Consider the following 46,974-nt stretch of genomic DNA (forward strand, 5'->3'; position numbering starts at 1 on the left):
CGACTTGTTCGACGAGCACGGAATGCCGTCCTTGAGACGGTCGCCAAAGACGGAGAGCATCGCGCCGTATTCCATCTTGTCGTTTTCCGGTGTCGACGTGCCATGCGCATTGATATAGCCGACCTGTTCTTCCGACAGGCCCGCATCGGCAAGCGCAGCCTTCATCGTGGCGATTGCCGGGCCACCATCCGGCGAAGACCGGGTGCGGTGGAAATGGTCGGCCTTTTCGCCGCAGCCCTTCATGATGCCAAGCACCTTGGCGCCACGGGCAATCGCCGATTCCAGCGATTCCAGCACCAGCGTGGCTGCACCTTCGGCAATGACGAAACCGTCGCGTTCCTTGCTGAACGGCTTGGAGGCCTTTTTCGGCGGATCGTTGTGGGTCGACAGGGCCGACAGAAGCGCAAAGCGCACCACTGATTCCGGGCTGATCGAGCCGTCGGTGGCAACCGTCAGCGCCCGCGTGGTACGGCCTTGGCGAATGGCTTCGACACCAAGCTGGATAGCAGTGGCACCGGAAGCACAGGCTGTCGACAGCGTCACCGGCAGGCCACGCGTACCGAAACGATCGGCCAGACGCTCGGAGATGGAGCCGAATTGCACGGCTTCCAGAAAGACCGGGTCCGGCTTGGTGCGCATGGCAGCCAAAAAGCGCACATAGGCATCGCCCGGCTCGGAGGCCGGCGGCGCACGGTCGGCGAGTGCAAAGCGGTCATGCCATTCCGGCTCGACCGGCGGCGCGGCGAGAAACAGCGGACCGTTGAAATCACCGTCGATTCCGGCCTGGGCCAGCGCTTCGATCGTGGTTTCGCGCGCCATCGCATAGGAGCGTTCGACGGAGTTGGGTGCCGGAACCTCAAGGAAATCGACGGTCCCGGCGATACGGGTCGACATGCCCTCGGTATCGAAACGCTTGATCTTGTGGATGCCCGAGGTGCCGGACGTCAGCGCCGACCAGTTGTCGGCAAGACCTTGGCCAAGCGAAGTGATGACGCCCATGCCGGTAACGGCGATGATTGGGCGTCCGAGATGGTCGGTGAAGCGGTTGTCAGACATGGTTCCAGTCTCCTCAAGCATTCGCCGAAAGAACGGCAAGGCCTTCGCCGCGTACATAACCGACCGTCGTCACGACAGCATGCGTCGCAGGCTGCGCCTGCTTGGCCTCATGCTCGGCGTCGAACACCGGTACAATTGCGCCACTGTCGATCGACAGGGCTGCAAGAGCCAGTCCGACCGGAAACTGTGCTTCCAGCGAATGACCGATCGAACCGGCATAACCCCGCACCGGCGCCGCGCCGAAGCGCGTTTCCAGCGCAGTTTTCTCGCGCTTCGACAGTTCAGCCATGCCGGAGGCCCCGGAAAACACGATCGTCTGCGTCGGATCTAGCGCATCGGCCTCGGGCGCGATACGAGCCATTCGTGCCTCGAACCGACCGTCGTCACGATTGCCGCGATCTCCTTCGACGGCATCGAGCACGCTATAGATATGGGCTCCGCGGGCTTCGGCATGTTCGCGCGATTCGAGCACCAGGAATGCCCCGACCGTGCCGAGGATCATGCCGCCGCCTTCGGTTCCGTCACGCGACCAGAGCGGCTGCCATGGGCCGGTCTGGTGGGCACGGATGCCCTCGACCAGAAGCAGGATGTCCGGGCGCTCCGAAATGAAGGCGCCGCCGACCAGCGTATGCGTCGACTGCCCTGCCTTGATCCGCGCATAGGCCGTCTCGATCGCCGAGATCCCGGCCGATTCCTCGCCCATGAAGGTGCGCGACGAACCGGTGACCTTGTGCACGATCGAGATATTGCCAGCGAGCAGGTTCGACAGCTGCGCCAGAAACAGCGTCGGGCGCAGTTCGGTCGTCAGCTTCTCGATCAGGAGCCTTTCGCGATCATTGCGCTTCAAGGCTTCGTCGACGATCAGGCTGTCGACCGCGATGTCGCGCTCACCACCGCCTGCCGCCACGATCAGGTCCATCGACCCGCAGGCGTCGGCATCGTCCTTCATGCCGGCATCGTCAAGTGCCAGACCTGCGGCAAACACGCCGAGACGCTGCCAGTTTTCCATCTGCCGCTGGTCCTTGCGGCCGATCTGGGCCGACCAGTCGATCTCCGGCAGCGGATGCACGACATAAGGCTTGAACTTTTCCGTCTCCAGCACCGGATCCGGTGCCTTCGGCGACGACAACAGGGCGATATGCGGCTCCTTGCCGGTTCCATGGCATGTGACAATGCCAATGCCGGTGATCACCACATCATTTGGATTCTTGACCATATGCAATCCTTTCGCCGGCCCCACGGCCAGCGTCCAAAGCGGGTTTTCCCGATCCACGCCTCAAGGTCAATAGGCGATTGCGCCCAGGAACGGGAAGCAGCCCTCAACGGGCTGCGGCAATCGCATCTATGAGACCGATGTCTTCGGCCCTCTTGCGCACGATCGGCGCAAGCGGAATTTCGCTGAACGGCATGGTCCTGAGCTTCAGCTGTGTATCACAGACCTTTTTGCCCTCGGATGTGATGCGCGCCTTGGTCACGGCAAAGCCGGAACCGTCATGTTCGAGATCGGCTTCGATATCGAGCACAGCACCGGGTTCGACGAATGTGCGCATCTTGGCGCCGTCGACGGCCATCAGAAACGGCATCGCCTCGAAATCCTTGACCGCCAGAAGCAGCAGGCCGGACGCCTGGGCCATAGTTTCGATCAGAAGAACGCCGGGCACCAAGGGCATGCCGGGGAAGTGCCCCTCAAACACGGGACTTTCCATCGGCACGACCGAGCGGGCCTTCAAACGGCCAAGGCCGAGATCCACGCTCTCGACCTTGTCAATCATCTGAAAATATTCAAGCAGCATGACGATCTCCGCCGGTTAAGGCGGATCAGCCCTTGGCAGCCTTGAGTTCGTCGATCTTGGCGCAGAGGTTCTTCAGAACGAAGTATTCCTCGGTCGAGACCTTGCCCTCGTTGACTTCCTGGGTCCACTGCTCGAGCGGGATCTTGATGCCGAATTCCTTGTCGATCGCAAAGACGATGTCGAGGAAGTCCAGGCTGTCGATGCCGAGATCGTCGATGGTGTGGCTTTCCTGCGTGATCGTCTCGCGATCGATTTCGCTGGTTTCAGCAATGATGTCGGCAACTTTGTCGAATGTAGCGGTCACGCCAGTACCTCATATGTCTCAAATTCTGTGTTCCACATAGGGAAAACAGTCTTAAAAGCCAATGGCCGTTTTAAGACTGGATGAAAATTGGCGTCGAAGTGTTGCCTAAACAGCAATCGAATGACGTCCCTTGCCGGTGGAAAGATAGCTGTCGAACACAGCGGCAACCGTGCGGGCAAAGGGCCGGCCGGCCTCGGTAAGCCGGAATTCGCCCTCGACGATCTCGCAGATCCCGTCACGATTGCTTCCCGCAAACTGCCGTGCTTCGGCGATCATCATCTCTGCCAGACGGCCGAAATCTGTCCTCAGCGCGGAGAATGACACTGAAAAACTGCACATGATTTCTTCGATCACCCGGGCGCGCATCCGGTCCTCGTCCGACAGCGCGATGCCGCGCACGACAGCAAGTCCATCGCTGTCCGCCATCCGCTGATATTCGCCGGTTGCTGGCATGTTCTGCACATAACCCTGCGGCAATTGCCCGATCGACGAGGCACCGAGCCCGATCAGCGCCTTGGCGCCGTCATCAGTATAACCCTGGAAATTACGACGCAGCCGCCCTTCCCGCGCCGCGATCGCCAGGCTGTCACCGGGAAGCGCGAAGTGATCGATGCCGATCGCCTCGTAGCCGGCAGCCAGCAGCATGTCCGAAGCCATGGTCATCTGGGCGAAGCGTTCCTCAAGCCCCGGCAGCGCGGCCTCGGGAATCATCGTCTGGTGTTTCTTCATCCATGGCACATGGGCATAGCCGAACAGCGCGATGCGATCCGGCGCCAGCGACAGGACATCGTCAACGGTCCGGCCAAGCGTTTCCAGGCTCTGGTGCGGCAGGCCATAAAGAATGTCGCAATTGACCGAATGCACGCCGCGCGCGCGGACCGCATCGACGACCGACTTCGTCTGCTCGAAGGACTGCAGCCGGTTGATCGTCGTCTGCACAAGCGGGTCGAAATCCTGCACACCAAGGCTTGCCCGCGTCATGCCGATCTGAGCCAGCGCATCATAACGGCTGTCGTCTAGGTCGTTCGGATCCATCTCGACGCTGATCTCGACGTTCTCGCCGAAGCTGAAGGCAGCTTTCAGACAATCCATCAGTGAAATCAGGTCTTCGGGCCTGACCATGGTCGGCGAGCCTCCGCCAAAATGCACGGCCGACACTTTGGCCTCGCCGGACACCAGCGACCCCACCTTGGCGATCTCTTTCTTCAGCGAACCCAGATAGGCGGCGATCGGCTCATATTTCAGCGTGTGCTTGGTATGACAGGCACAGAACCAGCACAGCCGATCGCAATAGGGAATGTGGATATAGAGCGACAGATCCTCGCGGCCGGACAGGGAGCCCAGCCACTGCGCATAAATGCCACAGTCGATCCCTTCATGAAAATGTGGCGCGGTCGGATAGCTCGTGTAGCGTGGAACGGCACCGGAATAGCGCGAAAGAAGACTGTTGTTCATGGCGAGGTGAGGCTCCGCATCGACTTGATTTTAGCCAAGGATAACCTCCTGAAACTGAGCTTCCTTTGACTTCGATCAAGTCTCCGACCGAATATTCCACCTAGTGTCCGGTCGAATTTTTCGGTCGGACAGCGCGCGTTTTTCGCAAACGGCGAACGGCATGAGACCAAGGGCAAGACAGGGCGGCATGATGATGGACACCTACCAGAAACCAAGGCCCGAATGCGAAACCCCTTCTGTCTGCCGCGCCTGCGAGGCTCGCCATGGCGGCCTATGCTCCGTCCTGACCGCGGCCCAGATGATCGAACTCAACCGGCACTCCATCCGCAGGCGCATCGAGGCCGGCAACGAGATCATCGGCCAGGGCGAGCCGGTCGGCAGTTATGGCAATATCCTGAAAGGCGTCATCAAGCTGTCGAAGATGATGGCGGATGGACGCCAGCAGATTGTCGGCCTGCAATTTGCCCCGGATTTTCTCGGCAGGCCGTTCCAGGGTGAAAGTTCGATCACTGCGGAAGCCGCAACCGACACGGAAATCTGCACCTTTCCGCGCCACGTCATCGACCGTATGGTCGGAGACGTCCCGCACATGGAGCGCATGCTTCATGCCCAGGCGCTGAAGGAACTCGACGAGGCTCGCGACTGGATGCTGACGCTTGGCCGCAAGACGGCTCAGGAAAAGGTCGCGAGCTTCCTCTACCTGATCGCCACCCATATCGACCCGGAAAATGCGGACGCCTCGACTTTCGACCTGCCGCTGTCGCGCGCCGACATTGCCGATTTCCTTGGCCTCACCATCGAGACAGTGAGCCGCCAGATGACCAAGCTGCGCAAGGATTCCATCATCGTCATCGAGAACAATCGCCACGTCGTCGTGCCGAATACCGAACGTCTTCGCGACGCCGCCGGCATTGATTGAGTCAACGCCCTGACTTACCGCGCGATCACGATCCGGGTATTGCGCAGCCCCTTGGCCTGGGCCATCGAGAAAAACACGGCGGCATTGTCGGGATGCAGGCGCACGCAGCCATGCGAAGCCGGGCGGCCGAGACGCTTCAGATCGAAGGTCGCATGCACGGCGTAGCCGCCATTGTAGAAAATCGCATAGGGCATCGGCGCATTGTCATATTTGCGCGAGCGATGATTTTTCGACGCCCATTTGGCGCTGTAGCTGCCGGTTGGAGTGACATAGCCCGAGCGGGCGGTCGAAACCTTCCAGCGATATTTCACCACGCCGTTTTCCGTCACCGTCATTGTCTGCTTCGAGATGCTGACGCGCGCGACAACCGAACTGGCCTCGGCCGTCAGCGGTGCGGCCAACAATCCACCAAGCATTGCGGCAAGCAAAAACCCACGCATAATTTCCCCTTCGATGATCTGGTTTGAACTCGAAACAGCCTAGGAGGAAGAAATGAAGATCCGATTGCCGGACACACAGACACCATAAAAGGTCTGGATCGCTTTAACTTCAGGCAGATCTTTTAAAATGAAGCCAACAGCACGGTGAAGAGTACAAGGGCCAGAAGAAGATCGCAGGCCGCATAGAAAACCTCCACGCCGCGCGTGATATCCCGATGATCGGCGTCGCCGCGACCGGCAGCATGCATCATCGGCTCGCTGACAGGGACACCGCCATAGATGCGCGGGCCGGCCAGTTGCAGATCGAGCGCACCAGCCATCGCCGCCTCCGGCCAGCCTGAATTGGGCGAACGATGCAGCCCATGATCGCGCAGCGCCGCCGAGAGCGACATCCGGCCAGCATCCCAGCCAAGACGCAACCAAGCCGCAAGCGCAATCAGCAGCGCCGAGATCCGCGCAGCCGGCCAGTTGGCCAGATCGTCCAGTCGCGCCGAAGCCCAGCCGAAATCGATATAGCGCTCGTTCTTGTGGCCGATCATCGAATCGGCGGTGTTCAGCATCTTGTAGGCCAGAAGCCCCGGAAGGCCGGCAATCGCATACCAGAAGGCCGGCGCCACCACGCCATCGGCGAAGTTTTCCGACAGGCTCTCGATCGCAGCCCGACAGACACCCGGACCATCGAGTGTCTTCGGATCGCGACCGACAATCATCGACACCGCGAGCCGTCCGCCTTCAACGCCGTCCCGTTTCAACCCGCGCGCGACAGCTTGAACATGATCGCCAAGGCTTTTCTGGGCGATGAACACGGCGGCAACGACCGCCTCGAACAGGAAACCGGCAAGCCCGAAAAAGTGAAAGAGCCAAGACAGGACAGCCCCCCCCATGACCGAGACAAACAGCAGCAGCAGGATCGACAACACGCCGTTCAGCCGCCGACCGTCCGGCGTGAAGCGTGCAGTATTCAGATGTTTTTCCAGAGCACTGATCGCGGCGCCGAACAGGACCACCGGATGCGGCAGACGCGACCACAGGGCCGGCGGATCGCCAATCACCCGGTCAAGCCCGATCGCCACGCAGAGCGTCAGCAGGTGCATCATGTCGAACCCGCCCGCCAAAGATCCAGCGCCTTGCTCAGGCGAAGATCGGAACCCCGATCCGGGGCAAGACCGAAACGCAGCCAGTTCTGTGCATAGTCGAATTTGCGGGTCAGGATATGGTGCCGGCAGAGATGCGCGTGCAGATCTGGCACCCGGTCATCTTCCACCAGCGCAAACAGCCCAACGGCGCCGCGACTTTTCAGACCATGCGCGGACAAGACCCGGTCGAGGCCGGCGCAGCGTTCGTCGATGCGATCCATGATCACCCGTCGGTCCGTCGAAAAGAGTTCGGTTGCAATGCTGAGCGCAGGTCCCGAAACGGCCCAGGGACCGAGCCAGTCTGCCAGCCGATCCGTGATGCTTTCATCCGCAATGACAAATCCGAGACGGATACCCGCCATGCCGAAAAACTTGCCGAAGGAGCGGAAGACGATCACATGCGGCGCGGCAGTTCCCGCCATGCTCATTTCCGGGCAGCTTTCGCCAAAGGCCTCATCCACGACCAGCATCCCGTTGGTTTCACGCAGACGCTCGACCAGCGGTGCAAGCTCTAGAGGCCGAAACACCCGACCGTCGGGATTATTGGGATTGACGACGACAACCATGCCATGGCGCGCATCGATCTCTTCCAGCGACGTGACAGGATCGACGGCAAAGCCGGCGAGTTCGAAGGCACGACGATATTCGCCGTAGGTCGGCGAAAAGATTGCCACCCGTCTCGATGGCTCGACAAGGCGCGGCAGAAGCTGGATGGCAGACTGGGTGCCGGGTACAGCCAAAGGCAGCCGATCGCCTGACCTGTAGAATCCCCGCGCCGCTGTGCGCGCAGAAAATTCCAGTTCACGGTCCGGCAGCCGGTGCCAGGCCCGATCGGCGATCGCGGGCAGAGGCGGCGGGCATGGATTGATGCCGGTCGACAGATCGAGCCAGTCCTTCGGCTCCCCGCCGTAAACGGCAGCCGCCGCCGCCAGACCACCGCCATGCTGGATCGGGCCGCTCATGCGCCGGTCTCCGCGATATCGACCAGATGCATGTAGGATCCGAACACATTGCCGCGCCGGAGACCGGCGACGCCGAGTCCTTCTCCCAGCGCATCCTCGGCCGCGAACAGGCGATCGGCCGCGCCCTCCGACACCACGGTCGAGTAGTGGAACTCATGCGCGGTCAACGGCACGGAAAACAGATCCGGTTGAAGCGACGTCAGGCGTCGATATCCGAGATGACGCTTGCGAACGGCATAGCTGGTCACCAGAGGCAACAAGCCGAGCATCGAATGGGAGACCCCCTCGCCATCAACGAGCGCATCGCCGAGAACCATGTAGCCGCCGCATTCGCCGTAAATTAGTGCACCACGTTGGGCGGCACTCTGCGTGCCGGTTCTGAAGCTGGCGGCAGAGGCCAGCGCTCCGGCATGCAGTTCCGGATAGCCGCCGGGCAGATAGACCGCATCGGCGTCAGCCGACGGTGCCTCGTCGGCCAGCGGCGAAAAGAAGGACACCTCGGCACCCTGCCCGCGCCAGCCTTCGATCAGATGCGCATAGGAAAAGGCAAAGGCCATGTCCCGCGCAATCGCGATGTGCTGGCCGATCGGGGCAATCGACGAGACGACAGGCAATACAGCTGGACCGGGAGCCCGGCCAGCGAGAACGACCAGTTGATCAAGATCGCAGCAGCGCTCCATCACGTCAGCCGCATGGCCGACGAAGCTTTCAAGTGCGCCATGCTCTCCCGCCTGCACCAGGCCGAGATGGCGTTCAGGAAGCGCAAGGCCTACATCGCTGCGAATTGCGCCCAGCACTGGCATGCGGATCGCGTCGAGCGCCGTGCGCAGCATCGCCTCGTGACGATCGCTGCCGACCCGGTTGAGAATGACGCCCGCCACCCGGACATCGGCGCGGTAAGCGGCAAAACCCGAGACCAGTGCCGCGACAGATTGCGAGGTCTTGGCGCAGTCGACCACCAGCACCACCGGCAGGCCGAGCAGTGCCGCCAGATCTCCCGCCGATCCGGAACCATCGGCCGCGCCGTCGAACAGGCCCATCATCGCCTCGATCAACAGCAGGCGGCCGGATCCGTGCCTTTCAGCCTGTGCGAGCAGAAAGTCGGGGCGCATGGCCCAGGGATCGAAATTGAAACACGTCTCGCCGCTGGCTGCCGAATGAAATGCCGGATCGATGTAATCAGGCCCCGCCTTGCCCGGCGCGAGCGTCTGACCACGCCGCTTCAGGGCCCGCATCAGGCCGAGCGTCACCACCGTCTTGCCGGAACCGGACGCAGGGGCTGCGATCATCAGACCGCTCATGCCCGGTCTTTCCTCTCCTGCGCGGAGAAAGGATCAGGCTGCAGCACCCGCCCGTCCAGGGCGCCAAGCCAGTCCAGCGACGAACGCAAACGCACGACCTCGCCGACAACGACGATCGCAGGCGGTGCAATACCCGCCGCCAACATATCCGCCTCGGCACGGCCAAGGGTCGTTTCCAGCACGGTCTGCGCCGACGTGGCCGCATCGCAGACAAAAGCCACCGGTTCATCAGCCGAACGGCCGGCAGAAATCAGATTGGCGGCAATCTGCCCCATATGTTTCATCGCCATATACATGACGATCACGGGAGATCCGCGGCCAATGGCCTGCCAGTCGATCCGGTCCGGCACGATGCCGGACGAATCATGACCGGTCAGGAATGTCACGGCGTGATTGATCTCGCGATGGGTCACCGGGATACCCGCATAAGCCAGACCACCGATGCCGGCGGTAATGCCCGGCACGATGCGGAACGGCACGCCATGCTCGATCAGTGTCAGGGCTTCTTCACCGCCACGACCGAAAACGAACGGATCTCCGCCCTTCAGCCGCAACACGCGTAAACCCGATTTTGCCAGTTCGACAAGGCGCAGAGAAATGTCGCGCTGCTTGGCCGACGGCTTGCCGCCGCGCTTTCCGGCATATTCGAGCGTGGCGCCGCTGCGGGCCAGCTTCAGGCATTCGTCATTGACCAGCGCGTCATGCACGATGACGTCTGCTTCGCTCAATGCCTTGGCGGCCAGCAGGGTCAAAAGACCGGGATCGCCCGGCCCCGCACCGGCCAGCCAGACATGACCCGGCTGAATTGCCGGCAGGTTCGAAGGCAGGGAGATATGCGTCGTGTCACTCATGCTCATGGTCTATGTCCGAGAGGCGAAAAATGCAATGTGCGGCAAAGGACTCGGCGCTTCCGGTCGCCCCGTGCCTCGCCTATAAGGGGGCTATGAACGAGCCGAGCAAAACCACGTCCAGCACACCGACCGAGGCGGACGACCTGCGCCTGGAAAAGCCGGACATGGCCCTTCGCAAGGGATGGACCACGGGCGCTTGCGCCACGGCGGCGACCAAGGCCGCCCTGACCGCACTTCTGACCGGAGAATTCCCCGACCCTGTTTCGATCACCCTGCCGCGCGGAGAGACGCCGGCCTTCGCGCTGGCAACCGAGGGCATGGATGGTGACGCTGCCTATGCGGGCATCGTCAAGGATGCGGGCGATGATCCGGATGTGACCCATGGCGCCACCGTAGTGGCTAAACTCCGCCGGACAAATCCCGGAAGCGGCATCGTCTTTGTGGCGGGCGACGGTGTCGGCACCGTGACCAAGGCGGGACTGCCGATTTCGCCCGGTCAGGCCGCCATCAACCCCGTGCCACGCCAGATGATGACCGCAGAGGTCGAAGCACTCTGTGCAGCGCACGGCATTTCGCCAGATCTTGAGATCACAATTTCCGTTCCCGGCGGCGACGTGCTGGCCGAGAAGACGTGGAACCCGCGCCTCGGCATAATCGGCGGCATTTCCATTCTCGGCACCACCGGCATCGTGCATCCGTTCTCCTGTGCGGCCTGGATCCACTCCATCCATCGCGGCATCGATGTCGCCCGCGCCGAAGGCCTGACCCATGTGCTGGGCGCGACCGGCTCGACCTCGGAAAAGGCAGCACAAGCCTTTCACCAACTGCCCGAAGGCGCACTGCTCGACATGGGTGATTTCGCCGGTGGACTGCTCAAATATCTGCGCGTGCACCCGGTTCCGCGCCTGACCATCGCCGGCGGTTTCGCCAAGATGGCCAAGCTCGCCCAAGGCGCGCTGGATCTGCATTCTTCACGAAGCCAGATCGACAATAGCTATTTCTTATCATTGCCTTGCAGCAATATTTTATCGCAAAAAATTAAAGATCAGATTCAAATCGCCAACACGGCACTTGAAGTACATGAAATCATGACAGAAAACCAAGTCGACATCGCGCTTCCGATTGCCCAGGCGGCGCGCGTCAATGCGCTCGAGGTCCTGCGTGGCGCACCGATCGAAGTGGATGTCATCGTCATTGATCGCAAGGGAAATATTATCGCCCATGCCCAATGAAACACGCCGCGACGGACCGACTGCAGTCCATCAGAAGATCCTGATCCTGGGCGGTACCGCGGAGGCCCGCGAACTCGCGCAAAAACTGGTGGAAGACGGACATGCCGTGACGACATCGCTCGCTGGCCGGACCCTCGATCCTATCCTACCGGCTGGAGAGATCCGCATCGGTGGCTTTGGCGGTGCTGAGGGACTGGCGACCTATCTGCGCGAAAACACCTTCACCCGTATCATCGATGCGACCCACCCCTTCGCCAGACGCATCTCCGAAAACGCCATCAAGGCATCGGCAGAAACCGGCGTGACACTGGAGCAAATCGTCCGGCCGCGCTGGCAGAAACAGCCGGGCGATCGCTGGCGTCCGGTCTCGACACTGGAGCAGGCGGCAGACCTCCTGCCCTCTGGCGCCACTGTCTTCCTCGCGCTCGGCCGGCAATATCTCGACGCCTTCAAGCCGCGCACCGATTGCCGCTTCATTGTTCGCATGGTGGATGCGCCGGACAAACCGCTCGGCTTTTTTGACTATGCGGTCATCCTCGGCAAACCGGCCAGCGATCCCTCGCAGGAATCTGACCTCATGACCGCCCACGGCATCACGCATCTGGTCGCCCGCAATTCCGGCGGTCCGGCCGGTTATGCCAAGATCATTGCCGCCCGCAGCCTTGGCCTGCCGGTGATCATGCTGGAGCGCGATTAGACGCAAAGGTCACAGGTAAAAACCGTCGTATTCTTCAGGAGTTTTCATGACAGACATTGACTTGGCGGAGACTGCCTATCCGGTGCAGATGCAGCTCGAGGCTTACAATGCCCGTGACATAGAGAGCTTCATGCAGTGGTGGGCAGCGGACTGCGCCTACTACGCTTTTCCCGACACACAACTGGCGCATGGCGCAGACGAGATCCGCGCGCGCCATGTCGAGCGCTTCAAGGAGCCCAACCTGTTTGGCAAGCTGCTGTACCGGTCCGTTATCGGCAATGTCGTGGTCGACCACGAAACCGTAAGGCGCACCTTTCCCGAGGGCACCGGCGAAGTGGATGTGATTTGCATCTACGAAATCGCCGATGGCAAAATCGCCAAGGCCTGGTTCAAGGTCGGCACACCACGATTGGATCAGGCCCAACGCTGAGGCCAGAAGCAGAAACGCCCCGGACAGGGCCGGGGCGCATCCGAGAAAGCAGAAACTGCGGCTCAGTCTTCCTTGATCGCCACGATCGTGTCGTGAATCAGCTTCAACACGGCATCAGCGTCGACATCGACGCAGACCTTCTGGCTCGGCAGATCGCCATCCCAGTCGGACGGGCCAAAACCCTTGCCGTCGGGCTTCTGGATCGTCTGGCCATCGGCAATGCCACCGCAGACGACACGGACCGGGCCGGAGCGGGTGGTGAAGAGTTCCGGTGCCACGACATAGACGCAGGCGCAGCTGTCATGCACGACCATGCCGTCCTGAACGCGGCCTTCGTAGAACTTGATATAGAACTGCGACAGGTCGAACAGCAATTGCGCCCGCTTGCCGGCGGCATCGCGGATATCGGCGAGCGCCTGTCGGGTCATCACGGTCTTGAGCGTCACGTCGAGGCCTACAACGACGACCGGCCATGTTGCGGTCATGACGATGTCGGCCGCTTCCGGGTCGCCGTGGATATTGGCTTCGGCCGCCGGCGTGACATTGCCATTGGTGTCGAAGGCGCCGCCCATGATGACGACTTCCCTGACCAGCGAGACTATCTCGGGATCTTCCTTCAGCGCATTGGCAAGATTGGTCATCCGGCCGACGGCAACCAGCGTCACCTCGCCCGGATGGGCGCGCACCATGTCGACAATGAAACGATGAGCCGGACGTGGATCGGGCTCGACATCGGTCACTTCCGGCACACCGATATTGCCGAGCCCGTCATCGCCATGGATGAAAGTCGGCGGCGCATGCGTCACGCGATGCGGAATGAAGGTTTCGCCGGCACCCTTGGCCACCGGCGCATCAATCTGCCATTCGCGCTTGAGGAACAGTGCATTGCGCGTTGTGGTCTCGATCGTCGCATTGCCGAAAACGCTGGTGATGCCGATCAGGTCGATTTCGGGATGATGATGGAGAAAGAGCAGCGCCATCGCGTCATCGACGCCCGGATCCGTATCGAAAATGACCTTATGCATGAAGAGTGCCGCCATCGTATCTGAGAAAGGAAACGGCAGATCACCCGCCGCAATCCATCCGGCTTAGCCGAGGACCGGAATTGGTTCAAGGCGCGAACGATGCGCGGATTGTCGGGCACACAGAATGTATCGAAACCTTCAGGCGCCAGTCTCGGCAAACTGCTGCATCAGTCGCGGAAAGGCATCCATCGGCGGAAACTTGCCGTAGCTATGGACGGCCGGCGTCGTAGCCCAGGGCAGCTTTTCGTCCGTGCAGGTCTCGATAAAAGGGGCAAACTCGGCTGCATCGTCGAACATGGTCGCGCGCACATTGATCATCGGCCCGAACATCTTGCCGCGGGTGACGATCCAGCTGAGGCAATACGGGCAGAAATTGTGATGCAGATCACCGTGCATGCCGCCGATGACCGGTTGAAGACCATGCACCTCGACCGCATCGAGCGGATAAAGCGCGCTCAGCGAAAAGGCACTGGCCGTCATCTTCTGGCAACCGGTGCAATGACAGGCCATGGTCATTAGCGGCTTGCCGCGGACCTTTAGCTGCACCTGGCCACAGCGGCAACTGCCGGCGTGAATGCTGGTATCATCGGACATCAAGAACTCTCCTCCGTTCGGCACGATTGATTGACTGCCTGGCGCGCCCTCGCCGCCTCGGCCGCGTGATTGCGCCTGACAATGAACGCCAGCGCGCGCGAACGCGCATCGTGCAGATATTGGTCAGGCCCCAGCATTTTTCGGGCATTCAGCTCAATCGTGTCCAGCGCATCGAAATCCACCGGCTCGATCGTGCTGCCCCAGCCGGGACTATGGGTGGACCAACCTTTTCGATGATGGGCGAGCAGGCGGTCGCGCAGGCTATATCCATGATAGTCGAAGGCAATCACGCCATCCGTCACGAACATGTGCCCCCCGGCAAAGCCTTCGTCGGGAATTATACGTTCGGCACGAAAGCCTGAAAGCGGTTCATGTTCCAGATAGACACCCGCCAGGATATGACAGGCGCCGTAGCCAAAGAATATCCGGTCCGGCAGTGCCCACCGCCTGACCGGATCCTTCTTGATGCCGCGCTTCAGTATATACATGCGGGAAGCCTACAGCCTGACCTCCCAAGGTCAATCTCGGCACGGCAGTCCTAGCCCGCGACCTTCTTTTTTTTCTTGCCCGCATTGCGCAACACATGGGTGAAATCGGAATTGTAGAGATCACTGTCGCGGAACTCGACATGCCCGAAGACCTGCCCGACCATAATGAGGGCCGTACGGGTCAGCTTCGCCTTGCGCACGTCCTCGGCCATATCCTTCAGCGTCGTGCGGATGAACAGCTCGTCGGGCCAGGTCGCGCGATAGGCGACAACCACCGGGCAATCCTCGCCGTAGTATGGTGTCAGCGTATCGCGGATATGCGGAAGGTTTCTGATCGACAGGTGGATGGCGAGCGTTGCCCGCGACTTGCCGAGAATGTCCAGCGTCTCGAATTCCGGCATCGATGACGCCTTCATCTCGGTGCGCGTGATGATGATGGTCTGGGCGATTTCCGGCAGGGTCAGCTCGGTCTTCAACCGCGCGGCGGTCGCGGCAAAGGCCGGCACACCGGGTACCACGTCATAGGGAATGCCGAGCGCGTCAAGCCTGCGCATCTGCTCGGCAATCGCGCCGTAGATCGACGGATCGCCGGAATGCACGCGTGCAACATCCTCACCGCGCGCATGCGCCGCCTCGATATCGGCGATGATCTCGTCGAGATGCATCGGCGCCGTATCCTTGATGATCGCACCTTCCGGCGCGCATTTGACCGTTTCCTCCGGCACCAGCGATCCGGCAAACAGGCAGACCGGGCAGCGCTCGATCAGGCGCAGGCCGCGTACGGTGATCAGGTCGGGTGCGCCGGGTCCGGCACCGATGAAATAGACGGTCATGCCTGTTCTTCCTTCTTCATTCCACTCTCCGCCTTCCCCGAATAGCCGCGTGGCGTATAGACCCAGGTCTTGCCGTCGCCGGTGGTCACGGTGCGGCTTTCCGACGAGCCGACGACCACGACGGTAAGCATATCAACATCATCGACATTGAGCGCGCCAAGCGGCACCGTGCGCACCAGCTCTCCCGGCCGGCCGAGATTGGTGGCAAGAATTACCGGCGTATCGAAGGGGCGGTATTTCAAAAGTTGGTCGCGCGCGTAAGCGAGTTGCGTGCGGCGCTTCATCGAGACGGGATTGTAGAAGGCAATGACAAAGTCGCCCTCGCCCGCCGCCTTTACCCGCCGCTGGATATGCTCCCATGGCGTCAAAAGGTCGGAAAGCGAAATGGTGCAAAAATCGTGACCGAGTGGTGCGCCGATCCGGGCGGCGGCGGCCTGCAGGGCCGAGATTCCCGGCGAGACCTGCACCTCGATGCGACTGGCCGCATCGGTGATACCGCCCTTGTCGAACAGTTCGAACACCAGTGTCGCCATAGCATAAATGCCGGCATCGCCGGAGCAGACCAGCGATACATCCCGGCCCTCGCCGGCCAACTCCATCGCATGCACGACCCGGGCTTCTTCCTTGCCGAGATCGAAATCATGGCGGATCTTGCCCTCGGCAAGCGGTCCGAGCAGATCGAGATAGAGCGAATAGCCGATGAGGTCGGTCGATGCTGTGACCATGCTTGATACTTCCGGCGAGCGCCAGCCATCCGAACCGGGGCCGATGCCGACGACAAAAAGCCGGCCGCGCGCCCGGCCGATTTTAGACGGGTCGATCACGTCGCTCGCCCTGGCGATTGCGGCCGTTGCCCCCTTCGACTTGATCTTCTCACCCACCAGTTCACCCGTTGCCCCGACAGCTGCAAGGGCAGCACCTTCGGCCACGCCATGGCAGCCGACTTCTGCGAAGACCACGTCGGACGGGTTTGCCAACCGGGGCGTTTCGGCCTCCAGCACCGCTGCGGTAAAGAACCGTGCCGGCACGTTGAAATGCCGGGCGACAGCATGGATCGCCGCCTCGTCGGCCTTCACATCGATCGAGCACACAGCGGCCAGACTGGCAGGAGAAAAGCCACCCTTGGCCAGTGCCTGCTCGGCCAGCGCAATCGCCTCCTCGCTCGATGCGTGGCGTTCTGAGCCCATGCCGAGAACCAGCGTCCCGGGGTGATAGATCAGCTCCAGCGCATCGGCAGCCTTGGTTTTGTCAGTCACAGTCAGCGTCACAGAAGCCTCGTTATCGAATGGAATGCGGGATTGAATGAGCCATGAAGCAGAACCGGCAAGCCTTGCGGAAGATCCGGCCACAAGCTCGGCCATCACGACCTTGGCGTTTTCGGGATTGGCAAGCCGGTAGCCTGCTGGCGGCTGGTCAAGTGCGACGCCGAATTTCAGGTCACCGGCAGTGGTGATTACCGCATGGGCGGAAATGCCGGTCGCGATAAAGCGCGCCAGATCGTTGGCGCCGTGATGGCCGCCAAGCAGAGGCACGACCGAAGCGCCATCGTCGGACACGACCAGCACGGGTGGCTCGGACTGCTTGTTCGAAAGCAACGGCGCCAGAAGGCGGATCAGCGCACCGGATGCCATCACCGCGACGATTGGCCGGCCCTCGGCAAACAGCGCCTGCACATGAGCCTTCGCCGCATCGAAATGCCGATCGGCATCGGCGACGCGCGCGCGCGCGCCATGCAGTTCGCCATCGACCAGGACGGCAATGCGGCGACCAAGGTCGGCAGCACTGTCGCTCAGAACGAGGACTGCGGGCCGGGGGAACATGGTCATGTGCTGCGCTCCGCGCCAAGCCGGCTCGCCAGCGCCGGATGCCAGCTCTCGGCGCCCTTGTAGATCAGGATCATCGAAAAATACGGCGCGACATCCTCGGCAACCTCGGCAAGCGGCATCAGCCGCTGTTCGGCAAGGCTGACGCGCTCGACATATCCTGCCTGCGCCGTCAGCCCGAGCTCGGCGATCAGCGAACGGATGCGGGAAAAATGCCGGCCGATCTTGATGATCGCCACAGCACCGCATGCAGCTATCCGGTCGGCCAGAATTTCATCATCCAGCGGGCCGGGCAGCACGGTCAGCACGTCGTTGCGGGCGGCAAGCGGTCGGCCAAGCCCGGCGGCAGCCGCCATCATCGACGATACCCCCGGCACGACCTCGGTCGGATAGCGATCAGCCAACCGCCCGAACAGATACATGAAGGAACCGTAGAAAAACGGATCGCCCTCGCACAGCACCGCAACATCGGCGCCGGCATCGAGGTGCCGCGCCAGCACCTCGGCGGCCTGGCTATAGATCTCCTGCGCCGGGAACCGCTCGACCCGCATCGGCACGATGATCGGCACTTCGAGCTGGGCTGCAGTCACATAAGGCGCGACGATCTGCCGGGCAAAACTTGGACCGGTGTCGGGCGCCGGATAGGCGACGACCGGGCACGATGTCAGGATACGATGCGCCTTGAGCGTCAGCAGTTCGGGATCGCCGGGGCCAAGGCCAAGGCCGTAGAGTGTTCCGGTCATGCGAAGGTCCTTGGTACTGGCGCGGGATGACTGCCGCCGCATGCGTGGCTACCAAAACCAGCGCTCAATAAAACTCGCCCCACCATCACGCCTCCTCCTTGGTCGCGGTCCAGATCGTCACCGGCATCAGCGACTTCCAGCCGCAATAGCGTCCAACCGGTGCTGCCCGCGACACCTGGATGCGGATCAAGTCTCCGCCGTAAATACCACGCAGCTCGGCAAGCCGCGCCTCGCCCTCGATGGTCACGGCATTGGCGGCCAGCCAGCCGCCAGGACCGAGCGCCTGCCAGCAGGCCTCGAACACGCCCTCGCCGGTAATCCCACCACCGATGAACACGGCATCCGGTCGGCGTAGGCCCGCAAGGGCTGTCGGGGCTTCGCCCTCGACAATGTCGAGATCGGGCACGCCTAGGTTTTCGGCGTTTTCACGCATCATCGCCACCCGTTCCGGCTTGGCTTCGATCGCGATCGCCCGCGTCCCCATGCCGGAGCGCATCCACTCGATCGCGATCGAACCGCAACCGGCGCCAACATCCCAAAGCATTGCATTGGGAAAGGGCGAGAGTTGCGACAGCGTTACGGCGCGGATCTCACGCTTGGTCAGCTGTCCATCATGGCGGAAGGCTTCGTCCGGAAGGCCGGAGACCGGCGACAGCAGCGGTCCATCGGAGGCGCAATCGATGGCCAGCGTGTTGAAATCCGAAAATTCCGGCTGGTGTTCAAGGATCTGGCACGCCGTCAGCGTCACCACACGCTCAGCGCCGCCGCCCATGTGTTCGAGCACATGCAGGATCGAGTTGCCGAAGCCGCGATGCACCAGGAGCCCCGACGCCTGTTCGATGGTCGAAGCATCCGAGGTCAGCGCCAGGATCCGCGCCCGCGGCAGCACATGGCGATTGAGAAAGGCGAGCGGCCGACCATGCAGCGAGATCTGGGTCACCGACTGCAGCGGCCATCCAAGCCGGGCCGCCGCCAGAGAAAAGGCGGACGGGCTCGGCAGGATGTACATTTCTTCGGCCGCCACATGCCGGCGCAGCGTCGCGCCGATACCGAAATGCATCGGATCGCCAGTTGCCAGCACAGTGACGGGCGAGCCGCGCAACTTGAGAATTTCGGCCAGCGTTTCACGGAACCCGGCGCCCCAGGTCAGGATGCGCTTCAGTTCCGGCAGTGAACTGCCGTCGATCACCGCATCGAGCCGTTCGCCGAGCACAAGCGTTTCGGCCTGCCAGACATGCGACTGCGCTTCCGGCGTCAGGCTCTCCAGCCCGTTGTCGCCGATGCCGATGATGGTCAGCCACGGTTGCTGCAGATCAGACATTGGTGCCAAGCCCTCCGGCAAGCGCGTTCACCGCAGCAGAGGCCATCGCCGAACCGCCGCGTCGACCGCGCACGGCAATATAGGGAATGCCGCGACTATCTTCGATCAGCGCATCCTTGCTTTCCGCCGCCCCGACAAATCCGACCGGCATGCCGAGAATCAAAGCCGGTTTCGGCGCACCGGCGTCGATCCGCTCCAGCAGCCGGAACAGCGCCGTCGGGGCATTGCCTATCGCAACAACGGCACCCGCGAGATGCTCGTCCCAGAGATCGACCTGGGCGGCAGATCGCGTATTGCCGATCTCGTCGGCCTTCGGGCGCACGCGCGCATCATTCAGCAGGCAGATCACATCATTCTCGGCCGGCAACAGCCGGCGAATGATGCCATGGCGGACCATTTCGACGTCGACCAGCACCGGCGCACCAACCGCAAGTGCAGCGGCACCGGCATCGAATGCACAGTCCGAAAAGGCGATATCATCGACCAGATCGACCATCCCGCAGGCATGAATCAATCTGATAACCAACGCATCCAGGCCATTGGAAAAGCGTGATAAATTCACTTCGTTCCGGATCGTTGAAAAGGACTGGCGGTAGATTTCGGCGGGGTTGCGGATGTAGTCGAGGGATGCATTCGGAACATACCCCCCTCTGTCACTGCGTGACATCTCCCCCACACGGGGGGAGATCGCAGGAAGCGACACGCTGGGGTACACAGCCGCTATTGTCTTCTCATGCCCAATTGTGGATTTGGCGGCACCGAGGTCAACAGCGTTCTGATCTCCACCCGTGTGGGGGAGATGGCCGGCGGGCCAGAGGGCGGACACTCCCTGCACGGCCAAAGCCTGATGCCCGATCCCGAGCACCCAGCCCTCTTCCCGCAGCACCTGATCAGTCTCGCCAGCCGACAGCATATCGGGCGCCGCAAACAGTTGCCCGAGAACACCGGCGGTATCAAAGCGCGAAAACGCCTCGGCCACAGTCGAAACCTGCAGCGCATCCCGGACACCCTCTGCGCCGTCGGCCAGAGAAAACAGCGAGGGATAGATTTCGGCAAAGACGACAGGCTTGCCAGACTCAGCAGAAAAGCCGGTTTCGAACGGCCAGACAGCTATGCGATCGGCAAAGCCGCTGTCGTCGATGAAGCGCGAGAGGCGGGCAATGCCCAGCAGCGACTGGCTGCCGACCGAACCGGCGTAGGCGATCTGCCAGACCGATTTGGCGCCCTTGGCATGCGCCTCTGCCACACGGAACACCGGTGGCGCATCGACAGGCGCAACCGGCTTCTTGTCGCTCAGATGCGTGTAACTATGTCCCTGCGGCCGGCCCCAGAAGCGCGGCGTGTCGGCAAAATAATCGCGGTTCCAGTCCGAAGCCAGCTGGAACCGGTTGTTTGCATTGTCCGGCCCATCCTCGACTTCATCGGCGATCTTGCGCCAGAGCACCCGCCAGTCCGCCCTGCCCGTCAGCCGCTCGGCCGTTCCTTCCGGATAGCCGAAGGCAAAGTCGAAGCCGCAGAGCAGCCGCTCGCCGGCCGCCAGCGCCTCGTCCACGATCACCGAAAGCCGCTGCATGAAGGCATGCCGGGTGGAGAAATTCTCCAGCCAGTCGAGACGCACCTGATCGCCGCTGCGCCTGACAAGGCAGGCCCAGATCGAATTGGCCCCCTTCACCGGCGCGCCGGCGCCGGACCAGTCGACAATCAGGATGCGATCGAACAGGGCCATTATTTCTTCTTCTGCATCGACTTCGGACCAAGCGGATGGTCGGCATGCGGATAAGGCGCGTGATGATGGTCATGGCCATGATCATGCGCGTGCCCGTGAGCATGTGAATGGCTGTGGCCATGATCGTGATGGCCGTGGTCATGCGCGGCATGGGCATCGTGATGGTTGTGATCATGATGATGCGTGTGGCCATGATCATGGCCGCAGCCGCAATCCGGTCCGTGCTCATGCACGGCCTTTTTGCCGCTCGATGACGCATTCATCACCGCCTCGAGTTCCGCATCCGGCGCCGCATTCAGCAGATGACCGTATTTTCCACCCAGCAAGGTCGAGGCTCCGTAGTCGAAGGCCGGCTCAAGGGGAGCAGGCGCAGCATGGCTGTGCACCGGCGTCCACGGCAGGCCATGCTCGCGACAGAAATCCTCTTCGCGGCACGACGCATCGCAGTCACCGTGGCAGGGACAGTCTTCCATGCCGCCGCCGATGCCTTCGACATGGTGGTGATGGCTTTCCTGCGGCTGCCCGATATCGGCTTCGAAGCCCAGCACCTGTTCGCGGTATTTGCACATCTGGCAGTTCATCACCGCGGCACCCTCAAGGATCTCCTTGACCCGATCCTGGAAAGTATCAAGCACCAGCGGGTGGTCGTTGAGATAGCTCGCCTTGACGAACTGGATCTCCGGATGGCGGGCGGCAACCGCGTCGGTATAGCTGTAGATGCGCTTGACCAGCACACCGGTAAACAGGAAGTAGGGGAAGACGATGATGCGCTTGTAGCCAAGCTTGGCCGCATGGCTCAGGCCCGGCTCGACCAGCGGGAAGGTCACGCCAGAATAGCAGGTCTCGCCCCAGCCGAAGCCCATGCCTTCCCAGAGCATGCGCATGACCTTGGTCGCATTGGAATTGGCGTCGGGATCGGACGAACCGCGCCCGACCACCATCAGCAGTGTCTCATGTTTGTCGACGAACCCGAGTTCGGCATTGGCCTGATCGACCGCTTCCTGGATCCGGCCGCCGGCAGCGCGGATCATCTTCAGGTCGATGCCGAGTTCGCGGCCATAGTTGATCACCATGCCCGGGTTCTGCGCCTGATAGGTATTCAGCACCGAGGGGATGTCGTTCTTCGCGTGACCGGCGGCAAACAGCATGCCGGGCACGGCAAGCACCCGCGTGACGCCGGCGGCGCGCAGCCGGTCGAGGCCCTCCGCGATCACCGGATTGCAGAACTCCAGATAGCCGTATTCGACCGGCATGTCGGGATTGCGCGCCCTGAGTGCTTCGGCAATGATCGCGAACTCGCGCGCCGCGTTCTGGTTGCGGCTGCCATGGCCGCAGACCATGATTCCAAGTTTTTCAGCCATGAATTCCGGCCTCCCTGCTTCGTATTTTTCTCTATGTACGAAGCGCCAGAGCAGCGGTGAAACTACTCTATGGCCTTTGGGACAGCTCCGGAATTGGCCCCCTGATTGGGTCAGCCGCACCGGACTATTTCCAGCCTGTCGAACAGGCGCCGTCGCACATGGAATAGAGCTTTATCGAAGGTGGCTTTCGGGGTCAAACCGGTTTGCGCCGCTTCGTGTGGAAGATGCGCCAGTCCACTGTTGCGCAGGCCGCTCTGCGCGCAAAGTCAGCACATGCGGTTGCTCGCATTCAAGACTCGGTGCACAAGTCCTGTGCCCTTATCTACGCATCGCTTTCCATCCGCGTTGAGGACGTCTCCGCCTGTCCAGATGACCCCGCCCTTCCAGATGCTCCCCCTAACCTACGACATAGAGTGACCTGTGGCCGATCTCGCCTTCAACCTCCTTCTCCTGCTCTTCGTCGCAGCCTTCATCGCCGGATTTGTCGATTCCATCGCCGGTGGCGGCGGGCTGATCACCATCCCCGCCATGTTGATCGTCGGCATCCCGCCGCTGGAAACGCTCGGCACCAACAAGCTGCAATCGATGTTCGGCGCCGGTTCCGCGACGATCGCCTATGCTCGCAAGGGCCATGTCGACCTGAAGAGGCAACTGCCGATGGCGATCATGGCAGTGGCAGGCGGTGCGATCGGCGCCCTGATCGCAACCGTGGTGCCGGGAAGCGTGTTGCGGGCGCTGATGCCTTTCCTTCTGGTGGCGATCGCCCTCTACTTCGCCCTGAAGCCAAACCTGTCCGACGAAGATCGCCATCAGCGCATTACGCCGTTCGTCTTCGGCCTGACCTTCGTGCCGCTGATTGGCCTCTATGATGGCGTCTTCGGCCCCGGCACAGGCTCCTTCTTCATGCTCGCCTTCGTCTCGCTTGCCGGTTTTGGCGTGCTGAAGGCGACTGCGCATACCAAGCTGCTCAATCTCGGTTCCAATGTCGGCGCGTTCATCGTCTTCATGATCGGCGGCGTCGTGTTGTGGAAAATCGGCCTGATGATGGGCCTCGGCCAGTTCCTCGGCGCCCAGGTTGGCTCGCGCTTTGCCATGAAAAGCGGCGCAAAGCTGATCAAGCCGCTGTTGATCGTCACATGCGTGGCATTGGCGGTAAAACTGCTGCTTGACCCGACCAATCCGATCCGGGTGTGGATGGGGTTCTAGAGCACGGCCACCATGATCGTGCCGGCACCGATCATCGCGATGCCGGTCCAGGCGCCGAGGCTGAGCTTTTCACCGAGGAAGAGCACGGCAAAGACCGCGACGAAGACGATCGACAGCTTGTCGATCGGCGCCACGCGCGATGCATCGCCGAGCTTGAGTGCACGGTAGTAGAAAAGCCAGGAGGCGCCCGTTGCCAATCCTGACAGGCCAAGAAAGATCCAGGTCCTGGCCGAGATCGTCGATGGTGCCTGCCACTGACCGGTCGCCGCCACGATGCCGGTCAAGACGACGATGATCACAACAGTGCGGATCAGAGTCGCCAGATCGGAATTGACGCCCGCCACCCCGATCTTGCCGAAGATGGCGGTCAGCGCGGCAAAAATGGCCGAAAGAAACGCCCAAAACTGCCAGCTTTGTGTCATCAGAACTCCACGCCGATCTGCGCCTTGATGCCGGAGCGGAACGGGTGCTTGATCAGTTCCATCTCGGTGACCAGATCAGCGATCTCGATCAGTTCGTCCTTGGCGTTGCGGCCAGTGAGCACGACATGCGTCATCTCCGGCTTCTCGTTCGTCAGGAACTCGACCACCTCCGCAATGTCGATATAGTCGTAGCGGATGGCGATGTTGATCTCGTCGAGCAGGATCATCGAATGGGACGGATCGCGGATCAACTCCTTCGCCTTCTCCCAGGCAGCCTTCGCCATGGCGATGTCACGCGCCTTGTCCTGCGTCTCCCAGGTGAAACCTTCACCCATCGTGTGGAACTGGCAGAGATCGGAAAAATGCTTGAGGATCATGTCCCGTTCGCCGGTCGACATGGCACCCTTGATAAACTGCACGACCGCGCATTTCTTGCCGTGGGCGATATGGCGGAAGATCATCCCGAAGGCTGCAGACGACTTGCCCTTGCCCTTGCCGGTATGGACGATCACCAGGCCCTTTTCGCCGGTCTTAGTCGCCATGATCTTGTCGCGGGCAGCCTTCTTCTTGGCCATCTTCTCGGCGTGGCGGGCGAGATCTGCGTCGTTCGACATCGTCTCATCGGTCATGGTGCACTCCCAGAATTATCAAATGTTTTGACGAACCATATGCGCTGCGGCTGGCCGTCGATAGAAGGCAGCCTTCCGATTTCGGTAAAACCTTCGCGCAGGTAGAAGCGCGGCGCCTGAAAATCGAAGGTATCGAGATAAAGGCCAACGAAGCCCTTGGCCCGTGCCATGTCCTCGGCTCGAGACAGGAGCTTGGCGCCAACCCCGAGGTTGCGGGCATGCGCACTGACCGCAAGCAGCTTCACATGGAACCAGCCCTGCACCGCGGACCCGACCAGGCCACCCAGCAAACGTCCCTCGCCGTCTTCGGCGCGCACCTGCACGGTTTCGCCGTCGAACGGCTTTTCGAGCGCGCGCGCTGCCTCGTCGAGAATGGCAACGGTTGCGTCGTAAAATTCCTTGTCCTCACCCGCGATGACGCTGATCTGGATCGTATCGGTCATGCTCCACTCTCACCTTTGGGAAGATCGTCGACAATGTTGAGCCAGTCGACACGTTCGTTCCAATGCCAGTGCTCGCCGATGGCAACGGAAAGGCCGTCATCGAGGCTCGCGAAGTAAAAATCGATTTCGGACGGTCGCCGCTCGGTCTCGAACGACATCGGCGATCCGCAGTGACTGCAGAACCCGCGCCGCACGCCGGGCGACGACGCATAGAAACGCAGGCTGTCGCCGGCAAGCACCGCATCGGCACGCTCGACGGTGAAAAAACTCGTGACCGGCGACGAAGCCGCACGTCGGCAGCTTTCGCAGTGGCAGTGCCCGGCAGTACGCACAGTGCCCTGGACCTTGAAGCGCACCGCGCCACACAGGCAATGTCCGGACAGTTCAGTCATGGCTCACCTCTCTTCAAGCGATTTCCAGCAGAGAGAATTTGGCGGAATTGCTCTTCGGCGTCCACAAGCCGCGATCAATGGCCTCGATCAGCCGCTCCGACATTTCCCGCAGCGCCGGTGCATTCTTCTCGGCCATAAAGTCGCGCACCCGCTCGTCGAGCACAAAGGCCTGATAGACCGCCTCGAAATGATGATCGCGCACGGCACCCGTCGTTGCCGCGAAGGCGAACATATAGTCCACAGTCGCAGCAATCTCGAAGGCGCCCTTGTAACCGTGGCGCATTACGCCCTCGATCCATTTCGGATTGACCACGCGGGCGCGCACAACCCGGCCGATCTCCTCCTCCAGCGTGCGGATCACCGGCCTTTCCGGCCGCGAATGGTCATTGTGGTAGACCACCGGTCGCGCACCCGATACCGCTTCGATCGCCGCCGTCATGCCGCCTTCGAACTGGTAGTAGTCGTCGCTGTCGAGCAGGTCATGCTCGCGATTGTCCTGGTTCTGCACCACTGCCTGGACCGTGCGCAGCCGTTCCTCGAACAGCCCGCGCTCGGCCTTGCCCTCGGCGCCCGCGCCATAGGCATAACCGCCCCAGACCAGATAGGCCTCTGCCAGATCGCCGCGCTTTTCCCAGCCCTTTTCGTCGATCAAGGCCTGCAGGCCGGCGCCATAGGCACCCGGCTTGGAGCCGAACACGCGGTAGCCGGCGCGCCTGGATGCGGTCGCGGCATCGAGACCCTCGGCGACAAACTGCGCGGTATCGGCCCGCATGCGCGCGGCAATCGGATTGTCTCCCGCGTCCTCGTCAAGCGCACCGACCGCGCGGATCGCCTTGTCATAGAGCGCGATCTGTTCCGGGAAGGCATCGCGGAAGAAACCGGAAATGCGCAAGGTGACATCGACGCGCGGTCGACCGAGCAGCGCCTGCGGCAGGATCTCGTAGCCGGTCACCCGCCGCGAGGCCATGTCCCAGACCGGCTTGACCCCGATCAACGCCAGCGCCTGGGCGATGTCATCGCCGCCAGTGCGCATGTTCGACGTGCCCCAGGCGGTCAGCCCGAACGACACCGGCCATTCGCCATGGTCCTGCACATAGCGCTGGATCAGCAGTTCCGCCGAGGCCTTGCCGAGCTGGTAGGCAGCTGGCGTCGGCACGGCGCGACTGTCGACGGAGTAGAAATTTCGGCCCGTCGGCAGCACGTCGGGCCGCCCGCGCGTCGGAGCGCCGGACGGGCCCGGGGCGACGAAACGGCCATCGAGGCCTTTGAGCAGGCCGGCGATTTCGGCCGGGCCGGACCTGACGATCGAGGGCTTCAGGCGGGTTTCGATTTCGGCGAGGACCGCTTTTGTTTGGGTCCAGTCCGCCGGGCATGGGAGCTCGCCGGAGACGAGGGCAGCAGCGAGCAGTTCGATGCGCTCCACCGTGTCGCCTCTGGTCCGCCAGGGTTGATCGGTAAGGCGGGCGAGGATCTCCGGGCGTGGTCCGGTCCAGGGATCGGACATGATGCAATCGAGGGGATCGAATTTGGCATCGCTGCTTGCGTTAACCCCCTCTGTCCTGCCGGACATCTCCCCCTCAAGGGGGGAGATCGGCGTGTCGCCACCGCTCGATTTAAACGGAACCAATTCAAGTGGCGCTGCTGCTGCGACAGACCCAGTCGACGAACGAGGCGTTTCGGGTGTGGTGATCTCCCCCCATGTGGGGGAGATGCCCGGCAGGGCAGAGGGGGGTGAACCGGGAAACGAAATACCCGCCAGAGCATCCGCCGCAATCACCCGCTGCAGGCTCTGATCTCCGCCCTCGCCCAGTCCGCGCGGAACACGGGCGAGCGCCACCGTCAGGTCGGTCAGCAACCGTCCTTCCGGCGCAAGGCCGAAGATGTGCAGCCCGTCGCGGATCTGCATCTCCTTCAAGTCGCAGAGATAGGCATCGAGCTTTTCCAGCGCCGTCTCTTCAGCTTCCCCCTTTCCGATCCCGGCATCCTGGTCGAGCCCGATATCCGCGACCAGATCGAGGATCTGTTTCTTCAGCAACTTCAGCCGGCGGGGATCGCCGCCCGACGCTTCGTAATATTCGTCGACCAGTGCTTCCAGATCCTTTAGCGGGCCATAGCTTTCGGCCCGCGTCAAAGGCGGCGTCAGATGGTCGATGATCACCGCGGACGTGCGGCGCTTGGCTTGCGTTCCCTCGCCCGGATCATTGACGATGAACGGATAGAGATGCGGCAAGGGACCGAACACGGCTTCCGGATAGCAGCTCTCGCTGAGCGCAAGGGCCTTGCCCGGCAGCCATTCGAGATTGCCGTGTTTACCCATGTGGATCAGCGCGTGAGCGCAAAATTGTTTGCGCAGGAAGGCATAGAAAGCGAAATAGCCATGCGGCGGCACAAGGTCGGGCGAATGGTAGCTTTCCTTGGGATCGATATTGTAGCCGCGCGCCGGCTGGATGCCGACCATGACCCGACTAAAACGCATCAGCGGCAGCGCGAAAACGCCGTCGAGGTAAAACGGATCGTTCGCCGCATCGCCCCAGCGAGCGGTCACATCTTCTTGAATCTGTTTCGGAAGCGATTCAAAAAAGGCTTTGTAATCACTCAGTGAAATGACCTCACGGATGACGCGCCCATCATGTGCGGCATTGGTCGGCCCGGCCATCAGCGCCGTGATCAGCGCGTCGCCATCGGCCGGCAATTCGCCTACCCCGTAGCCGGCATCAGACAAGGCCCGCAGCACCTCGATCGTCCCGGCCGGTGTGTCGAGCCCGACGCCATTGCCGAGCCTGCCGTCGCGGTTCGGATAGTTCGCCAAGATCAGTGCGATATTGCGATCCTTCGCCGGCGTCGCGCGCAAAAGTGCCCAGTTCGCGGCGAGCCTGGCGACGAACGCCATCCGTCCTGGATCTGGTTCGTGGCTGACCAGATTGGTCTCGACCCGGTCATCGAAGCGCGCCGCCGACTTGAACGATACGGCTCGTGTCAGCACCCTTCCATCGACCTCCGGCAGCGAAACGCTCATGGCAAGATCGCGCGCCGATAGCCCCTGGCTCGACGTGTCCCAAGCCGTCCTCGGAGATGACGAAAAGATCGCCTGCAGCACCACCGCGCCCTGTTCGTCAAGAATGGTCGAGGGATTGTCCGATCCCGGCGCCGAGACGGCAAAGCCGGTGGTGTTGACCACGACGTCAGGCGGGGCCACGCCAAAGACTGCCCGCAGCGTTTCGACCGAGACCGGATCCTTGAGACTCGAAACGAAAACCGGCAGCGGCGTGAGCCCCTGTGCCTGGAGCGTGCCGATCATGGCCTCCACCGGCGCGGTTTCGCCGCTCTGGACGAGCGCGCGGTAGAAGCAGATGGCGGCGATATCGCCATTGGCGGCAGCCAGCTGCCGCCATTCCTCCACACCGATCGCGCCCCTGCCCGGCCACCAGATCCCGGCTTTCAGCAAGGGCCGTGCCGGCTCCGGCTTGTCGGCATTCGACAGCAACGCCTCGGCATAGGCGACGAAATGCGCCGTGTTGCGGTCGCCACCCTCGGTCAGGTAGGTCCAGAGCGCCGAACGATCGGCATCGGTACACAGGCTGAAAGGATCGAGCCCGGTATCCCGCTTGTCATCACCGGGCAGCGTGACGATCAGCGCACCCTTTGCCCGCGCAGCCGCCGTCAGCGCTTCCAGCGCATAGTGGAAATAGCTTGCACCACCCAGTGCCCGGACGATGATCAGTTTTGCATGACGCGCCGTGCGTTCGACATAGGTATCGACCGACATCGGATGCTTGAGCGCCATCAGGCTGGCAAGACGCCAGCGTAGCCCGGACCCTGCCGCCGCGACGGCCGCAGCCACCGCCGACAGTTCGGTGTCGGCAGCCGACAGAAAAAGGATTTCGCCAGGCGACTGCCCAAGGTCGATCGCCTCGTCTCCGTCGGTAATCGAGCCTTTCTGGGCGAGAAGAAGATGCATGGATCAGCCAGCCGCCCCCTGAACGGCTTCGACAACTGCGCCAAAATCCCATTCATGCAGGCCGATGACGACAAGCCGGGTCTCGCGCTTCTCGCTCGACGTCCAGGGCCGATCGAAATAGGTGTCGATGCGCGTACCCACAGCCTGGATGACCAGACGCATCGGCTTGCCGGGCACGTCGATGAAGCCCTTGAGGCGCAGGATGTCATGGCTCTCGATCACCGGCTTCAGCCGATCGATGAAGGCGGCAGGATCGGCAATCGCGCCGAGCTTCAGGACGAAGCTTTCAAACTCGTCATGGTCATGATGATGGTCATGCGCAGCACCGCTTTCATGCAGCGCCTCATGCTCCAGCTCGTGATGCGACTTGCGATTGTCGATATCGTCTTCGGTGCCGGCACCGATGCCCAGCAGCACCAGCGACGAGACTTCGCCATTGCGCGCTTCGACCATGGCCGGCTTGCGATGGGTGCGACCTGTGACTTCGGCACGCACGGCAGCGATACCGGCGGCATCGAGCAGATCGGTCTTGTTGAGCACGATCAGGTCGGCACAGGTGAGCTGGTCCTCGAACAGCTCCTCAATCGGGCTTTCGTGATCGAGGCTCGCGTCTTCGGCGCGTGCGGCATCGACCTTGTCATGGTCATCGGCGAAACGACCGGCTGCAACGGCTGCGCTGTCGACGACGGTGATAACGCCATCAACCGTGACGCGGGTGCGGATATCCGGCCAGTTGAAGGCCGCGACCAGCGGCTGAGGCAACGCAAGGCCGGATGTCTCGATGACGATGTGATCGGGTTTCACGTCGCGTTCCAGGAGCTTTTGCATCGTCGGAATGAAATCGTCGGCGACCGTGCAGCAGATGCAGCCATTTGTCAGCTCGATGATATCGTCTTCGGTACAATTGTCGGCACCGCAGCCCTTCAAAACATCGCCGTCGACACCAAGATCGCCAAATTCATTGATGATCAGCGCGATCTTCTTGCCACCCGCATTCATCAGCATGTTGCGGATGATCGTGGTCTTGCCGGCGCCGAGGAAGCCGGTAATCACGGTGGCGGGAATTTTCTGCTGCAACATTGTTCAACCCTTCATTTTCAGCGGCAAACCTGCCGCGACGAAATACACTTCCGCAGCCTTTGCTGCGATGAGCTGGTGCAGTCGGCCGGCATGGTCGCGAAACGCGCGCGCCATCCCGTTCTCCGGCACGATGCCGAGACCGACTTCATTGGAAACAAGCACGATCCGGGCTTTCAGTGACGGCAAAAGATCCGCGAGTGCGGCGCTCTCAGCGGCCACATCTCTCCCGTCCTCCATCATCAGATTGGTGACCCAGAGCGTCAGGCAATCGACCAGCACCACGCGACCGGGATCGTCGATCTGGACCAGTGCTCCGACGAGGTCAAGCGGCTCCTCATGCGTTGTCCAGCCATGGCTGGCGCGATCCTGCTTGTGACATTCGATCCGCGTGCTCATCTCGTCGTCCCAGGCACGGCCGGTCGCGAGGTAATTAAGCGCAAGGCCGCTGTCGCGGCAGATCTGTTCGGCAAAGCGCGACTTGCCGGAACGGGCGCCGCCGAGAACAAAAACTGAGGAATGAACGGACTGCATCATTCAGCCCTGCTCCGCAAGATGGGAGCTGGAGAAAGGCATGACCGGCAAAATGCCGTCGCCAAGCAGGCCGGACCGGACCGAATCCCGAACCGGATGCACCGCCCTGCGCGACCATGAGGTCGCGCCAAAATCAAACGTCGCCACGACAACCTCCGTGCTGGCGTCGGGGATCTCTCCCCATAAATTGGGCATCAAAGGCCCGTCACGGACGGCAGGTCTCCTGGCTCACAGCTGCCGGCGAAAACGCCAACGGATCTCCCTCACCTTCCCAGGGCTTTATGGCAGTCGCGAAAAGGCGGACGATTCGTAGATAAAGAGGCGTCCCACCCCGGCTGATCGCGCTGCCACCCCAGTGGTTTTTCCGGCTCAAGACGTCCGGCATCGATCACACCCTGCGATCCGTCATGCCTTCGGCACTAAAACCGGATGGAAGACCCTCACTGCTCTACAGTCGCGGGGTCGGCTGCGTTTGGCAGTCCCTGCCTGGGTCCCTGCCTCCGCATTCCCTTTTGCTTTCCAGGCCACACTTCCGCAGCCCGAAAACCATCCGGTTCAAAGGATTAGGCGGTGCCTCGCGGCAAGTCAATCGAGACCGGTGACGCATCAACGGCAATTGCCGGAAATCATGATCTGGAAATCAGGATTTGCTGCCGGGGATTTACCATCAGGGCTTCGGTGTCAGGCACTCGGCATCCGTTGCCGGATCGCAGGCTCCGTCAAGCCGCACGGAACCGCTGGCACCCTGCTCTACCGGTCCCCCTTGCGCCGGCGCACCCTTGGTCCTCGCCTTTGCCGGCTGCACCACCGGAGCCACAATCACGGGCGCGACGATTTCGGCCGGAACGGGAGCCGGGGTTGCTTGCACAACAGGCAGGGGCTTGACCACCGCAATCGGGGCTGCGGCACGCATCGGCGGCGGTGTGACCGTAGCCGCCACGGCAGGTGCGGGATCGCTTGCGAACCGTGTCGACATCGTCTTCGGCGGCCGCACGGTCCTGATCCTCGGCACGGTCAGCGAAAAAGCAAAGCGGATCCGGGCGGCTACCTCTTCGGCCAGCGGCTCGCGACCGAAGCGCGGATCATTGGTCGGGCTGCTGACGGTGAAGGTCCCGGCGGCAACGGGCTCGCCCGTCTCGATTGATGCTGCCGTGACGGTAAAGCGCACTTGCTCGAAATAGCGCCGTGCATTCAGCCCGGTTCCGAACTTGTCGATCTTGACGAGCAGTACGACGCGCTCGGCACCCGGCGGCGGCCGTGTCGAGGAAATCGCCGCCGCAACGCGCCGGTCGATGCCCTTGATCAGTTCCAGCGGAACACTGGCGTCGGCCATAACGGTCACGTCGCGGACATAATAGACTAGAGGTCGATGAATACGGTTTCCCCCGGACTGGGAACAGGCGGACAACACGAGGAGGAGCCCGAGCGCAAAAGCGATGCGAAAACTGCGAGCAACCATCTGGACAACCCCGACGCGGTGATTCTAACACGCTCCGAGCATTCGTCGATTATGGTTAGCCGTTGGTTAATCCTGACTATGGAGGGCAGCAAACAACGACGCAGCAGCGGCGATTTCACCGTAGCGCGCTTCGCGACGCGCCTCTGCCTCTTCATCGCTCCCCCAATGCTCGATCGTCCAGTCTTCATCGAGATGGGCAAGGCTCCATACGGCATCCAGATCGAAGGCACCATCGGCGAAGGCAAGCGCCAGGATCGAGGAACCGGCAAGCGTGGTCACCACATGCAGGCACGACAGCCGGAAGGCTTCGCGGTAGCGCTCGAGAGACGCCGCATAGGCTTGAAGCGCCTGGGCCGGCTGCTCCTGATGGATCACACCCTCGGCCAGGATGAACCGGGCCTGGTGTGCTTCTGCCACCCAAGCCAGAACCGGATCCCAGCGGCAGGCCTGACGGTCGACAAGCTCCTGCGGACTATCGGCGCGGTAGCACAGCAGGTCGTTGCCGGCAAAACGAACGATCTCGTCGAAGACCTCGGATAGGTTCAGGCTGACGGCGTCGATCGCGGTATTGGCAAGTTTGGTGACCGGCATCGTACCTGGATCGATAACCTGATCCTGGAATGCCCATTCGGCCGCCACCAGTTCGGCGGCCTCGCGCGTTGGCAAACACAGCGTGTTCTTGGCCGGTGTCTTCACCGGTTTGCCATCGAGATGGATCGCAAATCCGTCCCCGTCGGCAGCAATCGATACGATCGTATAGAAGCGCTTCGGCAGCGGTCGCTTCATTTGGATCTGGGCGCGGCGCACCGGATCGGCATCGCTGTGTTCGGGGATGAACGTGCCGGAAATATTACTGAGCTCGTCACGCATCAAAAGGCCCTTCAGTGGATATAGGCGAGAAGATCGGCCGGTTGGTCGACAACGGCGTCGGCGCCAGCCTTCCAGAGGTCTTCGACAGATGCATAACCCCAGGAGACGCCGATCGCAGTCGCGCCGGCAGCCTTGGCCATCTGCATGTCGAAGACGGCATCGCCGATGACGATCGTCTCAGACGGCGCAATTCCCGATTCGTCACAGCATTCCGTCACCATGGCCGGATGCGGCTTCGACGGGCAGTCGTCGGCCGTGCGGCAGAACTGGAAATGCGGGGCAAAGCCGTGGCCTTCCAGAACCATTGCCAGCCCACGCCGCGACTTTCCCGTCACCGAACCCAACACCACATCCTCGCGCGCCGCCAGCGTGTCGATCACGCCACGGATACCGTCGAACAAGGGCTCTTCAAAGCCGCTATCGCGACGGACTTCGCCGAAGATCGACTTGTAGTAAGTCGCCATTGCCACAGCCTCGTCATCTGCATGCGGCTTGCCATCCATGCGGGCAATGGCAATATCGAGCGTCAGACCGATGATCGCCTTGGTCTCGGCAACGTCCGGTTCGCGCTTGCCGAAATGCAGGAACGTCCGGCGCATCACCTCGTGGATCAACCCGACGCTGTCGACCAGCGTGCCGTCGCAATCGAACAGAACCAGCTTCATTCCTGGTCTTCCCGCTCACCCGACGCCATGTCAAAACCGAACAGGTTCCAGGTCTGCACCATATGCGGCGGCAGAGGCGCCGTCACCTTCAGGCGTCCGCCATCCGGATGCGGGATGTCGATGTGCCGGGCATGCAGATGCAGGCGCTTCTGCACACCGCCGGGGAAGTCCCAATTGTGATCTTCGTCGAAATATTTCGGGTCGCCGATGATCGGATGCCCCATATACAGGGCGTGCACACGCAGCTGGTGAGTACGGCCGGTATAGGGCTCCATTTCCAGCCAGGCGAAGGTATGGGCGGCCGTCTCCAGCACGCGGTAGTAGGAGATCGCGTGATCGGCACCGTCCTCGCCATGTTTGCAGACGCGCATGCGGTCACCCTCGTCCGTCTGGTCCTTGACCAGCCAAGTCGAGATCTTGTCGCTCTGCTTGCGCGGCACACCCTTGACCAAAGCCCAATAGGTCTTCTTGGTGTCGCGTTCGCGGAATGCGGCAGTCAGCTTCTGCGCCGCGCCACGGGTCTTGGCCACCACCAGAACACCGGACGTGTCGCGGTCGAGACGATGGACAAGGCGTGGCTTCTCACCCTTCTTGCTGGTCCAGGCTTCGAGCATCTTGTCGATATGGCGCACCAGGCCGGAACCGCCCTGCACGGCAAGGCCTGCCGGCTTGTTCAGGACGATGACCTTTTCGTCTTCATGCAGCAGCATGCGCGACAGGAGCTCGCCGTCTTCGGAATGCTTGAGATCGTGCGAGCCGATCGGGCCGGACTTGACCTTCAGGTCGACGTCGAGCGGCGGAATGCGAACCACCTGCCCCGGCTGAACGCGTGCATCGGTCTTCACCCGGCCGCCATCGACACGCACCTGGCCGGAGCGCAGAAGTTTCTGCAACGGGCCGAAGCCAAGCCCCGGGAAATGCACCTTGAACCAACGGTCCAGGCGCATGCCGGCCTCGTCGGCTGCCACGGTGATATGTTCGATGCCTGCCATGATATTCAGAACTTTCTTTGTCACCACAGGCCCTGCCTGCGCCTTTTTATGTGCGCTTTAGAGCATTTCGCCGCAATATGGAAACAGGAAAACCGATTAGCCGAAGCTGCGCGCCAGGCCAAGGCCCAGCAGTGCTGCTCCGATCGACAGTGCGACACTGGCAGCAATATAGACAAACGGCATCACCATGGCACCCCGCTCTGCCAGCACAATGGCGTCCAGCGTAAACGCCGAGAACGTGGTGAACCCGCCCAGAACGCCGGTAATCAGCAGCAGTCGCAAGGCCTCCGAAGCGCCGAAGCGCGCCATGATCACATGCGACAGAAGGCCGATCGCAAAAGAACCGACGATATTGACCGTCAACGTCCCCCAGGGGAAGTTTGGCCCCATCAGCCGGAGCGCTGCCATACCGGTCAGATAGCGCAAAACAGACCCGATGGCGCCGCCAAGCGCAACCAACACCATATGATACATCGACAACTCCAGGCGTCTTAGAGAGCCGCCCGGATTATCGGACCCACAAGGTCACTGGACGGCCGCTTTCAGAAATTCTGTAGTGAACGTAGCAAGCGCAGTCCAGTCGGTAAATTCAGGGTCCTGACTGACATCTGTCGATGCCCCCTCGCGCGCAGCCATACGTCGCATCATCCAGCGCTTGAAGAAATCATACTCGCTGTAGCGCAGCGCTCCGGCCGCATGATGCACCATGCCGGGCCGCCACTGCGTTTGCACAAACAGGCTGTCTGCGAAATCCTGCGCCTCCTGCCGCTCGTCCTCCAGCTCGCTTCGGATCAACAGCGAAACAGAGACAAAGGCCGTCGGGACCGATTTCAGCCAATCGGCCTCGCGACTGACGAACGCGACAAAGGGGTCCGGGTAACGGCCGGAATGCACCGGCGCGCAAAGGATCGCAGCCTGGGGATGATCAACCCCATATTCGACCATCTCCCCGACATTGAACAACAAGGCGCGGTCACCATGCTTTTCAATCTCCGCGGCGACCGCCTCCGCGATCTTGCGCGTCTGTCCCTCTATGCTGACATAACCGACCAGAACAATCATTCCACCCTCCCGCCTGCGCCAGATGGGGCGCCATATTGATGATTGCCCTTCTACCAGACCGGCGCGCCGCACCTGTTGATCTAACACAAATACGGTCATTTCGGTGCATAAAGCGCGGGGAACTCAACCCGCGGCATTTTATTAAAAACACATCATTCGATTTAAAGATGCAGAGATATCCATGCTTTATGATCAAGTAGTGAAGTAATATCTGGATGTAACCCATGACACAGGTCGTGACAGTTTCTGCTACCACCGCCGCCTATGCGATGGAGCCGATCAAGCCGCAGCAGCGGGTGAGCGGTTCAAGCCATGCGGAGGAAACTACCCGCCTTCTCGCCGAAAAAGCGGCTAAAGGCGAAGACTTCAAGCTGAGGGCAATGGTCAGCATTGTCCAACCACCAGCGCTTGCGCTCTATTTTCTGACGGCTAACCAACAGAAACTGGAACAGGCAACGCTGAAGGAAACAATCTCGGCTTATCGGAGTTCGGTCGCCTGACCGGAACTCTGTTCTGCCCAATTGCAAAACCGCGGCCAATGACTGGCCGCGGTTTGCTTTTTGAGGGATCTGCCTAGGTGAGGCTGGCCTTTCAGCTCAGTTGGATCTGGCCGGGCCGATTGGCAGAACAACATCGACATTGCCCGCCTTCTGAAATGTCAGCGTCACCGGAACCGTCGCACCGTCGCGGAAAGGCTCGCTGATCTTGAAGAACATCAGATGCAGACCGCCGGGCTTCAACTCCACCGACTGACCGGCGGGGATGGTGATCCCGTCCGGCAACTGTCGCATCTTCATCACGTCATTGACCATTGCCATTTCGTGCAACTGAACCTCACCGGCATTGGGCGACGTCGCGGCAATCAGCACGTCGTCTTCGGCACCCTTGTTGGTGATGGTGATAAAGCCGCCACCAACCGGCTGGCCCGGCAACATCGCCTTGGTGAAACCGCCCGACAATTCCAGGTCACCGAGGGTCACCACATCGAAACCACCCGGATTGACGGCAGCGGCATGATCGCCATGCCCCGCATGCGCATCGTGCCCGGCATGGGCACCCGTTGCCGGCGCGCCATGGCCGGCATGCTCATCCGCACCCGCGGCGGCGGCAATCTTCAAAACAGGCGCCGGGCTCTTCAGATCATGCGGATCCTGACCGGCTGCGGCGATATCGGTCCAGGCAACCGTGGCATCCGCCCCGCACACTTGAATGGTCGGGAAAGCCAGACCGGTCTCCGGATCAGCGGCAGCCACCTTTCCGTAGATCGTGAACGTGTCGTAGAATTCATCCGGCAGATTGCCGTTCTTGAAGCGGATCTCGACCGGACCGGATGTCACCGCCTTGCCGTGATTGTCATAGGAATTCTGATAGTCGCCAGAGATGACTTCGATTTCCCAGCCGGCCTTGGGCTGTGGCTTGGCCGAAATGAAGCCTTCCGGCAGCTTGATCTGCACTTCATTCGTCGCCTTGCCATCACAGCCATGCGGCACCTGCAGGGTGGCTGCGACATAGGAGCCGACTGCAACCGGAGCATTGGCGAAACTGGCGTGCGCGAAGGCTGCGCCGGTCGAAACGAGCGCAACGAGCGCTGTTGTGGCGATAAGCTTGGTGTTCATGGTGCGTCTCCTGGCCACGGCCCGTCTTTTGCGGCGCACGCGGCATGTCATCTGATCAAAAGTCGGCCGAAAATAGGATCAGGCGGAGACAGGTGGCCCACGCGACCGTGGCCTTTCGATGGGCTCGAAGACAAAACAGGACGCCGTATTCTCCAGCCTCGCCACCAGGCTCGGAAAGGCAGTAACTAGCCAATGATAGGGACCGGGCGTGGGCAACAGAGCCGTGGAGGCCAGCCGGCAGACGTCGCAGCCGGTGCCGCCAATAGCATGCTTGACCGCCGTATCGCTGACACAGAGATCGGCAAAACTGCCATCCGGCAGTTGATAGGACGCAGACAGAAAGGGCGACGCCATTGCCTGGGGCGGCTTGTGAGCAAAGCCCAGCGACAGGAAGACCATGGCGCAGAAAATGCGCAGGATCCTTGCCATAGGCTGTGACTTCGTCTTCATCGTCGTCCTCGTGTCGACGACTGCTTTACCGCGCCGTTTCCCCGAAGCCAAGCGACGAGATGCCGCGCGCCTACGGAAACGCTGTACTGCTTGCGCCAGCGCAATCATGACGTTCCACGACAAATATTTTCTCGAACGCGACACATCCTCTTGCCAAGTCACCCTCCAGCCGGATAATGCCACCACCACGACCTTGTTGGGAGAAGCCGGTTCGATCCGGTGCCGAAGGAGCAACCGCCCCGGAAACTCTCAGGCAAAAGGACCACAAGGCGTCGACTGGACTCTGGAGAGAGGTCTGTTTCCAAAGCAGATCGCGCCGAAGGGATAACAATCTCAGGCACAAGGACAGAGGGGGCTCATGACACCGGCACAACCGTGCCTAGACTTGAGCAAGCGCGAGCGCGCGACACCGGAGACGCCCTGTGGACGATCACACCGCCCTGAAACGCACCCCCCTCTACGATCTCCACCTGTCGCTTGGCGGCAAGATGGTCCCGTTTGCCGGTTATGACATGCCGGTGCAATATCCGGCCGGCGTGCTGAAGGAACATCTTTTCACCCGCTCCGATGCCGGATTGTTCGATGTCTCGCATATGGGACAGGTCCTCCTGACGCCGAAGTCCGGCAAGGTCGAGGATGCAGCCCTTGCACTCGAAACCCTGGTGCCGGTCGATATTCTCGGCCTCAAGCCCGGCCGCCAGCGCTATGGCTTTTTCACCAACGACAGTGGCGGCATACTCGACGACCTGATGATCACCAATCGCGGCGACCATCTGCTCGTCGTCGTCAACGCCGCCTGCAAGGACGCGGATGTCGCCCATATGAAGGCGCATCTGTCCGACACCTGCACGGTCGAACTGCTCGATGACCGCGCGCTGCTGGCCCTGCAGGGACCGCGCGCCGAATCGGTCCTCGGTGAACTCTGGGCCGGCGTCTCCGGCATGAAGTTCATGGATGTCCGCGAAATCCCGTTGCTGGACGTCGACTGTATCGTGTCACGCTCGGGCTATTCCGGCGAAGACGGTTTCGAGATCTCCGTTCCCAACCACAAGGCGGTCGCTCTCGCCAAGGCACTCCTGTCGCATCCGCATTGCGCCCCGATCGGCCTTGGCGCCCGCGATAGTTTGCGTCTCGAAGCGGGCCTCTGCCTTTATGGCAACGACATCGACACCACCACGACCCCGATGGAAGGCGCCATCGAATGGGGCATCCAGAAGGTGCGCCGCAAGGGCGGCGCCCGTCAGGGCGGTTTCCCGGGGGCAGACCGCATCATCGGCGAACTGGAAAATGGCGTATCCCGCCGCCGTGTCGGCCTGAAACCCGAAGGCAAGGCACCGGTGCGCACCCATGTGAAGCTCTTTGCCGATGCCGAAGGCAGGACCGAGATCGGCGAAGTCGCCTCCGGTACCTTTGGCCCGACCGTCGAAGGCCCCGTCGCCATGGCCATGCTGCCGATTCCCCATACCGCAGCCGGCACGCGGATCTTTGCCGAGGTGCGTGGCAAGTATCTGCCACTGACGGTGGCGGACCTGCCTTTTGTTACGCCGACCTACAAGCGGTGAGACGACGAATTGCTGGACAGCCCCTCATCCGGCTGCCGCCACTTTCTCCCCGTGAACAGGGAGAAGGCCAATGCGGCCGCCGTTCTGCTCCCTTCGCCCTGCTTGCGGGGAGAAGGTCCCAGCAGGGGGATGAGGGGCACGCTCAGCGCATAGATTTTGAACAAAACACACGAGAGGAACGAACCATGCTGAAATTTACCGCTGAACACGAATGGCTGAAGATCGAAGACGGCATCGCAACCGTCGGCATCACGACCCATGCCGCCGGCCAGCTCGGCGATCTGGTCTTTGTCGAACTGCCGGAAGAAGGCGCCACCTTCGACAAGGACGCCGTTGCGGCGACCGTCGAAAGCGTCAAGGCCGCCTCGGACGTCTATTGCCCGCTTGCCGGCGAAATCACAGCCTTCAACCAGGCCATCGTCGATGACCCGTCGCTGGTCAATTCCGATGCCGAAGGTGCGGCCTGGTTCTTCAAGCTCAAGCTCGCCAACCCGGCTGATGCCGATGCCCTGCTTGACGAAGCAGCCTACAAGGAGCTGATCGCCTGATGACGACCTCGACTGAATTCCAGTTCACCGACTACGATCCTTACGATTTCGCCAATCGCCGCCATATCGGCCCCTCACCGGCTGAAATGCAGGAAATGCTGAAGATCGTCGGCTATCCGACGCTTGATGCCTTGATTGATGCCACCGTCCCGTCGTCGATCCGCCAGCAGGTGCCGCTCACCTGGGGCAAGGCAATGACCGAGCGCGAGGCGCTCGACAAGCTGCGCGAGACCGCCAACAAGAACCAGGCGCTGACCTCGCTGATCGGTCAGGGCTATTACGGCACGATCACGCCACCGGTGATCCAGCGCAACATCCTGGAGAACCCGGCCTGGTACACGGCTTACACGCCCTATCAGCCGGAAATCAGCCAGGGTCGCCTCGAGGCGCTTCTGAACTTCCAGACCATGGTCTGCGACCTGACCGGCTTGGACGTGGCGAACGCCTCGCTGCTTGATGAAGCGACGGCTGCAGCCGAAGCCATGGCGCTCTGCCAGCGCAGCGCCAAGACCAAGGCGACCGCGTTCTTCGTCGATGAAAACTGCCATCCGCAGACCATCGCCGTCATCCAGACCCGCGCCGAACCGCTCGGCTGGACGGTCATCGTCGGCAATCCCTTCACCGATCTCGACCCGGTCGATGTCTTCGGCGCGATCTTCCAGTATCCCGGCACCAACGGCCAGGTCAGCGATTTCTCCGGCCTGATTGCGCGCCTGCACCAGACCGGTGCGCTGGCCGCCGTTGCCGCCGATCCCCTGGCGCTGCTGCTGTTGAAGTCGCCGGGCGAAATGGGCGCCGACATCGCCATCGGCTCGACCCAGCGCTTCGGCGTACCGGTCGGCTATGGCGGCCCGCATGCGGCCTATATGGCGGTCAAGGATGCGATCAAGCGCTCGATGCCCGGCCGTCTCGTTGGCGTGTCGGTTGATGCGCGGGGCAATCGCGCCTACCGTCTCAGCCTGCAGACCCGCGAGCAGCATATCCGCCGCGAAAAAGCCACGTCGAACATCTGCACGGCGCAGGTCCTGCTCGCCGTCATGGCCTCGATGTATGCCGTCTTCCATGGTCCGCAGGGCCTGAAGGCCATCGCCCAGCAGGTCCACCAGAAGACCGTTCTGCTCGCCAAGGGCCTGGAAAAGCTTGGCTACAAGGTCGAGCCGGAGACCTTCTTCGACACGATCACCGTCGAGGTCGGCCATATGCAGGGCCTGATCCTGCGTGCGGCGGTCGCCGAAGGCGTCAACCTGCGCAAGGTCGGCGAAACCCGGATCGGCATCGCGCTCGACGAACGCACCCGCCCTGCCGTTCTGGAGGCCGTCTGGCGCGCCTTTGGCGGCAAGTTCGAAGTCGACGATTTCAAGCCGGATTACCGGCTGCCGAAGGATCTGCTGCGCACCAGCGAATACCTGACGCATCCGATCTTCCACATGAACCGCGCCGAAAGCGAGATGACCCGCTACATCCGCCGTCTGTCGGATCGCGATCTGGCGCTCGACCGGGCGATGATCCCGCTCGGCTCGTGCACGATGAAACTCAATGCGACAGCCGAAATGCTGCCGATCACCTGGCCGGAATTCTCCGACATCCATCCCTTCGCCCCGGCTGACCAGACGCTCGGCTACAAGGAGATGATCGATGACCTGTCGGAAAAGCTCTGCGCCGTTACCGGCTATGATGCGATTTCTATGCAGCCGAATTCTGGCGCGCAGGGCGAATATGCCGGCCTCCTGACGATCCGCAACTACCACCTCGCCCGTGGTGATGCGCATCGCACCGTCTGCCTGATCCCGACATCCGCCCATGGCACAAACCCGGCCTCGGCCCAGATGGCCGGCATGCTGGTCGTCCCGGTGAAATCCAAGGAAAACGGCGACGTCGACCTCGACGATTTCCGCGCCAAGGCACAGCATCATGCGGCCAACCTCTCCTGCTGCATGATCACCTATCCCTCGACGCACGGCGTGTTCGAGGAAACAGTGCGCGAGATCTGCGAGATCACCCACAGCCAAGGCGGCCAGGTCTATCTCGATGGCGCCAACATGAATGCCATGGTCGGCGTTTCACGCCCGGGTGACATCGGCTCGGACGTATTGCACCTCAACCTGCACAAGACCTTCTGCATCCCGCATGGCGGTGGTGGTCCCGGCATGGGCCCCATCGGCGTCAAGGCACATCTGGCGCCCTACCTGCCGGGCCATGTCTCGACCGACGGCCGTCCGGGTGCGGTCTCGGCCGGACCGTATGGTTCGCCGTCGATCCTGCCGATCAGCTGGTCCTACTGCCTGATGATGGGTGGCGAAGGTCTGACCCAGGCGACCAAGGTGGCGATCCTCAACGCCAACTACATCGCAGCAAGGCTGACCGGCGCCTATGACGTGCTCTACACGTCGGCGAGCGGTCGCGTGGCGCATGAATGCATCATCGACACCCGTCCGCTGAACGTGTCGGCCGGCGTCAGCGTCGACGATGTCGCCAAGCGCCTGATCGATTGCGGCTTCCACGCGCCGACCATGAGCTGGCCGGTGGCCGGAACGCTGATGATCGAGCCGACGGAATCCGAGACCAAGGCGGAAATCGACCGTTTCTGCGAGGCAATGCTGGCGATCCGCGAGGAAGCCCGCGCCATCGAGGACGGCCGGATGGACAAGACCAACAACCCGCTGAAGAACGCCCCGCACACGGTGGAAGACCTCGTCGGCGAATGGACACGTCCCTACAGCCGCGAACAGGCCTGCTACCCGCCCGGCGCGTTCAGGGTCGACAAGTACTGGTCCTCGGTCAACCGCGTCGACAATGTCTATGGCGACCGCAACCTCGTCTGCACCTGCCCTCCTATGGAGGACTATGCCGAAGCGGCCGAATAAATTCGGACAAAACACTGGCCATCGCGTCACGGATGCCTCTTGAGGCAAACTCGTCGCGATGGCCGCCAAGGAAAGACACGGCACCAAGCATATCGGCACCCAACCGAGGCCGATTTTTCAGTTCTAGAGATTCATGCCGGTGTTTTCTCTGCAGGATGCTGGGTTAAGTGGTGGGGGCGATTGCAACCTCCACCATTTCAAGGCTGACTGATCGCCAACCATGGCTCGCCAGCCGGTAGTTTACCTTCACTTGACCTCGCTTTCCGAATCCCGCAACAGTCCTGACCGGATGCAGGCCAAGATCACCAAGCGAGGTAGTGAAGTGTCGTTAAGAGAAACATTTTTTCAACTTGGAACACTTTGCGACAAGTTCGAGCATTACCTTCCGCTGTACGAAAAGTGGTTCGGAAAGTTCGTAAATCGCGCCCCGCGGATTCTGGAAGTTGGCGTGCAGTTCGGCGGCAGCGCCGAGATGTGGTACAAGTATTTCGGCGCAGAGACGGAGATCGTCGGCATCGATATCGCACCGCGCAGTGCCGGCACCAGCTTCCTGAAAGTCATTCAGGGCGACCAGGGCAGCACGGCGTTCTGGGACGATATTGCCCGGACCTACGGCGAAGGCTATTTCGACATCATCATCGATGACGGAAGCCATGACAACGTCCACCAGATCGTTACGCTGCAGAAGACCTATGGCTTGCTGCGCGATGGCGGCGTCTACTGGTGCGAGGACGTGCACACCAGCTACTACAAGAATGTTCGGGTTCAGGGCGGCGGTTTGCGCAATCCCGAAAGCTTCATCGAATTCTCCAAGCAGATCATCGATGTGATCAACGAGAAGCACACGAAATTCGCCATCGGCGTCGGCAAGACACCGGCAGGCCCGCATGTCGACCCGCAACTTCTTTCGCTGTTTCGCAAGGTCCAGGGCGTGCATTTCTACGACAGCATTGTCGTCCTTGAAAAGGGCGAGCCGCTCAAGTTCAACCGGATCAATTCCGCGCCGAACATGGCCTACAACAGAATAGACAATCCACAGGCAGAAGAGTTCACGCTGGACTAAAATCCGACGTTCCTCGTCTGTGATCAGAATGTATAGGGCGCCATCGCCTCCGATGGCGCTCTTTTTCTGCGCATTGACAGGTTTCGCAATGATGCGCGGGGCCGACGCCGGTATAGACGTCACGATGGCCTCGGCTTTGCTGAAACGCCCCTCGTCTTCCACAGGGCCCAACTGCGGATCGGCGTGCTTCGACTGGCATTGCGATTGCGGTCTGTCGCCCATCAGGACCAGTTATACGCAAGTTTCAGACAGCATTACTGTCCTCATCGAGATTCGTATGAGGTTATCATGGCTCTTGCCGCCGAAATGCCAATGCCGCCGCTGACCGTCGAGTGGCTCACGACGCGCACCTTCGATTTTCGCGCCGAGCCAAAGGGACAGACGATCAGCGACAGGCTGGTATTTCATCCGAATGGTTTCATCGTCGGCTACAATCATCCCAACGAAGCCTATTGGGATCTCGACGGCAACGACGTGTTGATCATCGACCTTCAGGGCATGACCACATGCCGGTTGTCGTTCATCGCCAACAGCGGCGGCACGCCCTGCCTCGCAGGCAATTTCATCAGCCCGTGGGACAACTACGCGACCACGGCCACCCGGCATATCCTGACGCCGAACTCTTCCGACCTGCACACCCATATCCAGAGCTTCGACCTGTTCGACACCCTGGTGGCGCGCCGTTGTTTCGGGCCTCTAGAAATCTTCCGGCGGGTCGAGGAAAAAAGCGGTGTCGCCAATTTTGCCGCCCGCCGCCACCTTGTCGAGATGAGCATGTTCGGGCGCCGCAACTATGGCCTCGACGACATCTATGATCTGCTGATCCAGGAAAAGACGCTGACCAACAGCCAAGCCAAGATGGTCAAGCTGATGGAACTAGACGAGGAATGGGACAACCTGTTCCCGATGAGACAGGTAACCGCATTCGTCAATCCGGACGACATCATCATTTCCGACATGTACCTGCCGCAGTCGTTTGTCGAACGGATCGTCCGCGAGAAATGCGGCCTGAACAACAAGGTCTATCTGAGCAACTACGGCAAGCATCACCGAATCATCTGGCCATCGATCAAGCAGGAGTACAAACTCCGCGTCCATTACGGCGACAACCAGAATGCCGACATCAAGGGAGCCGCCGAATTCGGCATTCCGGCGACCTATGTCAGCCTGTCCAAATGGGACCGGACCGAAGAAATCCTGCACGAAGCAAGCCTCGGCCCCTATGCCCATGCCCTGCGCGAGACACGCCTCCAGACATTCCATCGCAACGCGCAGGTGCGCAACGCGCTGCAGGCGCAGATCAGCATCAACATTCCGCTGATGCTGCTTGGAACCTTCTGGCTCCGTCATCAGGCCGAAATGTTTGGCGCCACCCGGATCATGGCCGCGGCACGGGACTGCAACCTGCTGATTCACCTCCTGTCATCCACCCATTTTGCCCGCCACGGCCTACCGCCGGCCGACTATGTCCGCATGTCGCGCACCCTGTGTTATTCCGACACGCCGGAATTTGAGGCCTATTTCCGCTCGAAGCTCGGCGAACGCACCTTGCTTGTCGACTTTGTTGGCACGGGACGCTCGATGAAAACCTTCGTGGAAAGAACCGGCCTGCAGGACAAGATCATGCCGTGTCTTCTCGTTGGAGATGATGTCGCGCCGGAAGCCCGGGTGCTTCAGACCATGATCCACCGCGACTACTACAAGTGCCGGATGTATCTCGAAGCACTCAACGCCTCGCTGGACGGTTCTGCAGTCCTTGCCAGGGTCAACAACCACCTCGTCAGTGTCGAACAGCAGCCGAACGAATTCAGCGACTTCATGAAGGTCATCATCACCGAGATGCGGGCGAATTTCTTCAGGTTCCTGCCAAGCCTCGATCGCTTCGCGCCACCCAAGGCGCCGGTTCCCCTCGACAAGCTGCTGACTGCCGCCGAGGCGATTGCCGATCTGTTCCCGGCCCACATGCTGAAAATGCATTATCTCGGCGAAGAGCAGAGGCGAAACATGCGCCGTGGCGTCGCCGCTCAGGCGGCAGCAGAGTAACAGACACCAACGCAACTCCCGCTCGCGGGCGGGAGACAACAGGCCAATGTCCGCAGGTGTACCATTTCGGCGCACCTGCCCTTTCAAGCTTTTCTAACGACTGCGCACTACACTGCGCGTGTCGAAGAAAAGCATGAAAGCGCATGATGGCCATCACCGCCGCAATCAACAGTGCCGCATCCGGGATGTATGCCCAGCAGCGCAGGCTCGCGGCCACGGCGGACAATATCGCCAACGCGCTCTCTGCGGGCTACGACCGGCGCGACACCCGCTTTACCACCGGTTCGGCAGGCGGAGTGGCGGCTACCGTTACATCTGCACAGGCGCAGACGATGGATGAAGGCACGAACGTCGATCTCGCCACGGAAATACTGACCCTTGTCGAAACCGAAATTTCCTTCAAGGCCAACGCTTCGGCCTTCGAAACCGGCGCGGACCTGTGGGACGTGTTGATGAGCATCAAGCGGGATTGACCTCGCGGAGCGCGCGCCACTAGCCTCAAAGGATCGCCTTGACGGCCATGCCGAGCGAGACGATGCCAAACAGCAGCAGAACTCCACCGGAAACCCACGATACCCAGACCACAAAGGATTGTGGCAGTCGTGAGCGCAAGAGGCTGACCATGCCGC

The 46,974-nt window shown here is 61.5% G+C and carries 47 protein-coding genes and 2 riboswitches; of the genes, 12 read left to right on the forward strand and 35 right to left on the reverse strand.

The features are described 5' to 3' along the window. From PDO_RS10920 to hemN, 5 genes are all read right to left on the reverse strand, one after another. On the reverse strand, window positions 1-1,056 hold a 1,056-nt coding region (locus PDO_RS10920; RefSeq protein WP_007601795.1), incomplete at its 3' end, for a beta-ketoacyl synthase N-terminal-like domain-containing protein. Window positions 1,057-1,069: 13 nt separating this feature from the next. Beyond that, window positions 1,070-2,272: a beta-ketoacyl-ACP synthase gene (locus PDO_RS10925; RefSeq protein ID WP_007601797.1), complete on the reverse strand. Its 1,203-nt coding sequence runs from the start codon at window positions 2,270-2,272 to the stop codon at window positions 1,070-1,072. Between the two features lie 103 nt (window positions 2,273-2,375). Further along, window positions 2,376-2,849 carry a 3-hydroxyacyl-ACP dehydratase FabZ family protein gene (locus tag PDO_RS10930; protein ID WP_007601799.1) on the reverse strand — a complete coding sequence of 158 codons (474 nt, stop codon included), beginning with the start codon at window positions 2,847-2,849 and terminating at the stop codon, window positions 2,376-2,378. A gap of 25 nt (window positions 2,850-2,874) precedes the next feature. Continuing rightward, a complete protein-coding gene (locus PDO_RS10935) occupies window positions 2,875-3,153 on the reverse strand; it encodes an acyl carrier protein (RefSeq protein ID WP_007601806.1) in 279 nt (92 codons plus the stop codon). A 105-nt stretch (window positions 3,154-3,258) separates the two neighbouring features. Next, on the reverse strand, window positions 3,259-4,608 hold the full coding sequence (hemN, locus tag PDO_RS10940) for an oxygen-independent coproporphyrinogen III oxidase (RefSeq protein ID WP_007601814.1): 1,350 nt from the start codon (window positions 4,606-4,608) through the stop codon (window positions 3,259-3,261). A 193-nt stretch (window positions 4,609-4,801) separates the two neighbouring features. Here hemN and PDO_RS10945 point away from each other — a divergent pair, with 193 nt between their 5' ends. Beyond that, on the forward strand, window positions 4,802-5,527 hold the full coding sequence (locus PDO_RS10945) for a Crp/Fnr family transcriptional regulator (protein ID WP_037073476.1): 726 nt from the start codon (window positions 4,802-4,804) through the stop codon (window positions 5,525-5,527). 14 nt (window positions 5,528-5,541) lie between these two features. Here the strand turns inward: PDO_RS10945 and PDO_RS10950 are convergent, their stop codons facing one another. From PDO_RS10950 to cobA, 5 genes are all read right to left on the reverse strand, one after another. Beyond that, window positions 5,542-5,967, reverse strand: a complete 426-nt coding sequence (locus tag PDO_RS10950; RefSeq protein WP_007601816.1) for a L,D-transpeptidase — start codon at window positions 5,965-5,967, stop codon at window positions 5,542-5,544. A gap of 122 nt (window positions 5,968-6,089) precedes the next feature. Continuing rightward, entirely contained in the window at window positions 6,090-7,064 is a 975-nt protein-coding gene (cbiB, locus tag PDO_RS10955; RefSeq protein ID WP_007601817.1) for an adenosylcobinamide-phosphate synthase CbiB, read from the reverse strand. Next, window positions 7,061-8,065 (reverse strand): threonine-phosphate decarboxylase CobD, encoded by a 1,005-nt coding sequence (gene cobD / locus PDO_RS10960; protein ID WP_007601820.1) that lies wholly within the window; start codon window positions 8,063-8,065, stop codon window positions 7,061-7,063. Before cobD ends, cbiB begins: the two co-directional genes overlap by 4 nt. Continuing rightward, the gene (locus PDO_RS10965) at window positions 8,062-9,366 is read right to left on the reverse strand and encodes a cobyrinate a,c-diamide synthase (RefSeq protein ID WP_007601822.1); all 1,305 of its coding nucleotides are present in this window, start codon (window positions 9,364-9,366) and stop codon (window positions 8,062-8,064) included. Before PDO_RS10965 ends, cobD begins: the two co-directional genes overlap by 4 nt. After that, window positions 9,363-10,223 carry a uroporphyrinogen-III C-methyltransferase gene (gene cobA, locus PDO_RS10970; protein WP_007601824.1) on the reverse strand — a complete coding sequence of 287 codons (861 nt, stop codon included), beginning with the start codon at window positions 10,221-10,223 and terminating at the stop codon, window positions 9,363-9,365. Before cobA ends, PDO_RS10965 begins: the two co-directional genes overlap by 4 nt. Before the next feature lie 86 nt (window positions 10,224-10,309). Here cobA and PDO_RS10975 point away from each other — a divergent pair, with 86 nt between their 5' ends. The 3 genes from PDO_RS10975 to PDO_RS10985 are packed head-to-tail and all read left to right on the forward strand — an operon-like array spanning window position 10,310 to window position 12,576. Further along, a complete protein-coding gene (locus tag PDO_RS10975; RefSeq protein ID WP_037073478.1) occupies window positions 10,310-11,449 on the forward strand; it encodes a cobalt-precorrin-5B (C(1))-methyltransferase in 1,140 nt (379 codons plus the stop codon). Then, complete coding sequence (locus tag PDO_RS10980; protein ID WP_007601828.1) at window positions 11,439-12,146, forward strand: cobalt-precorrin-6A reductase; 708 nt, start codon at window positions 11,439-11,441, stop codon at window positions 12,144-12,146. The genes PDO_RS10975 and PDO_RS10980 overlap by 11 nt, the downstream gene beginning before the upstream one ends. Before the next feature lie 46 nt (window positions 12,147-12,192). After that, complete coding sequence (locus tag PDO_RS10985; RefSeq protein WP_007601829.1) at window positions 12,193-12,576, forward strand: nuclear transport factor 2 family protein; 384 nt, start codon at window positions 12,193-12,195, stop codon at window positions 12,574-12,576. A gap of 62 nt (window positions 12,577-12,638) precedes the next feature. Here PDO_RS10985 and PDO_RS10990 read toward each other — a convergent pair whose 3' ends face one another. The 9 genes from PDO_RS10990 to PDO_RS11030 all read right to left on the reverse strand — a co-directional run bounded on the left by PDO_RS10990 (window position 12,639) and on the right by PDO_RS11030 (window position 22,490). Continuing rightward, a complete protein-coding gene (locus PDO_RS10990) occupies window positions 12,639-13,601 on the reverse strand; it encodes a nucleoside hydrolase (RefSeq protein WP_007601830.1) in 963 nt (320 codons plus the stop codon). A gap of 138 nt (window positions 13,602-13,739) precedes the next feature. Then, window positions 13,740-14,195, reverse strand: a complete 456-nt coding sequence (locus tag PDO_RS10995; RefSeq protein WP_007601831.1) for a GFA family protein — start codon at window positions 14,193-14,195, stop codon at window positions 13,740-13,742. Then, window positions 14,195-14,683, reverse strand: coding sequence for a hypothetical protein (locus PDO_RS11000; RefSeq protein ID WP_007601832.1), 489 nt, complete (start codon window positions 14,681-14,683; stop codon window positions 14,195-14,197). Before PDO_RS11000 ends, PDO_RS10995 begins: the two co-directional genes overlap by 1 nt. 50 nt (window positions 14,684-14,733) lie before the next feature. After that, on the reverse strand, window positions 14,734-15,516 hold the full coding sequence (cobM, locus tag PDO_RS11005) for a precorrin-4 C(11)-methyltransferase (protein WP_007601833.1): 783 nt from the start codon (window positions 15,514-15,516) through the stop codon (window positions 14,734-14,736). After that, on the reverse strand, window positions 15,513-17,342 hold the full coding sequence (gene cobJ, locus PDO_RS11010; RefSeq protein WP_007601834.1) for a precorrin-3B C(17)-methyltransferase: 1,830 nt from the start codon (window positions 17,340-17,342) through the stop codon (window positions 15,513-15,515). The genes cobM and cobJ overlap by 4 nt, the downstream gene beginning before the upstream one ends. After that, entirely contained in the window at window positions 17,339-18,082 is a 744-nt protein-coding gene (gene cobI / locus PDO_RS11015; protein WP_007601835.1) for a precorrin-2 C(20)-methyltransferase, read from the reverse strand. Before cobI ends, cobJ begins: the two co-directional genes overlap by 4 nt. Before the next feature lie 85 nt (window positions 18,083-18,167). Next, complete coding sequence (locus PDO_RS11020) at window positions 18,168-19,403, reverse strand: bifunctional cobalt-precorrin-7 (C(5))-methyltransferase/cobalt-precorrin-6B (C(15))-methyltransferase (protein WP_007601836.1); 1,236 nt, start codon at window positions 19,401-19,403, stop codon at window positions 18,168-18,170. After that, complete coding sequence (locus PDO_RS29030) at window positions 19,396-20,070, reverse strand: precorrin-8X methylmutase (RefSeq protein ID WP_052023436.1); 675 nt, start codon at window positions 20,068-20,070, stop codon at window positions 19,396-19,398. Before PDO_RS29030 ends, PDO_RS11020 begins: the two co-directional genes overlap by 8 nt. A gap of 1,058 nt (window positions 20,071-21,128) precedes the next feature. Then, window positions 21,129-22,490: a sirohydrochlorin chelatase gene (locus tag PDO_RS11030; protein WP_007601838.1), complete on the reverse strand. Its 1,362-nt coding sequence runs from the start codon at window positions 22,488-22,490 to the stop codon at window positions 21,129-21,131. 420 nt (window positions 22,491-22,910) lie between these two features. Between PDO_RS11030 and PDO_RS11035 the strand changes: the two genes are divergently transcribed. After that, entirely contained in the window at window positions 22,911-23,696 is a 786-nt protein-coding gene (locus PDO_RS11035; RefSeq protein ID WP_007601839.1) for a TSUP family transporter, read from the forward strand. Here the strand turns inward: PDO_RS11035 and PDO_RS11040 are convergent. From PDO_RS11040 to PDO_RS11105, 14 genes are all read right to left on the reverse strand, one after another. Next, on the reverse strand, window positions 23,693-24,118 hold the full coding sequence (locus tag PDO_RS11040) for an EamA family transporter (protein WP_007601840.1): 426 nt from the start codon (window positions 24,116-24,118) through the stop codon (window positions 23,693-23,695). The two genes, PDO_RS11035 and PDO_RS11040, sit on opposite strands and share 4 nt — an antisense overlap. Further along, window positions 24,118-24,747 (reverse strand): cob(I)yrinic acid a,c-diamide adenosyltransferase, encoded by a 630-nt coding sequence (cobO, locus tag PDO_RS11045; protein WP_007601841.1) that lies wholly within the window; start codon window positions 24,745-24,747, stop codon window positions 24,118-24,120. The genes PDO_RS11040 and cobO overlap by 1 nt, the downstream gene beginning before the upstream one ends. Further along, window positions 24,744-25,190, reverse strand: coding sequence for a GNAT family N-acetyltransferase (locus PDO_RS11050; RefSeq protein WP_007601842.1), 447 nt, complete (start codon window positions 25,188-25,190; stop codon window positions 24,744-24,746). Before PDO_RS11050 ends, cobO begins: the two co-directional genes overlap by 4 nt. Beyond that, window positions 25,187-25,582, reverse strand: coding sequence for a GFA family protein (locus tag PDO_RS11055; RefSeq protein ID WP_007601844.1), 396 nt, complete (start codon window positions 25,580-25,582; stop codon window positions 25,187-25,189). Before PDO_RS11055 ends, PDO_RS11050 begins: the two co-directional genes overlap by 4 nt. 13 nt (window positions 25,583-25,595) lie before the next feature. Further along, window positions 25,596-29,540: a cobaltochelatase subunit CobN gene (gene cobN, locus PDO_RS11060; RefSeq protein ID WP_007601851.1), complete on the reverse strand. Its 3,945-nt coding sequence runs from the start codon at window positions 29,538-29,540 to the stop codon at window positions 25,596-25,598. Between the two features lie 3 nt (window positions 29,541-29,543). Further along, complete coding sequence (gene cobW, locus PDO_RS11065) at window positions 29,544-30,620, reverse strand: cobalamin biosynthesis protein CobW (protein ID WP_007601853.1); 1,077 nt, start codon at window positions 30,618-30,620, stop codon at window positions 29,544-29,546. 3 nt (window positions 30,621-30,623) lie between these two features. Further along, on the reverse strand, window positions 30,624-31,154 hold the full coding sequence (gene cobU, locus PDO_RS11070) for a bifunctional adenosylcobinamide kinase/adenosylcobinamide-phosphate guanylyltransferase (RefSeq protein ID WP_007601854.1): 531 nt from the start codon (window positions 31,152-31,154) through the stop codon (window positions 30,624-30,626). Beyond that, window positions 31,155-31,298, reverse strand: coding sequence for a hypothetical protein (locus tag PDO_RS28290; RefSeq protein WP_160167033.1), 144 nt, complete (start codon window positions 31,296-31,298; stop codon window positions 31,155-31,157). 49 nt (window positions 31,299-31,347) lie between these two features. Next, window positions 31,348-31,717: riboswitch (cobalamin riboswitch) on the reverse strand. Window positions 31,718-31,818: 101 nt separating this feature from the next. Continuing rightward, the gene (locus PDO_RS11080; RefSeq protein ID WP_244426412.1) at window positions 31,819-32,484 is read right to left on the reverse strand and encodes a hypothetical protein; all 666 of its coding nucleotides are present in this window, start codon (window positions 32,482-32,484) and stop codon (window positions 31,819-31,821) included. 192 nt (window positions 32,485-32,676) lie between these two features. Further along, window positions 32,677-33,480 carry an ATP12 family chaperone protein gene (locus PDO_RS11085; protein ID WP_007601857.1) on the reverse strand — a complete coding sequence of 268 codons (804 nt, stop codon included), beginning with the start codon at window positions 33,478-33,480 and terminating at the stop codon, window positions 32,677-32,679. 11 nt (window positions 33,481-33,491) lie between these two features. Continuing rightward, a complete protein-coding gene (locus tag PDO_RS11090; RefSeq protein ID WP_007601858.1) occupies window positions 33,492-34,145 on the reverse strand; it encodes an HAD-IA family hydrolase in 654 nt (217 codons plus the stop codon). Further along, complete coding sequence (locus tag PDO_RS11095) at window positions 34,142-35,137, reverse strand: RluA family pseudouridine synthase (protein WP_037073490.1); 996 nt, start codon at window positions 35,135-35,137, stop codon at window positions 34,142-34,144. Before PDO_RS11095 ends, PDO_RS11090 begins: the two co-directional genes overlap by 4 nt. A gap of 96 nt (window positions 35,138-35,233) precedes the next feature. Beyond that, on the reverse strand, window positions 35,234-35,611 hold the full coding sequence (gene crcB / locus PDO_RS11100) for a fluoride efflux transporter CrcB (protein ID WP_007601860.1): 378 nt from the start codon (window positions 35,609-35,611) through the stop codon (window positions 35,234-35,236). A 51-nt stretch (window positions 35,612-35,662) separates the two neighbouring features. Further along, on the reverse strand, window positions 35,663-36,298 hold the full coding sequence (locus tag PDO_RS11105; protein WP_244426414.1) for a flavodoxin domain-containing protein: 636 nt from the start codon (window positions 36,296-36,298) through the stop codon (window positions 35,663-35,665). A 125-nt stretch (window positions 36,299-36,423) separates the two neighbouring features. On the opposite strand from PDO_RS11105, the gene PDO_RS11110 reads away from it, so the two are divergent. Beyond that, window positions 36,424-36,699 carry a hypothetical protein gene (locus PDO_RS11110; protein WP_007601869.1) on the forward strand — a complete coding sequence of 92 codons (276 nt, stop codon included), beginning with the start codon at window positions 36,424-36,426 and terminating at the stop codon, window positions 36,697-36,699. A 96-nt stretch (window positions 36,700-36,795) separates the two neighbouring features. Here PDO_RS11110 and PDO_RS11115 read toward each other — a convergent pair whose 3' ends face one another. Next, window positions 36,796-37,815, reverse strand: a complete 1,020-nt coding sequence (locus PDO_RS11115) for a DUF1775 domain-containing protein (RefSeq protein WP_007601871.1) — start codon at window positions 37,813-37,815, stop codon at window positions 36,796-36,798. A gap of 78 nt (window positions 37,816-37,893) precedes the next feature. Then, on the reverse strand, window positions 37,894-38,265 hold the full coding sequence (locus PDO_RS11120) for a hypothetical protein (RefSeq protein WP_007601873.1): 372 nt from the start codon (window positions 38,263-38,265) through the stop codon (window positions 37,894-37,896). A 187-nt stretch (window positions 38,266-38,452) separates the two neighbouring features. Next, window positions 38,453-38,540: riboswitch (glycine riboswitch) on the forward strand. Between the two features lie 147 nt (window positions 38,541-38,687). On the opposite strand from PDO_RS11120, the gene gcvT reads away from it, so the two are divergent. The 6 genes from gcvT (at window position 38,688) to PDO_RS11150 (ending at window position 46,818) form a co-directional block, all read left to right on the forward strand. Further along, window positions 38,688-39,827, forward strand: a complete 1,140-nt coding sequence (gene gcvT / locus PDO_RS11125; protein ID WP_007601880.1) for a glycine cleavage system aminomethyltransferase GcvT — start codon at window positions 38,688-38,690, stop codon at window positions 39,825-39,827. A 185-nt stretch (window positions 39,828-40,012) separates the two neighbouring features. Further along, complete coding sequence (gcvH, locus tag PDO_RS11130) at window positions 40,013-40,375, forward strand: glycine cleavage system protein GcvH (RefSeq protein WP_007601882.1); 363 nt, start codon at window positions 40,013-40,015, stop codon at window positions 40,373-40,375. After that, window positions 40,375-43,239, forward strand: coding sequence for an aminomethyl-transferring glycine dehydrogenase (gene gcvP, locus PDO_RS11135; protein WP_007601884.1), 2,865 nt, complete (start codon window positions 40,375-40,377; stop codon window positions 43,237-43,239). The genes gcvH and gcvP overlap by 1 nt, the downstream gene beginning before the upstream one ends. A gap of 448 nt (window positions 43,240-43,687) precedes the next feature. Further along, window positions 43,688-44,302 carry a class I SAM-dependent methyltransferase gene (locus PDO_RS26690; RefSeq protein ID WP_141649886.1) on the forward strand — a complete coding sequence of 205 codons (615 nt, stop codon included), beginning with the start codon at window positions 43,688-43,690 and terminating at the stop codon, window positions 44,300-44,302. A gap of 288 nt (window positions 44,303-44,590) precedes the next feature. After that, window positions 44,591-46,345, forward strand: coding sequence for a hypothetical protein (locus PDO_RS11145; RefSeq protein ID WP_007601888.1), 1,755 nt, complete (start codon window positions 44,591-44,593; stop codon window positions 46,343-46,345). A gap of 143 nt (window positions 46,346-46,488) precedes the next feature. Further along, entirely contained in the window at window positions 46,489-46,818 is a 330-nt protein-coding gene (locus tag PDO_RS11150; RefSeq protein ID WP_007601890.1) for a flagellar basal body protein, read from the forward strand. Window positions 46,819-46,974 lie beyond the last annotated feature (156 nt).

The sequence above is a fragment of the Rhizobium sp. PDO1-076 genome, assembly GCF_000247475.1.
In the GTDB taxonomy this organism is placed as follows: Bacteria; Pseudomonadota; Alphaproteobacteria; order Rhizobiales; family Rhizobiaceae; genus Allorhizobium.

Coding starts and splice junctions, on each gene's coding strand:
- hemN (WP_007601814.1), bottom strand. CDS start 4,608: ATGAACAACAGTCTTCTTTCGCGCTATTCCGGTGCCGTTCCACGCTAC.
- cobM (WP_007601833.1), bottom strand. CDS start 15,516: ATGACCGTCTATTTCATCGGTGCCGGACCCGGCGCACCCGACCTGATC.
- PDO_RS11000 (WP_007601832.1), bottom strand. CDS start 14,683: ATGTATATACTGAAGCGCGGCATCAAGAAGGATCCGGTCAGGCGGTGG.
- PDO_RS11115 (WP_007601871.1), bottom strand. CDS start 37,815: ATGAACACCAAGCTTATCGCCACAACAGCGCTCGTTGCGCTCGTTTCG.
- PDO_RS10980 (WP_007601828.1), top strand. CDS start 11,439: ATGCCCAATGAAACACGCCGCGACGGACCGACTGCAGTCCATCAGAAG.
- PDO_RS10950 (WP_007601816.1), bottom strand. CDS start 5,967: ATGCGTGGGTTTTTGCTTGCCGCAATGCTTGGTGGATTGTTGGCCGCA.
- cobU (WP_007601854.1), bottom strand. CDS start 31,154: ATGATGCAGTCCGTTCATTCCTCAGTTTTTGTTCTCGGCGGCGCCCGT.
- PDO_RS11095 (WP_037073490.1), bottom strand. CDS start 35,137: ATGGCAGGCATCGAACATATCACCGTGGCAGCCGACGAGGCCGGCATG.
- gcvH (WP_007601882.1), top strand. CDS start 40,013: ATGCTGAAATTTACCGCTGAACACGAATGGCTGAAGATCGAAGACGGC.
- PDO_RS11040 (WP_007601840.1), bottom strand. CDS start 24,118: ATGACACAAAGCTGGCAGTTTTGGGCGTTTCTTTCGGCCATTTTTGCC.
- PDO_RS11120 (WP_007601873.1), bottom strand. CDS start 38,265: ATGAAGACGAAGTCACAGCCTATGGCAAGGATCCTGCGCATTTTCTGC.
- PDO_RS11150 (WP_007601890.1), top strand. CDS start 46,489: ATGATGGCCATCACCGCCGCAATCAACAGTGCCGCATCCGGGATGTAT.
- PDO_RS11050 (WP_007601842.1), bottom strand. CDS start 25,190: ATGACCGATACGATCCAGATCAGCGTCATCGCGGGTGAGGACAAGGAA.
- PDO_RS11080 (WP_244426412.1), bottom strand. CDS start 32,484: ATGGCCGACGCCAGTGTTCCGCTGGAACTGATCAAGGGCATCGACCGG.
- cbiB (WP_007601817.1), bottom strand. CDS start 7,064: ATGATGCACCTGCTGACGCTCTGCGTGGCGATCGGGCTTGACCGGGTG.
- cobN (WP_007601851.1), bottom strand. CDS start 29,540: ATGCATCTTCTTCTCGCCCAGAAAGGCTCGATTACCGACGGAGACGAG.
- PDO_RS10995 (WP_007601831.1), bottom strand. CDS start 14,195: ATGTCCGATGATACCAGCATTCACGCCGGCAGTTGCCGCTGTGGCCAG.
- PDO_RS11145 (WP_007601888.1), top strand. CDS start 44,591: ATGGCTCTTGCCGCCGAAATGCCAATGCCGCCGCTGACCGTCGAGTGG.
- PDO_RS11020 (WP_007601836.1), bottom strand. CDS start 19,403: ATGTCTGATCTGCAGCAACCGTGGCTGACCATCATCGGCATCGGCGAC.
- PDO_RS10945 (WP_037073476.1), top strand. CDS start 4,802: ATGGACACCTACCAGAAACCAAGGCCCGAATGCGAAACCCCTTCTGTC.
- cobA (WP_007601824.1), bottom strand. CDS start 10,223: ATGAGCATGAGTGACACGACGCATATCTCCCTGCCTTCGAACCTGCCG.
- cobO (WP_007601841.1), bottom strand. CDS start 24,747: ATGACCGATGAGACGATGTCGAACGACGCAGATCTCGCCCGCCACGCC.
- cobW (WP_007601853.1), bottom strand. CDS start 30,620: ATGTTGCAGCAGAAAATTCCCGCCACCGTGATTACCGGCTTCCTCGGC.
- crcB (WP_007601860.1), bottom strand. CDS start 35,611: ATGTATCATATGGTGTTGGTTGCGCTTGGCGGCGCCATCGGGTCTGTT.
- cobI (WP_007601835.1), bottom strand. CDS start 18,082: ATGACCGGAACACTCTACGGCCTTGGCCTTGGCCCCGGCGATCCCGAA.
- PDO_RS11085 (WP_007601857.1), bottom strand. CDS start 33,480: ATGCGTGACGAGCTCAGTAATATTTCCGGCACGTTCATCCCCGAACAC.
- PDO_RS10965 (WP_007601822.1), bottom strand. CDS start 9,366: ATGAGCGGTCTGATGATCGCAGCCCCTGCGTCCGGTTCCGGCAAGACG.
- PDO_RS11090 (WP_007601858.1), bottom strand. CDS start 34,145: ATGAAGCTGGTTCTGTTCGATTGCGACGGCACGCTGGTCGACAGCGTC.
- PDO_RS10985 (WP_007601829.1), top strand. CDS start 12,193: ATGACAGACATTGACTTGGCGGAGACTGCCTATCCGGTGCAGATGCAG.
- cobD (WP_007601820.1), bottom strand. CDS start 8,065: ATGAGCGGCCCGATCCAGCATGGCGGTGGTCTGGCGGCGGCGGCTGCC.
- gcvP (WP_007601884.1), top strand. CDS start 40,375: ATGACGACCTCGACTGAATTCCAGTTCACCGACTACGATCCTTACGAT.
- PDO_RS10975 (WP_037073478.1), top strand. CDS start 10,310: ATGAACGAGCCGAGCAAAACCACGTCCAGCACACCGACCGAGGCGGAC.
- PDO_RS29030 (WP_052023436.1), bottom strand. CDS start 20,070: ATGTCACGCAGTGACAGAGGGGGGTATGTTCCGAATGCATCCCTCGAC.
- PDO_RS11055 (WP_007601844.1), bottom strand. CDS start 25,582: ATGACTGAACTGTCCGGACATTGCCTGTGTGGCGCGGTGCGCTTCAAG.
- PDO_RS11105 (WP_244426414.1), bottom strand. CDS start 36,298: ATGACCGTATTTGTGTTAGATCAACAGGTGCGGCGCGCCGGTCTGGTA.
- cobJ (WP_007601834.1), bottom strand. CDS start 17,342: ATGACCATGTTCCCCCGGCCCGCAGTCCTCGTTCTGAGCGACAGTGCT.
- PDO_RS10925 (WP_007601797.1), bottom strand. CDS start 2,272: ATGGTCAAGAATCCAAATGATGTGGTGATCACCGGCATTGGCATTGTC.
- PDO_RS10930 (WP_007601799.1), bottom strand. CDS start 2,849: ATGCTGCTTGAATATTTTCAGATGATTGACAAGGTCGAGAGCGTGGAT.
- PDO_RS11030 (WP_007601838.1), bottom strand. CDS start 22,490: ATGGCTGAAAAACTTGGAATCATGGTCTGCGGCCATGGCAGCCGCAAC.
- PDO_RS11110 (WP_007601869.1), top strand. CDS start 36,424: ATGACACAGGTCGTGACAGTTTCTGCTACCACCGCCGCCTATGCGATG.
- PDO_RS10990 (WP_007601830.1), bottom strand. CDS start 13,601: ATGCATAAGGTCATTTTCGATACGGATCCGGGCGTCGATGACGCGATG.